At 51.6% G+C, this 57,671-nt stretch carries 47 protein-coding genes and 2 tRNA genes (1 of these 49 running past the window's edge); 23 read left to right on the forward strand and 26 right to left on the reverse strand.

Annotation, left to right across the window (positions count from 1 at the left end):
- Positions 1-230: 230 nt before the first annotated feature.
- Positions 231-572 carry an AbrB family transcriptional regulator gene (locus ACQ4M4_RS01805; RefSeq protein WP_430682964.1) on the reverse strand — a complete coding sequence of 114 codons (342 nt, stop codon included), beginning with the start codon at positions 570-572 and terminating at the stop codon, positions 231-233.
- 959 nt (positions 573-1,531) lie between these two features.
- Between ACQ4M4_RS01805 and ACQ4M4_RS01810 the strand changes: the two genes are divergently transcribed.
- The 5 genes from ACQ4M4_RS01810 to ACQ4M4_RS01830 all read left to right on the forward strand — a co-directional run bounded on the left by ACQ4M4_RS01810 (position 1,532) and on the right by ACQ4M4_RS01830 (position 5,218).
- Positions 1,532-1,975, forward strand: a complete 444-nt coding sequence (locus ACQ4M4_RS01810; RefSeq protein ID WP_430682738.1) for an Rrf2 family transcriptional regulator — start codon at positions 1,532-1,534, stop codon at positions 1,973-1,975.
- A gap of 280 nt (positions 1,976-2,255) precedes the next feature.
- Positions 2,256-2,615: a 50S ribosomal protein L21 gene (rplU, locus tag ACQ4M4_RS01815; protein WP_430682739.1), complete on the forward strand. Its 360-nt coding sequence runs from the start codon at positions 2,256-2,258 to the stop codon at positions 2,613-2,615.
- Positions 2,616-2,738: 123 nt separating this feature from the next.
- Positions 2,739-3,014, forward strand: coding sequence for a 50S ribosomal protein L27 (gene rpmA, locus ACQ4M4_RS01820; RefSeq protein WP_430682740.1), 276 nt, complete (start codon positions 2,739-2,741; stop codon positions 3,012-3,014).
- A 531-nt stretch (positions 3,015-3,545) separates the two neighbouring features.
- Positions 3,546-3,755 (forward strand): hypothetical protein, encoded by a 210-nt coding sequence (locus ACQ4M4_RS01825; protein ID WP_430682741.1) that lies wholly within the window; start codon positions 3,546-3,548, stop codon positions 3,753-3,755.
- Positions 3,756-4,027: 272 nt separating this feature from the next.
- The gene (locus tag ACQ4M4_RS01830) at positions 4,028-5,218 is read left to right on the forward strand and encodes an MFS transporter (protein WP_430682742.1); all 1,191 of its coding nucleotides are present in this window, start codon (positions 4,028-4,030) and stop codon (positions 5,216-5,218) included.
- A gap of 202 nt (positions 5,219-5,420) precedes the next feature.
- On the opposite strand, the gene ACQ4M4_RS01835 is transcribed toward ACQ4M4_RS01830, so the two are convergent.
- Positions 5,421-5,494 (reverse strand) — tRNA-Arg (locus ACQ4M4_RS01835).
- A 60-nt stretch (positions 5,495-5,554) separates the two neighbouring features.
- On the opposite strand from ACQ4M4_RS01835, the gene moaC reads away from it, so the two are divergent.
- The 3 genes from moaC to ACQ4M4_RS01850 all read left to right on the forward strand — a co-directional run bounded on the left by moaC (position 5,555) and on the right by ACQ4M4_RS01850 (position 6,730).
- A complete protein-coding gene (moaC, locus tag ACQ4M4_RS01840; protein ID WP_430682743.1) occupies positions 5,555-6,061 on the forward strand; it encodes a cyclic pyranopterin monophosphate synthase MoaC in 507 nt (168 codons plus the stop codon).
- Between the two features lie 61 nt (positions 6,062-6,122).
- Positions 6,123-6,383 carry a hypothetical protein gene (locus ACQ4M4_RS01845; protein WP_430682744.1) on the forward strand — a complete coding sequence of 87 codons (261 nt, stop codon included), beginning with the start codon at positions 6,123-6,125 and terminating at the stop codon, positions 6,381-6,383.
- Between the two features lie 38 nt (positions 6,384-6,421).
- On the forward strand, positions 6,422-6,730 hold the full coding sequence (locus ACQ4M4_RS01850; RefSeq protein ID WP_430682745.1) for a DUF3181 family protein: 309 nt from the start codon (positions 6,422-6,424) through the stop codon (positions 6,728-6,730).
- 232 nt (positions 6,731-6,962) lie between these two features.
- Here the strand turns inward: ACQ4M4_RS01850 and ACQ4M4_RS01855 are convergent, their stop codons facing one another.
- Both ACQ4M4_RS01855 and ACQ4M4_RS01860 read right to left on the reverse strand, forming a co-directional pair.
- Entirely contained in the window at positions 6,963-7,424 is a 462-nt protein-coding gene (locus ACQ4M4_RS01855; protein ID WP_430682746.1) for a DUF3531 family protein, read from the reverse strand.
- A 75-nt stretch (positions 7,425-7,499) separates the two neighbouring features.
- Entirely contained in the window at positions 7,500-8,693 is a 1,194-nt protein-coding gene (locus ACQ4M4_RS01860; RefSeq protein WP_430682747.1) for a quinone-dependent dihydroorotate dehydrogenase, read from the reverse strand.
- A 602-nt stretch (positions 8,694-9,295) separates the two neighbouring features.
- Between ACQ4M4_RS01860 and ACQ4M4_RS01865 the strand changes: the two genes are divergently transcribed.
- On the forward strand, positions 9,296-12,079 hold the full coding sequence (locus tag ACQ4M4_RS01865; protein WP_430682748.1) for a GAF domain-containing protein: 2,784 nt from the start codon (positions 9,296-9,298) through the stop codon (positions 12,077-12,079).
- 426 nt (positions 12,080-12,505) lie between these two features.
- Here the strand turns inward: ACQ4M4_RS01865 and ACQ4M4_RS01870 are convergent, their stop codons facing one another.
- Positions 12,506-12,805 (reverse strand): ferredoxin, encoded by a 300-nt coding sequence (locus ACQ4M4_RS01870; protein WP_430682749.1) that lies wholly within the window; start codon positions 12,803-12,805, stop codon positions 12,506-12,508.
- Between the two features lie 862 nt (positions 12,806-13,667).
- On the opposite strand from ACQ4M4_RS01870, the gene ACQ4M4_RS01875 reads away from it, so the two are divergent.
- Entirely contained in the window at positions 13,668-14,651 is a 984-nt protein-coding gene (locus ACQ4M4_RS01875; RefSeq protein ID WP_430682750.1) for a Gfo/Idh/MocA family protein, read from the forward strand.
- A 1-nt stretch (position 14,652) separates the two neighbouring features.
- Positions 14,653-14,814, forward strand: coding sequence for a hypothetical protein (locus tag ACQ4M4_RS01880; protein ID WP_430682751.1), 162 nt, complete (start codon positions 14,653-14,655; stop codon positions 14,812-14,814).
- A gap of 13 nt (positions 14,815-14,827) precedes the next feature.
- On the opposite strand, the gene ACQ4M4_RS01885 is transcribed toward ACQ4M4_RS01880, so the two are convergent.
- Entirely contained in the window at positions 14,828-16,132 is a 1,305-nt protein-coding gene (locus ACQ4M4_RS01885; protein ID WP_430682752.1) for a pentapeptide repeat-containing protein, read from the reverse strand.
- Positions 16,133-16,379: 247 nt separating this feature from the next.
- Positions 16,380-16,616 (reverse strand): hypothetical protein, encoded by a 237-nt coding sequence (locus tag ACQ4M4_RS01890; RefSeq protein WP_430682753.1) that lies wholly within the window; start codon positions 16,614-16,616, stop codon positions 16,380-16,382.
- 351 nt (positions 16,617-16,967) lie between these two features.
- On the opposite strand from ACQ4M4_RS01890, the gene ACQ4M4_RS01895 reads away from it, so the two are divergent.
- The 4 genes from ACQ4M4_RS01895 to fba all read left to right on the forward strand — a co-directional run bounded on the left by ACQ4M4_RS01895 (position 16,968) and on the right by fba (position 22,298).
- Positions 16,968-19,394: a CapA family protein gene (locus ACQ4M4_RS01895; RefSeq protein ID WP_430682754.1), complete on the forward strand. Its 2,427-nt coding sequence runs from the start codon at positions 16,968-16,970 to the stop codon at positions 19,392-19,394.
- An 86-nt stretch (positions 19,395-19,480) separates the two neighbouring features.
- Entirely contained in the window at positions 19,481-20,353 is an 873-nt protein-coding gene (locus tag ACQ4M4_RS01900; protein ID WP_430682755.1) for an aldose epimerase, read from the forward strand.
- A gap of 245 nt (positions 20,354-20,598) precedes the next feature.
- Positions 20,599-20,670, forward strand: a tRNA-Lys gene (locus ACQ4M4_RS01905).
- A gap of 545 nt (positions 20,671-21,215) precedes the next feature.
- The gene (gene fba, locus ACQ4M4_RS01910) at positions 21,216-22,298 is read left to right on the forward strand and encodes a class II fructose-bisphosphate aldolase (protein WP_430682756.1); all 1,083 of its coding nucleotides are present in this window, start codon (positions 21,216-21,218) and stop codon (positions 22,296-22,298) included.
- Positions 22,299-22,523: 225 nt separating this feature from the next.
- On the opposite strand, the gene ACQ4M4_RS01915 is transcribed toward fba, so the two are convergent.
- The 10 genes from ACQ4M4_RS01915 to rpsT all read right to left on the reverse strand — a co-directional run bounded on the left by ACQ4M4_RS01915 (position 22,524) and on the right by rpsT (position 39,275).
- A complete protein-coding gene (locus ACQ4M4_RS01915; RefSeq protein WP_430682757.1) occupies positions 22,524-24,134 on the reverse strand; it encodes a bifunctional metallophosphatase/5'-nucleotidase in 1,611 nt (536 codons plus the stop codon).
- A gap of 57 nt (positions 24,135-24,191) precedes the next feature.
- On the reverse strand, positions 24,192-25,148 hold the full coding sequence (locus ACQ4M4_RS01920) for an aldo/keto reductase (protein WP_430682758.1): 957 nt from the start codon (positions 25,146-25,148) through the stop codon (positions 24,192-24,194).
- Between the two features lie 389 nt (positions 25,149-25,537).
- Positions 25,538-26,704: a zinc-dependent alcohol dehydrogenase gene (locus ACQ4M4_RS01925; protein ID WP_430682759.1), complete on the reverse strand. Its 1,167-nt coding sequence runs from the start codon at positions 26,702-26,704 to the stop codon at positions 25,538-25,540.
- A 111-nt stretch (positions 26,705-26,815) separates the two neighbouring features.
- Entirely contained in the window at positions 26,816-27,511 is a 696-nt protein-coding gene (locus tag ACQ4M4_RS01930) for an SRPBCC family protein (protein WP_430682760.1), read from the reverse strand.
- A 65-nt stretch (positions 27,512-27,576) separates the two neighbouring features.
- Positions 27,577-27,750, reverse strand: a complete 174-nt coding sequence (locus tag ACQ4M4_RS01935; RefSeq protein ID WP_430682761.1) for a hypothetical protein — start codon at positions 27,748-27,750, stop codon at positions 27,577-27,579.
- Positions 27,751-28,072: 322 nt separating this feature from the next.
- The gene (locus ACQ4M4_RS01940; RefSeq protein WP_430682762.1) at positions 28,073-32,086 is read right to left on the reverse strand and encodes a DNA-directed RNA polymerase subunit beta'; all 4,014 of its coding nucleotides are present in this window, start codon (positions 32,084-32,086) and stop codon (positions 28,073-28,075) included.
- 105 nt (positions 32,087-32,191) lie between these two features.
- Positions 32,192-34,066, reverse strand: coding sequence for a DNA-directed RNA polymerase subunit gamma (locus ACQ4M4_RS01945; protein WP_430682763.1), 1,875 nt, complete (start codon positions 34,064-34,066; stop codon positions 32,192-32,194).
- Positions 34,067-34,194: 128 nt separating this feature from the next.
- Positions 34,195-37,491, reverse strand: coding sequence for a DNA-directed RNA polymerase subunit beta (rpoB, locus tag ACQ4M4_RS01950; protein ID WP_430682764.1), 3,297 nt, complete (start codon positions 37,489-37,491; stop codon positions 34,195-34,197).
- 417 nt (positions 37,492-37,908) lie between these two features.
- Positions 37,909-38,745 carry a TatD family hydrolase gene (locus ACQ4M4_RS01955; RefSeq protein WP_430682765.1) on the reverse strand — a complete coding sequence of 279 codons (837 nt, stop codon included), beginning with the start codon at positions 38,743-38,745 and terminating at the stop codon, positions 37,909-37,911.
- A gap of 248 nt (positions 38,746-38,993) precedes the next feature.
- Entirely contained in the window at positions 38,994-39,275 is a 282-nt protein-coding gene (rpsT, locus tag ACQ4M4_RS01960) for a 30S ribosomal protein S20 (RefSeq protein WP_430682766.1), read from the reverse strand.
- 241 nt (positions 39,276-39,516) lie between these two features.
- Here rpsT and hisD point away from each other — a divergent pair, with 241 nt between their 5' ends.
- The gene (gene hisD, locus ACQ4M4_RS01965) at positions 39,517-40,872 is read left to right on the forward strand and encodes a histidinol dehydrogenase (RefSeq protein WP_430682767.1); all 1,356 of its coding nucleotides are present in this window, start codon (positions 39,517-39,519) and stop codon (positions 40,870-40,872) included.
- Between the two features lie 416 nt (positions 40,873-41,288).
- Here hisD and ACQ4M4_RS01970 read toward each other — a convergent pair whose 3' ends face one another.
- Positions 41,289-41,681, reverse strand: a complete 393-nt coding sequence (locus ACQ4M4_RS01970) for a hypothetical protein (RefSeq protein ID WP_430682768.1) — start codon at positions 41,679-41,681, stop codon at positions 41,289-41,291.
- Between the two features lie 59 nt (positions 41,682-41,740).
- Complete coding sequence (gene clpS, locus ACQ4M4_RS01975) at positions 41,741-42,040, reverse strand: ATP-dependent Clp protease adapter ClpS (protein WP_430682769.1); 300 nt, start codon at positions 42,038-42,040, stop codon at positions 41,741-41,743.
- A 163-nt stretch (positions 42,041-42,203) separates the two neighbouring features.
- Between clpS and ACQ4M4_RS01980 the strand changes: the two genes are divergently transcribed.
- Entirely contained in the window at positions 42,204-42,401 is a 198-nt protein-coding gene (locus ACQ4M4_RS01980) for a hypothetical protein (protein ID WP_430682770.1), read from the forward strand.
- A gap of 42 nt (positions 42,402-42,443) precedes the next feature.
- A complete protein-coding gene (locus tag ACQ4M4_RS01985) occupies positions 42,444-42,851 on the forward strand; it encodes a hypothetical protein (RefSeq protein WP_430682771.1) in 408 nt (135 codons plus the stop codon).
- A 422-nt stretch (positions 42,852-43,273) separates the two neighbouring features.
- Here the strand turns inward: ACQ4M4_RS01985 and ACQ4M4_RS01990 are convergent, their stop codons facing one another.
- Positions 43,274-43,468: a hypothetical protein gene (locus tag ACQ4M4_RS01990; protein WP_430682772.1), complete on the reverse strand. Its 195-nt coding sequence runs from the start codon at positions 43,466-43,468 to the stop codon at positions 43,274-43,276.
- Between the two features lie 430 nt (positions 43,469-43,898).
- Between ACQ4M4_RS01990 and ACQ4M4_RS01995 the strand changes: the two genes are divergently transcribed.
- Positions 43,899-44,234, forward strand: coding sequence for an STAS domain-containing protein (locus tag ACQ4M4_RS01995; protein WP_430682773.1), 336 nt, complete (start codon positions 43,899-43,901; stop codon positions 44,232-44,234).
- A 135-nt stretch (positions 44,235-44,369) separates the two neighbouring features.
- Positions 44,370-47,069 carry a TIGR03960 family B12-binding radical SAM protein gene (locus ACQ4M4_RS02000; protein ID WP_430682965.1) on the forward strand — a complete coding sequence of 900 codons (2,700 nt, stop codon included), beginning with the start codon at positions 44,370-44,372 and terminating at the stop codon, positions 47,067-47,069.
- 120 nt (positions 47,070-47,189) lie between these two features.
- Here the strand turns inward: ACQ4M4_RS02000 and ACQ4M4_RS02005 are convergent, their stop codons facing one another.
- Entirely contained in the window at positions 47,190-47,315 is a 126-nt protein-coding gene (locus ACQ4M4_RS02005; protein WP_430682774.1) for a hypothetical protein, read from the reverse strand.
- A 457-nt stretch (positions 47,316-47,772) separates the two neighbouring features.
- Between ACQ4M4_RS02005 and ACQ4M4_RS02010 the strand changes: the two genes are divergently transcribed.
- Together ACQ4M4_RS02010 and ACQ4M4_RS02015 are read left to right on the forward strand one after the other, a co-directional pair.
- A complete protein-coding gene (locus tag ACQ4M4_RS02010) occupies positions 47,773-49,851 on the forward strand; it encodes an Rne/Rng family ribonuclease (RefSeq protein ID WP_430682775.1) in 2,079 nt (692 codons plus the stop codon).
- A gap of 41 nt (positions 49,852-49,892) precedes the next feature.
- Complete coding sequence (locus ACQ4M4_RS02015) at positions 49,893-50,561, forward strand: ribonuclease HII (RefSeq protein WP_430682776.1); 669 nt, start codon at positions 49,893-49,895, stop codon at positions 50,559-50,561.
- Between the two features lie 123 nt (positions 50,562-50,684).
- Here ACQ4M4_RS02015 and ACQ4M4_RS02020 read toward each other — a convergent pair whose 3' ends face one another.
- A complete protein-coding gene (locus ACQ4M4_RS02020) occupies positions 50,685-51,275 on the reverse strand; it encodes a DUF1997 domain-containing protein (protein WP_430682777.1) in 591 nt (196 codons plus the stop codon).
- A 678-nt stretch (positions 51,276-51,953) separates the two neighbouring features.
- On the opposite strand from ACQ4M4_RS02020, the gene pheA reads away from it, so the two are divergent.
- Positions 51,954-52,835 (forward strand): prephenate dehydratase, encoded by an 882-nt coding sequence (gene pheA / locus ACQ4M4_RS02025; protein WP_430682778.1) that lies wholly within the window; start codon positions 51,954-51,956, stop codon positions 52,833-52,835.
- A 245-nt stretch (positions 52,836-53,080) separates the two neighbouring features.
- On the opposite strand, the gene ACQ4M4_RS02030 is transcribed toward pheA, so the two are convergent.
- The 4 genes from ACQ4M4_RS02030 to fusA form a co-directional block, all read right to left on the reverse strand.
- Positions 53,081-53,722, reverse strand: a complete 642-nt coding sequence (locus ACQ4M4_RS02030; RefSeq protein WP_430682779.1) for an LON peptidase substrate-binding domain-containing protein — start codon at positions 53,720-53,722, stop codon at positions 53,081-53,083.
- Between the two features lie 151 nt (positions 53,723-53,873).
- A complete protein-coding gene (gene rpsJ, locus ACQ4M4_RS02035) occupies positions 53,874-54,191 on the reverse strand; it encodes a 30S ribosomal protein S10 (protein WP_018399487.1) in 318 nt (105 codons plus the stop codon).
- A gap of 148 nt (positions 54,192-54,339) precedes the next feature.
- Entirely contained in the window at positions 54,340-55,569 is a 1,230-nt protein-coding gene (tuf, locus tag ACQ4M4_RS02040) for an elongation factor Tu (protein WP_430682780.1), read from the reverse strand.
- A gap of 25 nt (positions 55,570-55,594) precedes the next feature.
- A protein-coding gene (gene fusA, locus ACQ4M4_RS02045) for an elongation factor G (RefSeq protein ID WP_430682781.1) crosses the window boundary here: on the reverse strand, positions 55,595-57,671 show its 3' portion. It continues 44 nt past the right edge of the window; only the last 2,077 of its 2,121 coding nucleotides appear in the window; its start codon lies beyond the right edge, outside the window; it ends in the stop codon at positions 55,595-55,597.

A 57,671-nucleotide genomic window follows, 5' to 3' on the forward strand; every position in this document is an offset into this window, starting at 1 on the left:
CATCAATAACACCCGCAATCAGTCCCAAGTGGTCCAAGTTCTCGATCTGCAAGGGGGCGATCCTAACTCGTCTCCCTCAGCTTATCCCCACTCCCTTTAATTCCCAGAGCAACCTGCGGAATGTCGGCTGAACTATGCAAAAAGCTCCCATCGGCCAAACGCTTTGCCAAGAAAGCAGGGTACCGATGAGAGCGATCATGAACCAATGAACAACCCAAGAAGCTGAGAAATTAATTCTCAAGCTCTTGATTTTCTTCATCAATTTGTTTCAAACGAATATGCTTTCGTCCAAGCGAAATTTCAAATTCGTCACCAGGGCTCAAGTTCATTTGCTTTGTATAAGCCGATCCAATCAACAGATTGCCATTGGATTGCACAGTGATGCGATAGCTAGCGCTTCTTCCACCACGGCCGTTTGTCCCCTGTTTGCCATCCAGCTCAATTCCTTCCGCCTCAATTAAAGCATTTAGGAACTTCATCATATTGACCCGCTCTACACCATTTTTGGTAACGGTGTAGTAGCCACATTCCTTGGCTTTCTCTTCTTTGCTTAGATGCTCTAATTGCTTCACCTTAGACAATAGTGCCTCTCCAGTGAGAGGCTCAATTTTCTTCCTTCTACTCATTAACTTTGCTCTAAAATTCAGTCCACTGAAACATCGCTTTGCAGCCAACCTTGCTGAACCCAATCAGATGAAAATCTGTTTAGAGACATCATCTTAAACCAAGTCGATCCAGCATTTAGGTCAATATTACCCCGACATAGTCAGAGGGTTACACTTTTTTCTATCAAGTTGCAATCTTTTTGCAGGGTTTGTATGACAACATTAACCTTGCTACAGCATTGATGATGAGAAATCAAGAACTGGCGATTATGTTTGCTGCTGTTGGACATGCATCGGCAGAAGATAGGGTTACGAACCGTGTGCAAATCTGACAGAAATCATCACCCAAGGCAATTGCAACTTCTCGATTGCTTGACTGAATAAAGGGCACAAAAAGTACATTATGTAACCAAACAAATTCGTTTTTTGCTTGGTCGCAATCGCTCGCAGAGAGCAGACCAACGCATGGCCCCCATAAACTCGAAGCAATTCACTCCCGAAGCAGGGCTTGACTCTTTGCATCGAATTTACAAGTAAAGCAAGCGTATCATCCATATCATCCAATTAGCACTAATTTGCTCAGTTCGTCTTTACTCTTTTTGCCACGGTTGAACCCTGTTCAACCTAAAACGAGAAATCACAAAATAGAGAAAATCTGGCGTCACAGGCTGAACAGTGACTCAATCGGGTATGGCAACCTATGCAATTTAGCCTCCGGTTCGACCTAAACGAACGCGAACAGCAAAAACAGGTTCAACCCAATATAGTAGAACGACTGAGACACGGCCTGGTCATCGAATCTGCGATAATCCATGTCTATCCATCGGTTTCCGCTGGGGGGCTGTCCATCTCGATTTGACTTGATTTGACCGACTGCATTCGTGCCGATAGGTTGGTGCTGGGAACGCAATGATGAGGAGTAGCTCATGAAGTTGACTACACGGGGTCACTACAGTGTCAAGGCAATGCTTGATTTGGCATTACAGCCTGGATATGGGCCAGCTTCGGTGCGTGCGATCGCCCAACGGCAAGATTTACCTGCTCCCTATCTCGAAAAATTGCTAATTGAACTACGCCATTCAGGTCTGCTTGTCTCGATTCGAGGGTCGCAGGGGGGTTACCAGCTTGCGCGATCGCCCCATCACATCTCGCTGGGCGACATTTTGGAAGCGGTTGGCGAAACTGTGGAACCCCTGCCTCGCCACGATGCGAACAGTGAACAAGCTGGAGATTGGGTCACTTTTACCGTGTGGAATCGTTTGCACCAAAAACTAAAAGAAGCGCTCTACAGCATTTCATTAGAAGACCTATATTACGATGCGCGCAGTTGGCAAGCCTCGCAAGGAGAAACCAACAGCTTCGTTGTATAAGGCAAATGAGTAGGAAGGAATACAAATGTTCGCCCTATCTCTCTAATTTCCCCCTACCTAATATAATGAAAAGGTTTGAGGAGTAAAGAGCGATCGCGCCTTCTCACCGTTTCAAGCTCCCATTCCACCAACTCATCTTTCACAAGAGTTGACACCTGTCTTCTCCATCGTGCATATTAGTTAATTGGTGTTTATTTTGCTCGGATCAGGTTCACGCTGTTCAAATGCCAGCGCTCTCTAAGCGAGAAGGGCTACCTGTACGGCAATTACAAGGAAAGCTATGCCATACGCAATTATCGAAACGGGCGGTAAACAGCTTCGGGTTGAAGCAGGTCGATTCTACGACGTTGATCGTCTTGCTGCCGACGAAAACAGCCAAGTTACCATCGATCGCGTTCTGTTCGTTGAAAACGACGGTTCCGTCTCGATTGGCCAGCCTTTTGTCGAAGGCGCTACGGTAACAGGTACTGTCGTTCGTCACCTGCGCGGTCGCAAGATCATCGTTTACAAGATGCGTCCCAAGAAAAAGACCCGCAAAAAGCAGGGTCATCGCCAAGAGCTTACCCGCCTCATGATCGACTCCATTGATCTGGGGGGCTCTAAGTCAGCGGCACCTGCCAAAGCTACCGCCGACGCCTAATTGGCAGAGAGCATGGGTCCCAATGTCGGGCCAATTCTATTGAACCGGATTGAATCATAGATCAACACGTGAGAGCCCAAAGCTTTTGCGCGTGACGATGTAGAAGAAGTAGAGGCAGGAACGATGGCACATAAAAAAGGTACAGGTAGTACACGCAACGGTCGTGACTCAAACGCCAAGCGTCTCGGCGTGAAGCGCTATGGTGGTCAGACAGTCAAGGCTGGCAACATTTTGATTCGTCAGCGTGGCACCAAAATTCATCCGGGTGAGAACGTGGGTCGCGGTAGCGATGATACGCTGTTTGCCTTGGTGGATGGAGTGGTCACCTTTGAGCGTCGCGGCAAAAACCGCAAAAAAGTCAGTGTGTATCCTGCCGCTGCTGAGGCAGTTTCGGCTTAGGTTCACTGTTTGAACTGAGAATTCATTTCAAAGTAAGAAAGGGCGTCATGCATAGCACGACGCCCTTTATCGTTACCTATCCCATAGCGATAGTTCAGGGTTTCTTCCCTGAAAACAGCAAAACTTGCCCGTTCTCACACAGGTAGGACTTACGCACTTCATCCGAAAAACCAGGGGGTTGACTGATGGTTGGGACGCTAAGCGCTCCAACCATCAGTCAACTGCATGAGTCCTGACCAGTTCTGGATAAACCCAAACACCCATTTTGCAGCGCAATGCATACGCAAAATGTTTGTTCCTGAGGGTTGTGCAGCGCCTAACTCCAGAAAAGTCATTAGCGAAATCTGACGTAATCTCAAAACTTATGTGCCTTTTAACCTTGATGGGCAAAGATGGCACTGTAGCTAGCCACTCAGCGCACAATCGTCCGATCGAGTGAGGTGGAAAATTTAAGATTTTTGGTACATTATCGGGAAATCGCTGAGATCGTGTTGGATTAGGTAAATATCGTATTTGACTGATGCCGCAATCATGTTTAAGCTGAATCGCTCTATCACCCAAGAACTTGAATCATGTATTCGTAGCGCATTAGATGCTGGGGAACTAACACCATCTGCGCAACAGCGAATCCAAGATTTGGTGGATTGCAGCGAGTTAACTCAGCGTGATCATGCCCTGCTTGATCTCTTAAACGATGCGATCGCCGATGGATGTGTTGCGGCCCAGCTCGTTCGCCGTTAAATCATTTCATACGTTGCTAATTGATTGGGTGGAACTCTCCACACTCCAACCACCCAACAGCTAGTCTTGATTGTTAGTAGAATTCTGCAAAAGCGGTTCAATTCGTTCATGATGGATGAGTGCGGTTATCGTCATCCCAGTCTCAACATTCGGTGACTGATAAACCTACGTGTGAACAGTTTGTCGATTGGTTTTGTAGATAGAGAGCTCAGGCTTTGAAGGTTTTTAATTTTTTGGATGCGCCTGTTCGCCGTAACCTGCTGGTTTTGTTCATGGCAGGTCTTTTATTTTGGTCGGCGATCGCAGCCCTACTGCCAACCCTTCCCGTTTATGTAGAATCAACCGGAGCCAACAGCCAAACGATTGGAATCGTCACAGGTATGTTTGCTGTCGGGTTATTGGCTTCTCGTGGCTATTTGGCCCGATTGGCTGATAGTCGAGGCCGCAAAATTGTATTGCTGATTGGCATGGCAGCCGCAGCGATCGCCCCATTAGGCTACGTCCTCACCGATTCCATTCCTTTGTTGATGGCACTGCGTGCGTTTCACGGCATCAGCATTGCGGCATTTGCGCTGGCATATAGCGCTCTCGTCATTGATATTTCACCACCCGAATTTCGTGGCGAACTGATCGGCTACATGAGCCTGGTGAATCCGATTGGCATGGGGTTGGGGCCAGCCATGGGTGGATTTGTGTTGCAAGAAATCGGATTCTTTCAAGCATTTTTAGTGGCCGCGCTTGCAGGATTCATCGGACTCATCTTCACCGCACGAGTAACCGAGCCGCCCATTCCCAAAGCCGATCAAAAGCAAAGCTCCTCGCTACAGTTTTGGAGCATGCTGCTGCGGCCTCACATTCGCATTCCCGCGCTTGTCCTTTTAATGATTGGGCTAGCCTTTGGTGCGCTCACCACATTTGTGCCGCTGCTGGTGCGTGAGGTGAATGTACCGCTGAATGTGGGATTGTTCTATAGCTCAACGGCGATTGCTGGATTTGGAATTCGTTTGCTGGCGGGACGGGCAAGCGATCGCATTGGGCGAGGTCCATTCATCAGCCTGAGTTTGGTCATGTATGCCTTGGCGATGGCCGTTTTGTGGCAAGCCACCGATGCTCTCACATTCTTGCTGGCAGGGCTCATTGAAGGAGCAGCTGCAGGAACCCTGATTCCCATGATGGCGGCGCTTATGGCCGATCGCTCTCATGCCGATGAACGAGGTAGAACCTTTAGCCTGTGCATGGTGGGGTTTGACTTGGGAATTGCAGTTGCGGGGCCACTGTTAGGGGCGATCGCCTTACGAACCGACTATCGCAGCATTTTTGGTATTACAGCTGGACTCTCGCTGGTTGGGTTAGCCGTGTTCTTGTTGTTTTCTGGCAAAAGCCTTGCAACTTCGCTGCGCTTTGCGCTGGGTCTGGGCCGCGATATGTACGCCGTTGAGCCACTTCCCCATTTCAAGCCTTAGCAAAAAAAGTCGCAAAACGCCAGTTTCAGCTCAGGAGTTGCCTAAGGGGCATACGGCGCAGCCTTCCGAATCAGGCATTTTGCGTGCGCAATGCATAAGCAAAATGCCTGATTCGGTCTATTCAAAACGAACGCTTCGTCAACCGGACAAGAGGAATAGCCAAACAAAAAGGGAGAAAGTAAAACCTTCTCCCTTTGCGGAACGGGCCAGGAGGGATTCGAACCCCCGACACCGTGGTCCGTAGCCACGTGCTCTAGTCCACTGAGCTACAGGCCCCTGCTCCGAATATTTATAGTAGCATAACGAAACTGAATGTCAAACTTTTGGAGGAAATTTATGTCGAACCCCTCAGCCCAATCCCTCACGCACTTAGATCAAGCAGGGCAGGCACAAATGGTAGATGTGTCTGCAAAGGCGCAAACGGTGCGTCAAGCGATCGCTGAAGGCATCGTTCGCATGCAGCCCAGCACCTTTGAGGCCATTCAGTCGGGCAATGCCCCCAAGGGAGACGTACTAGCCACGGCTCGGCTCGCTGGCATTATGGCCGCCAAGCAAACTGCCAATCTCATTCCCCTATGCCATCCGCTGCCACTCCACAAAGTCGAAGTGACCATTGAGTCCAACGCAGCATTGCCGGGGTATCGAATTCAAGCCGAGGTCAAAATCAAGGCAGAAACAGGCGTGGAAATGGAAGCCCTAACCGCCGTTTCGATCGCCGCCCTCACCTTATACGACATGGCTAAAGCATTGGAAAAGTCGATTCAGATTGAAGCAATTCGGTTAGTGAGCAAGAGTGGCGGCAAATCGGGGGATTATGTTGCAACCGGCCAGCAAAGCCCCTAAGCGCTTAAAATAGAAGGCAAGCACCGTATCAAGGTGCCGTCGTTGTTACAGAGTTGCTGATATGCCTCCCCGCTGGCCTCGCAAACCGGATCGCAATGATCCCGCCTTTCGAAAACTCGATGACCGCATGAATTTTGCTCTCCATGTGGCCGTATTTGCGGCGACTAATAGCGGCCTCTGGTTTTTTGAAACCGTTAAGCCCGGTTCGCTGATGAACTTGGGTGTGGTGTCGGGTGTGTGGCTAGCAGCGCTGGTAGTGCATGCCGTCTACATTTTTGCGATCGCCAAGTATCCAGTAACTCCTTATACCGACAAATCCTAGACTGTTCATTTGCCCTCACGTTTGTTCCCCTGTGTCTTATGGCTTATTCCAACTCATCCGAAGCGATTGAAGCCCTCGCCGCCGGAATTGGCGACAATGTGTACATCGACATTGCTAAGTGGCACCTATATCTACGCGATGCCAAACTGCACACGCGCCTAGCCGAACAGTTTTACCCCATGCTAACCAGCGGCAGCATAAACGAAGCCGCGATCGCCGCCGTGCTCAGTGGTATTACCATCTCCCTTGGCGGTGGCAAGCGCGAGGTTGCCCTAGCCGATTTGCTTCCCTCAGCCTCCATGAATCAGCTCATGAACACGCTCAAGGATTTTGAGCAGGAACTCTAGTCCAGCGTTGTAGCCCAGGTTCAGGGTAAATGCCGTGGGAGTTTCCCGAAAAACTAGAACGCTGACCCACCACGAGAGGCGGTCCTTCATCCAAGCTACAACTTGGATGCTTCAGAACAAACAACTGCTCCGGTTGCACAAACAAGCGCGTCAGCAATTCTATCGGAACCTGCTGACGCGCTTGCTGATTTTTCGGCTGGAGCCAAGGGAGGACGATGCGTTGGACGATGCGCTAATTGTCACTAGCCACATCGTCGGCAAATACGGTGCGGCGACTGCGGGGCACTAGCCAATCGGAATTTTCACCCCCAATGATCAGCCGCTCAATCGTGACGTAGTCTTTGCTGAACTGCTTGAGCGCATTGATGAGAACATCCAGGGCGATCGCATCCGATGTGCCAATATCCAACCAGCAGCGCGCCCACACGCCGTTGTACTCAAACTCGCCCATGTTGTGCATGAGCGCCATCATGCTGTTGTCGGCAGCGTCTTCGTTGTAGTCCATATAACTAATGTCGAGGCCGCTGTCTTGCACTTGCAAGTTTTCGGCATTAAAGCCGCCCAGCTTGCCTAAAAAGAACCAGGAATTAAACACCTCCTCGATGTACTGTTGCTCCATGTCGGATGGCAACGTGCTGAACTCCAGCCAAATCCAGAGGTCAAAAAAATCACACTCGCGAAATTCTACTTTCATCAGTTAGTTCGGGTGAGTTGAAGCGTCGTTGAGTCTTGGGTTACCAATTGAGAATTGTGAGGATGGCTTCTTTCATCATGCCGAATTTTGGGGTTGCTGTAGCGCCAAGCCAACCGCATCGGCCAGGGAGGAACAGCCATGCTGCTGCAAACGTTGCTCTAGCCCGACGAGAATGCGCCGCACCATCCACGGGCCTTCATAGATCCATCCGGTATACACTTGGAGCAAACTGGCGCCTGCCGTAATTTTGTCCCATGCATCCTCGGCGGTAAAAATACCGCCCACGCCAATGATGGGAAGCTTGCCGTTTGTCTTTTCGTAAATGAATCGAATCACCTCGGTGGAGCGCTGCCGTAACGGTGCGCCGCTAATGCCGCCAGCTTCTTCTGCGACGGAGTTACCCGTGGCAGCCAATGTTCGTGTCGCCAGTCCATCTCGACGAATGGTGGTGTTGGTGGCAATGATACCAGCCAGCTCGTAGGTCTGAGCTAGGGTGAGGATATCGGCGATCGCCTCCCATTCTAGATCGGGTGCAATTTTTACCAGCAGTGGTTTTCGGCTCTGGTTTTCGGATTGGAGGGCAGACAAAATTCGTTCCAGTTGGTCAGCATCCTGAAGCGATCGCAACCCTGGCGTATTGGGCGACGACACATTCACCACAAAGTAGTCACCCCACGGTTGCAGCAACCGAAAGCTCTGAACATAGTCCTCAGCCGCCTCTTCCAAGGGCGTAATTTTGGACTTGCCCAGATTGATTCCCAACGGTAGGAGCGATCGCCCAGTCTTGTCTCCAGACTCTTGCCGTAGCGATCGCTCTTGGGCATGAGCAGCCAGCCGTTGGGCCAACGCCGCCGCCCCTTGATTGTTAAATCCCATGCGGTTTAGCACCGCCTGGTCATCGGGCAAGCGAAACAAGCGCGGCTTGGGATTACCCGGCTGCGCATGAAACGTAACCGTACCCACCTCCGCAAAGCCAAAGCCAAAACAGCCCCAGGTTCGAGCAACCTGACCATTTTTATCAAACCCAGCCGCAAGCCCAACCGGATTGGCAAAATTCAGCCCCCATAAAGCTTGATGCAGCGACGGTACATCCACCGTTAGCGATTGGTTCAGCTGCTGTCGAGTCCAACGTCCGGCCAAACTCTCGGTGCGATCGAGCCAGTCCAGCGGGGTCATCATCTGTTGATGCAACGCCTCCGGGTCCGTATTCAACACCGAAAACAGCAGCGGTCGCACTCCAGCCTGGTACAAATCAAAGGGTTTACTCACGGTTTTAGGTACAGGTATCAATAATTGACGCTGAATGGGAACTCTAGAGCCAGAGCACACAGACAATGCCTTCAGCAAGGGCATTCTAGTTCATACTAGAGGCAATCTCGCACTCGCCTTCTAGCTGCTTGTCAGTAACCGAGGCACAGCAGAAATCGAGTATGCTCTACAAGGCATCGGCCTGCATGGTTCAAGGGTGTATTTATCACGATTCTGAGGCAATCTCTGCAAGCAGCAAGCTGGCGATTTGATGCGCTAGCTCGGCCGCCTTGTTCGCAACCACTGCCCCCAAGCGTTACTTTTTGAATCAATCCCAACCGACGGGAACTGTAGGGAATACACGCAGCAAGAGAGGGTCGCAACCACTAGAAAAGCTCACCCAGCCTTTCTCATCGTCCTCACTTTTGCTCGATGAGTTCATCCCTGTTCAAATTCCGAAAGTTGGTGATGTTGGATGTTGTGCACGGTATCGTTGGCTCCCAAATGATATGAATATGCTGATCATCCAAAATTTTGATTCTATCTCACCAACCTCTCGCTAAGATTCACACACCAGCCTGTCCCGTTTGAGCCAGCACCGGGGAAAGCAACAGCAACTTACCATGGGTTCTCCGAAAAAGCCATCCAACTACGAACAACAATTGGCGGCCCTGCGGCAAACTCTTCAGACCTTGCAAGAAGAGGGGAACGAGGATGCGCTGATTGCGGGCGTGTTGGCGTATTTGCAGGCCGAGTTTGACTATGCACTGCTTTGGGTTGGGCTATATGACCGCGTGCGGCATCGCCTTGTGGGCAAAGGCGGCATTACGCCAGCGGGCGATATGTCGGTGCTTCGGCAACAAATCAGTTTGCAGCCGGGCGACCTGATGGAGCAGGTGGTCATTCAGCAGAGACCACTGGGCGTACCCGACTTGCGCGAAGAAACCCGCGCGGGGGAATGGCGGCGAGTTGCCCAAAAGCTAGCAATTCAGGGCACGGTCATCTTTCCAATTCGCCATCGCGATTGCTGCCTGGGAGTGATGATTTTGGGTTCTACGCTGTGGGGCGTGTCGCCCCATGCGGAGGAAAAGGCGCGCCTTTCGATTGTGCTTGGGGCGTTGGCCGCATCGCTATATCTGATTGAAGAAGAACGCAAGCGGCAGCAAACAAAACGACCTGAGGAACCGCTACTGGCATTGCTGGGTCGGTTGCGATCGCTCCCCAATCTCCAGGCTCGTTTGGAAACTGTGGTGGATGAGACCAACCGCTTTATCGCTCCCGATCGCACCAATGTGTACTGGTTTGAAGCAGAACGACGCTATTTTTGGCGGCGATTGGGTAGTCGAGACAATGCCTTCAACCAATCCACCGCATCAGGATTTACTGCACAGGAAGTCAACAGCTTCTACCAAGCGCTTGCAGCGGATCAGCTGGTGGCCATTGGCGAAGCCCACAGCTCCCTCAAAGCAGAAATGACAGGCCGCTTGATGCAGCAAATTCAGGCGCGATCGCTCCTGGCAGCTCCCATCTTGTTCCATAACGAGCTGTACGGCTTTTTGGCCGTTGAGGGCAACGAACCCCGCATTTGGTCTGAAGAAGAGAAAAGCTACATTCGAGGAGCCGCCCAGCTTATTGCCCTCACCGCTCCACTCGAAGGAATGGAAGAGTCGATCCAGCAAGTCAAGCAGGATCAGGCATTATCGTCGGACATTACTCGCGCGATTTTTAGCGACGAAGATTGGCAAACAACCATTCGCAACGCCGCAGAAACCGTGTGCAAACGGCTGCGGGCTGACTGGTTTATGGTGTTGCTGTATGACCCTGAGCAAGAGCAATTCAACATTTGCTACCAGCGTCAACCTGCCGGACGACGACCCATTGCGCACGCCCTGGCTGGGCTCAACCAAGTTGACTGGCAAATGCTAGAACGCAGCACCAATCCCGTTGCGATCGAAAACCTGGAAGAAGACCTGAAACTAATGGCATGGCGACAGGTCTTGCTAGATGCAGGGGTGCGATCGCTCCTGGTGTGTAGCACCGCCATTGGCCATCCCCTAGAAGGGTTGCTAGTCATTGGCCATGACACCGCCCGCACTTGGAATCATAGCGAACGCGACGTATTGCGCGTGGTGAGCCAGCAAGTCGGCGTGATTTTGCATCAATGGCAATTGCAGAAACAGGCCGAACAGCAGCAATCCCTCAACCAAACCATTCAGTGGGGGCTAAACGCCATGCAGCAAACCCAAAGCCTAGAAGCTTTGGAACGCTCTGCCATGCACCAGCTCACGCAAATTTTGAATGTGCCCATGGCCGTGTTGCTCACGTGGCAACCTGGGCGCAAGCTCGCCAAAGTCACAGCGGCAAACATCACCAGTGCCAAATTTTCGCTAAATCAAGAAGCCACCGTTTCTCTACAAACCGATCCGCTGTTGCAGTGGGCAATTCAGGCGGATGGGCTGTTGCCCGTCAGCATTGATGACCTGGATATGGAAACTCGCCAGTGGCTCAACGGGCCAGAGATTGGCCAAATTTTAATGATGGTGTTGCGCACCTCCCCCGACCACGAACCGAGCGGCGTTGCGCTCGTGACCGATCGTCTGGAGCGGTACTGGTCGGAGCGGCAGCTGAATGCCATGAGTACGCTGGTGGGTCAGTTGGCCTGGTCGCGGCGGCATATCATGCTATCGGAGTTGTTGACTCAGCGCAAACAGAGCCTGGAGCAGTTGAACTGGTACAAACATCGCCGCATCGAAGAGATGTACCGCATTTTGGGACAAGGGGTAAAACGCCTCAACGATGTGGGCACCCAAACCGATGCCTTGGCCAGCATGCGCTACCAGCAAGTGCTGCGCCATTTTGGCAGCCTTCTGTCTTCCATGGGGCCAATGCTCAAAAATGAGCAGTGGCAGTTTCATGCTGAGTACGAAACGGTGGCACTCCCAAGCTTGCTGAAGCGATCGCTCGAACGAGTTGAGTCGTTGATCAAGCAGCGGCAGCTCTGGTCGCAGGTGCATAACGATGGCACGGTCAACATCGGCGGCGACATTCCCAAAATTGAACTGGTGCTGTGCGAATTGCTGACCCTGGCCTGCTTGCGATCGCCCGCTGGAGGTCGGCTTGACATTTGGTGCCGGCAGCTCGATGCCCGTTGGCTTGAACTATCCATCACCGACACGGGCATTGTCGAGTCTCGCCTACTAGAAGAGCTGCATGCTGGCGCACCCATCGACTTACTCGCCCCATCCATCCTCAACAATCCACCGGGGCTGCATTTGGCCATTTGCCAACTGTTAATGCAGCAGCTTGGCGGTGAGTTTAGCCTGTATCGCCTGGAAGATGGGCGGATTCTTAGCCGATTGGTGCTGCCCATCGCCACAGGTGGCGTCCCCAGAGCATCGTCTAAATAAACATCAGTTTCGGTTATGGGCTTTTCTGAGGTTTGCGTGCCGCACAAACCTCAGAAAAGCCCATTTTTGCGTGCGCGTTGCGCACGCAAAAATGGGCGCTTCAGCTTATCCACAATTTATGTTCAATAAGCGCCCTTCAATCCTATACAACCGCCACATAAAACCGCTGCGATCGCTCCATTCGCCCTATCCCAACCGCTGGCGCAACCCGTTCCTGTGCTGTTAAGACTAGTCCCATGCAGGGATGGTTGTGAGGCTGGGCCGCGCAACCATCCCTGCTTCAACAAAGCCAATCGGGCAAGAGGTCGTGTCAATTGCGTCAGTCCTGTACCTTTAAAAAAAATAAGAGGCACCGAGCCTCAAGCGATGGAGAGCCAGCTTGAAACTCGATGCCAATACAAACCTAAACCAAACTTACAGCAGTGCTTAGTAAAGCTCTTCTTCTTGGTGGGTCAAAATGGTCACATCAGAGGTGGGGTAAGCCACACAAGTCAACACGTAACCAGCTTCGATTTGATCATCATCCAAGAAGGACTGGTCAGACTGGTCGATAGTACCAGACTGGATCTTACCAGCACAGGTGGAGCAGGCACCCGCACGGCAGGAGTAGGGTAAATCGATGCCTTGCTCTTCAGCGGCATCGAGAATATACACATCATCGGCAACGTCGATGGTGGTGTTCAACCCTTCAGCTTCGTTGATCAACGTGACCTTGTAAGTTGCCATGCAACATTCCTCTCAAGATTTGAAACGGCAGTGTTAAAAGTTCACCCCTTGCACATTTGGTTTAGTTGCTAAAGGGCAAACTCCTTTCTGATACTACGAGAAATCGATAGAACTGTAACCGCATTTAGTAGGAGAGGATGAACGGGATTCGTAATCAAACCCGATCAATTAATCCGAAATTACTTATACCTGAAGCCCAAAAATTTGCGCGCGATCGCCTGTAGCCCAAATGCCCCGGTAATTTGATGCAATTACGTGTCGTAGAATTCAAAATGCACCATTCCATGGAACTTATTCGGACGATAAGAATGTCCAAAAGGTGAAATGGAAACATAGAAATTAGTCTTTTTTAGCTTTTGACATCCATACAATAGGCAGCGGTTATTAGTGGCCGCTGATGCATATTTTTCCAACGAAATCTGAATGGATCGACAATGCAGGGGAAACATCAGTCAGTGATAGCGAATCATCCCAAACATTCGGTTCAAAGAAGATCTCATTCAACGTCTAAATTACAAATTTATCTTCCAATTTTGGTATTCCCCATCCGTACGTATCCATGATGCTGCACCGAGGTCCATTACAGTGATAAGGGTGAGCGCAGATTTGCACTCCAGCGTCGGAAGTGGGGATCGCCTTGGCAGGGGGGGCAGCATTGTGCAGGGGGCTCTGCTGCGATGTTCACGCTCCAACCAAACCTGATTCACGTTCTTCAACTCAGCAGTTTTGGGTAGCTCTCAACGGGATATTCTCTAAACAGGTTTGGGAATGCAGTTCTGATGCGTTTGTTCACCTTGGGGCGATCGCCCAGTTTTTCTGGCATTTGCCACGTCAATGCAACAACACAGTCACGTGAGTTACGATGCAGCAGATTCGAGTTGGGTTAGTGGGTACAGGCTACGCGGCACGGCTTCGGGCAGAAACCCTGATTGCCGAGGAGCGATCGCATTTGGTGGCGGTGGTGGGGCGCGATGCCCAAAGAACAGCCGAGTTTTGCCAACATTGGGATGTTGAGGTGCTGACAGATTGGCGCAGTCTGGTGCAACGGCAGGATATTAATCTGGTCATCATTTCGACGGTGAATCGGGATCATGGGGCGATCGCCAAAGCAGCGCTTGAAGCTGGCAAACATGTGGTGGTTGAGTATCCCCTCTCGTTAGATGTGGCCGAGGCCGATCAGCTCATCACCCTGGCCGCCCAACAACGACGGTTGCTGCACGTAGAGCACATTGAGCTATTGAGTGGCATTCATACTGCGATCGCCGAAGCCCTGCCCGAAATTGGCAATCCCTTTTATGTGCGCTACAGCAGCATCAATCCGCAGCGGCCTGCCCCCACCAAATGGACCTTTAGCCTGGAGGAGTTTGGCTTTCCCCTGATGGGTGCCGTGTCTCGCATTCATCGACTCACCAATTTGTTTGGCAAGGTGGCGACGGTGAGCTGTCAGGCTCGCTATGCCGTGGGCGATCGCCCCAGCCCCTTTACCGCGTGTTTGTGTACTGCCCAGCTCAAATTTGTCAGCGGGCTCGTTGCCGAGGTGATCTATGGCAAAGGCGAAACCTTCTGGCAAGCTGAGCGCACCTTGAGTGTGCAGGGCCAGTTTGGCGCGATCGCCATTGATGGAGAGGTAGGAACCCTCATTTTGGGCGAGGCATCGCGCTCCATTGAAATGGGAAGCCGCCGAGGATTGTTTGCTAAAGATAGCAAGCTGGTACTAGACCACCTCACGACGGGCTCGCCCCTATACGTCACCCCGCAGGAAAGTTTGTACGCGCTCAAGGTTGCCGATGCAGCCCGCCGTTCCGCAGAGCAAGGACAAACAATCAGCATGATTTCAGAACGCTAGGGTGGGAGCGATCGACATCACCAAGTTGAACACGCACATCTTTTTGGAGACTGATGACCCCGCACTCATGCTCCAGCAGTCACTCAATTCATCCAAGCGTTTAGTGCAAGATGGTTGGCGATCGCCAACCATCTTGCAGGCGTTGCCCAACAATTTCTTTTAAATTCCCTGAACCATTACCGTCCCAGCAAATTGGGAATACCCTCACACCCACCAGGGACCGTACTCCGAGTTTTGGAGCCACCCCAAGCGCAGCAGTAGTAGCGCTGCTCATCGGTCATACGCTGTACCCCAGCGAAATTGGCATTTTCAATCACGGCTCCGGTATGTTCTCCCGTTTTGTAATTTGGCAAGATGGTGCGGCTGCGGGGGCTGGCGGTTTTGGCCGAACCATGGAAGAACTTGGCTCCAAACACATCGGAACCTGACAAATCCGCTTCAGCCAAAATCGTGCGCACGAAGTTAGTTTTCACCAAATCGCAATTGCGCAGACGAGCGCGGATCAAATTGGCATCACTCAAATCGGTCCAGCGCAAATCAGTTTGGGACAAGTCTGCCCCCGCCATCATGACTCCAAGATCGATCACCCGCACGCCGTTTTCACGGTCTTCTTCATAGCCCCCCGTTCCATCCAAAATCGCCCGTCCCAAAATGCGATCGCGTTTGAGGGGGCTAAGCAACCGAGAGCGCGACAAAAACCGAACCACTTTGGCCTTACCCGTATTATCAACGCTGCTGAGAATTGCAGCCGTGCGTCCTTCGGCGATCGCCCGTTCTTGGGGCCAGTCTTCTAGCAACCCCTCAGCATCCAGCACAAGCTCCGAAATACCCTGAAAGTAGGAGTCGATGGTTTGCTGCTGTGTGATCAAGTTTTGCTGAATCGTCAAATCCCTGGAGATCACATACTGCCGCCACGCGACGTAGACCGCCAAAACGGCAATCAAGATTTGGCCAAGCGCCCCCACGACTTCACCCGTGGCCCCCACTGCATCCCAGTTCAGCCCTGAGTACCACTCACCAAACCACGGCCCTAAGCCGGTGTAGCGCACCAGCAACACCACACTGGTAACAACGCCAATCATGGCGACGATATTGGCTTGCTGCCGAGGCGATAGCAACTCTGCCACAATGGGCCGCAACGTTAACCAAAATACCCGCCCTGCCAAAATAAGCACCACAATCGAGGCCATGTTGGCAACCCAGGGCAGGTTGATAAATGCCCCAGCCAATGAAATCGCGATCGCCAGCACCAGCAATAGAACCCAAATTGATGGCGTAGACGGCACAGCATTCAGCTCCCGATAAAAATCTTGGGTAAACCGAGTGTCTGGCATGCGGCCATTGGAGGTGGGGGTGACGCTAGGGATGGGCGATCGCTCAACCGATGCGTCCCCATTGTTCGCCTGTGATGCATTGATTAGCTCATCCTGCTCTGCCGACTGGCTCGAAGGGGATGGGGGAACATTGGGGTTGGGAGTCATAACAATTTACGCTGGCGAAACACAGGGAAAATTCGATTCCTAGCTAAATCTAACTGATGGATCGGTCAACACTGCTGCAATCAACGGCAAATTCATTCTCAATTCAGGGTTTACACGGTTTGGCCCGCCAAGGGTTCTCAAGCTACACCTCATGCAAAGCTAATAAATTCTTAAGAAAATAAATGAGGATCTGCACCGGGTACAGATCCTCAACTACCTTTTACAAAAGCCTAAAAATGCGATCGCTCTAGCGCGAAGCGGTGCCAAAGTCACTCGTTAGAAAAGGTGTGGACCTTTGTGAATCTTTAAAGTGGCGTGCTTCTCGCGTCACATGGCCTTCTTGCATTGCCGATTGCAGCATTTCTAATGCTTGGCGATCGGCTGGTTTCACCGTTTTCACAGCAATTAACTGCCGCAACAAACCCTCAGACTCTACGCTGAGACACCCAGTTGCCAACGCCGACTGCACCAGCTTATCGATCATCGTCCCATACCCACGCGCATTCTTGAATGCATACACTATCGGCCATTTTGCCGAATTCACAGTTGATCTCACCCCATAGGTTGGCGTGATATGAAAGGCATACCAGAGTGATACTTGTCACTGACAAATTCACGCCGTTGACAATTGCCTGCCGTTGACAATTTCGCGCCGTTCTTGGGTTTCTGATATAGACTTTGGGAAAAACCTTGGCGCGGCTCGATTGAGCACCAGCTATGAGATGCAGCCCGATTGGAGCTTAAAACAACATTCTGGTTTTAGGCCCTGCAGCGTTGGCCGTATCAAACTGTGCCAAATGTGTGCCAAATGTGGGAAAGAGGAGTGACGCAGTTCATGGTCAATTTAGAGCAGTTATCTCAGCCTTCGGCGGTGCAGTTGGCACGGGCTGGAGACTTTCGGGCGATCGCCTACTGGCTGAATGTGTGTTTAGTCCCCCAGGGGATCTATGCTCGCGTTGCAGCCGATCGCCCTGGGGTGTTGCTCGTTTTGTTGGAATTTTTGCGTCAGCCGCAGCGCGATCGCCTCAATCAACTGGTGTGCCATCGGATTAGTCGGCTCAACTCCAGCCTGATCCACGGTGTGCGCATTATCACTCGCTATATTGATAGCGACGAAATCCTGTGGGATGCCTCAATTCGGCTGCGGCGGCTCCCAGCCCCGTCTCAACCACGGGCGATCGTATCTCAGCGGTCCATGTCCCCGCAGGCTCCTTCACGGCGATCGCGTGCGGGCTCTAGCCAGCGCAGGTCATCTCATCAGCGGGGGGCAAATCTGCCACCCACCCCAACAAGAAGACCCCAACCCCGCCCCATTGCGCCTTACTCCATCTCAGACTACGTTGGCGCTCCCTACACCTCCCGTGCCCCCTACCCAGCGCAGCCAACTCGAAAGCGGCGATCGCCACAGCATTTTCAAACGCACCATAGCTACAGCCATAGCCATTCAAACGCTAAACCCCGAAAGTCTCAGTCCCACCGCACCTCTCCCCAAAGCAGCCACCCCAAGCGCCGCATCAAACGGAGACGGCATGCACGCCCCCTGACAGTGCCTCATTGGTATACGTCATCCCTGATGCTCTCCAAGCGATATAGCTACCTATTCGCCAACTCGCTCTACTCCAGTGCTCACTCCTTAGCCGAGGCAGCTCGTAACATCTCGCCATCACAACTCAAGCTTGCAGCCACCACCGCAGCAGCAGTGGTGATGCTGGGTGGCAGCATTGAATTATGGAATCAGTACGGCCCCGAGCTGGCCTTTGGCAATCAGCGACCAAACACGGTTCGAACAGCACAAGGCAAGGTTCCGGTCACACCTGCAGCCTCAGGCACGCCCAATTCTGCAATTACGCTGACCTTTAGCGGCAGTCCCGACTTTAATCCTGCGGTTCTTCAACCTGCCGTTGATCCCAACGGTTCCACTGCATCCGGCGTTCAGCGCTTTACCCACGCTTCGTTCACAGGAGCATCCGGTGCAGCAATCGATTCTGTGGCATCGAATACCGCAGTGCCTCCCGACATTTTTCTGGCCAATCTCGATCGCCCCCTCGATATTCTTGGAGATGCGACCACCCCCGCCTCGTTAAAATCGTTACGACAATCGGGCGTGGGAATTGTCAACGTATCGAGCGATGCCCTAGCCCAGAATGGCCAACAGGGGTTGCTCAAAACATTGGACACGCTAAAAGAGGTTGGCGTTCGTCCCGTTGGGGCAGGGCGCAACCAGCGTGAAGCGCGCCGACCCGAAATTATTGACGTGCGGGGCCAGCGGATTGCCTACTTGGGCTATGCCGACACCGATGAGTATGCTGCGGGCATGTGGCGGGCAGGAGCAAACCCAGCCCTACAAGACCGCATTGCCGAGGATGTGAAGTCCATTCGGGATCAGGTGGACTGGGTAGTGGTGAATTACTACTGGAGTCAGGATCTGTCTAGCTATCCTGCCGATTGGCAGGTCAATTTGGCGCATCTGGCCGTGGACAGTGGCGCGGATCTAGTGGTGGGCTACCATCCAGATGTGCTGCAAGGGGCCGAAATCTACAAAGGGCGGGCGATCGCCTATTCCCTCGGAAATTTTATGCTGACCAACCAGCCCCACAGCGAAGCCCCCGATTATGACTCGGCAGTGCTCAAGGTTGCGATTAAAGATGATCAGATGAAGCTGGAGTTTTTGCCCGTTCAGGTGCAGAAATCAACTCCGGCGATCGCCCAAGGGCAAAAGGCCAAAACCATCCTCGGTTATTTAGAGCAAGCATCAGCCTTGTTTGACCAACCCCTGCCCACATCGGTCGTGCTCGATCGCCAGGGGGGCGCCACCAAACCCACCAAACCTGCGCCTGCGGCTCCATCGACTCCCACTCAGGATTCATTCATTTCCTATCCCGAGCCATCTCCCGAGGCGGCTCCCAGCCTGTCTACCCCCACAGATTCTTTCACTCCATCCGCACCAGATGGTAAGCGCTTTCCCCAACCCGAAGGTGACTCCACGCCAACCGCGCCCCAGCCAGCCAAGCAGGTCGTTCCGGTTGAGCAAGGTCAAGACGAGCGCGAACTCAACACTCCAGATAGTCCATCCAAGGAATTTATCAAACCGGATGCGTTGGGCGATCGCCAAGCAGAGCCAGCCGCCAAGGAAGGACCCAGCTCCGAACCATTTTCCGACGGAGCCACAACCAGCAATCCTGAATCCGAAAGCGGCTTCACAACCGACGGGTTCACCAAAGAAGGGTTTACCGATGGCAACGCTGTCGATTTCATTCGATAAAGCTATGAGCACTCAAGCTCGGTTTGATTTGGGGCATCGACTGTTGATTCACCATTCATCTCAATATTCATCTTGAGGAGTCAGCTTTGGCATTCATCAAAACGGAATCTCGTCAGTACCTTACTTACCTGCTTGCAGAAGATGCGGCCCAAGCGCGGCTAGAAGTTGTGCCCAAGCGCGGCGGCATTATCACCCGCTGGTCTGTCGCGGGCAAAGACTTGCTCTATCTCGATCAAGAGCGCTTTCGAGACCCTGGACTCTCGGTACGGGGCGGAGTGCCCATTCTGTTTCCCATTTGCGGCAACTTGCCAGACAACGCCTATACCGTTGATGGTCAGATGTATGGACTAAAGCAGCATGGATTTGCCCGCGATTTGCCCTGGCAGGTAGTCGATCAGGCAGTAGAAGACGGAGTCAGCCTCACCCTTTTGCTAGAAAGCAGTCCCGAAACGCGATCGCGCTATCCGTTTGATTTTCAGCTGCGGTTTACCTATCACATTCGTGGCCCAGTGCTGGAAATTCGGCAGGAGGTTGCCAACGTGGGCAGCGTCACCATGCCGTTCTCGTTGGGGTTGCACCCCTACTTCACCGTGGTGGACAAATCCCAGCTAAGTTTCCAGATCCCGGCCACGCAGCTCATCGACCAGCGCACCCAGCTATCTCACACATTTCTCAACGGGTTCGACTTTGCCTTGGATGAAATTGATGTCATTTTTCCAGAGCTAGCAACTCAGCAGGCCACCGTTCGTGATGCAGCCCAAAACCACCAGCTCACATTTGAATTTGACCAGTTCTATTCCAACCTAGTGTTTTGGACTTTGAAGGAAAAGGATTTTTATTGCCTGGAACCTTGGAGCGCAGGCCGCAACGCACTCAACACAGGCGATCGCCTAACTCTATTGCCACCAGGCAAACAGCTCCAAACTTGGTTTCGTCTTCGCGTGTCGCCGCTAGAATGAGCGATCGCCGCTCCAACTCCAGGGATCTCTTACCCGATCAACCCCAACCCTCCAGTACTTCAGCCAAACGCCCCGTGCCCGATTGATCATCGCGTGCAGAACCCTGATTCCTCCAGGGTTTTCGCAATTTATAGATACCCCATTCAAAATTCGTCCAAAAAAATTCCAGAAATTTTTCCAAAAATGACACAACTGCAATCATCTTGTGTTAATTTGATATTCGGCGCGTTGAGGCGCACAAATTTGGGTCGCTAGCTCAGCGGTAGAGCACTCGGCTTTTAACCGATCGGTCCTGGGTTCGAATCCCAGGCGACCCATAAATCACCGGAAGCAAATCATTAGGATGCCTTTTTTGGATAGCTTTATCCCAAACAAGGCATCTTTTTTTGAATTCTCCCTAAAAGCATTGACTCGCAGTCGAAAACGGCCAGCGCTGAAAACACATCTATCATCAAACCGTGCATCAAGCACTTGATCAACGTCAGTTTCGGTCAAGGGCTTTTTTGAGGTTTGCGCAGCGCGCGAACCTCAAAAAAGCCCATTTTTGTGTGCGCGTTGCGCACGCAAAAATGGGCACTTCCGCTTATCCAAAACTTAGGCTTAATCAGATGCAAAAAGTAGCCTGAGCATTTATACTTAACTTATGCAAAGTTTGCGATTTTTCAGAGCGCGTTCAGCAGGCACCAACAAACCTCAAGCAGCGCCCTGAACTATTTAGACAACTCTTACGAAAACTGAAATCAGGAAATAGAATCGAATTTGTCCATTCACAATTCGACTCGGTTCGGAAAGTGTCTTAAGATTATCGTAAGAATTTGTCCTAAGCCGAATTAGCTAACACACCGACTAGGAGGAACCCCTTATGGCACTTGTGCCCATGCGACTGCTGCTGGATCACGCAGCCGAGAACGGCTACGGCATCCCTGCCTTCAACGTAAACAATATGGAGCAGATCCAGGCAATCATGCAGGCTGCCAACGAAACGGACAGCCCCGTGATTCTGCAAGCGTCTCGCGGTGCTCGCTCCTATGCTGGCGAAAACTTCCTGCGCCACCTGATCTTGGCCGCGGTAGAGACCTACCCCCACATTCCCATCTCCATGCACCAAGACCATGGCAACGAGCCAGCAACCTGCTACTCGGCGCTCAAGAACGGCTTCACCAGTGTGATGATGGACGGTTCTCTCGAAGCGGACGCCAAGACCCCTGCTAGCTACGAGTACAACGTGGCTGTAACCGCCGAAGTGGTGAAAGTGGCTCACGCCATTGGTGCTTCTGTTGAAGGTGAGCTCGGCTGTTTGGGTTCCTTGGAAACGGGCATGGGCGAAGCGGAAGACGGCCATGGTTTCGAAGGCAAGTTGGATCACTCCCAACTGCTGACCGATCCCGACCAGGCGGTTGACTTCGTGCTGCAAACTCAGGTAGACGCGCTGGCCGTTGCGATCGGCACCAGCCACGGTGCTTACAAGTTTACCCGTAAGCCCACTGGCGAAATCCTCGCCATCAGCCGCATTGAAGAAATTCACAGCCGCCTGCCCAACACCCACTTGGTGATGCACGGTTCTTCTTCCGTTCCCGAAGATTTGATCGCGTTGATCAACGAGTACGGTGGCACCATCCCCGAAACCTACGGTGTACCTGTCGAAGAAATTCAAAAGGGCATCAAGAGCGGTGTTCGTAAGGTGAACATTGACACCGATAACCGTTTGGCGATTACCGCTGCGGTTCGTGAAGCACTGCAAAAGAACACCAAGGAATTTGACCCCCGTCACTTCCTCAAGCCGTCGATCAAGTACATGCAAAAAGTATGTAGCGATCGCTATCAGGAGTTCTGGACTGCTGGAAACGCCAGCAAGATCAAGCAAGCCTCGGTCGATGTGTACGCCGCCAAGTACAAGAAAGGCGAACTCGACCAAGTTGCAGCCAAAGATGCTGTGAAGGTCTAATTCACCTACTCCATCAGACTGGATTGATTGATGAAAGGGGCAGCTAAGCTGCCCTTTTTTTGTGTCGTGTGCGGTGCCACGCTTTCATGCCGTTCAACATTCACTTAGCGCACAACATTCATTAGACACTGGACTTACGCATTGGTGTTGTGGGTAGGGCGCGGAGCACCCTACCCACAACACCAACACACCAGATTTAGTGGGCTTGCGTAAGTCCTGAGACAATTAGGGAGAGTTGTAGCGGATACGACCATCCGGCTGCAACTCGATCGGCGAATTGGTGCTGATGTAGTCAATAACGCTATCGGCCATATCAAACCCCGAAGTGTAAGGATTTTGACCTTCCGTAAAAACAGAATAGCCATCACCGCCATTCAACATAAAATTGTTGGTCACAACACGATAGGTAGCATCGGGGCGCAGCAATCGCATCCGTCCCGTGCTATCAATCAAGCGCAAGGCGGTAATGCGCTGGCCTGCTGGAGCTTTGGGATCCCAAGTCAGATACAGTCCCGCAACTTGGGGAAAACGACCTGCCCCTTCTTCTGCCTGGCTAAGTCCACTTTCCAACGCAGCACGAATCTGCCGTCCCGTGAGATCGGCAAAGGCCAACGTGTTGCCAAAGGGAAGTACCTCTAGCACTTGGCCGATCGTGATCTCTCCTGAGGGAATGCTGGCTCGAATACCACCGCCATTGGTAATGGCGATTTGGGCACCTTCGGGCCGCATTTTTTCGAGCATGGCATCGGCAATCAAATTGGCCAGGTTTGTTTCACCACTGCGAACCAAAGCGCGATCGCCATCTAGATCCACCAAGGTTTGCCCAATTACCGTTTGCCGTAACACAGTAAGGGGTTCGGCATAGGCCGCCACTCGATTGGCAAAGCCTGGATCTTCGGCCACGGTTTCATCCACAGGGCGTGGCGCTTCTTCCCATGCCACGACTCGTCCCACACTATCGAACCGAACGGTCAAATCACCCAAATATTTGCCCCATTCCCAATCCGTGACGATGACCACATTGTCCCCATTGGGAGCAGACACAATGACGGGATACCCTTCTGTTGCGCCGGGCATATCGCCTAAAGGAGTATGGGAGTGGCCGCCTACGATGACGTCAATGCCGTTGATGCTTTGGGCCAATTGGCGATCGCCCACAAAGCCAATATGAGTCAGCCCAATAATTCTATCTACCCCTTCAGCCTGAAGGGACTGAACCGATGCCGCCGCCGCCGCTTGCGCATTCAAAAACGTAATCCCTTCTCCTGGGCTAGACAAGATAGCCGTATCTTCTGGAGTTAACCCAAAGATGCCAATGCGCTCACCTGCCACGTCTTGAATCACCCACGGCTGTATTTTGCCCGCCAGGGGCGATGGAGCCTCGGCTACCACGTTGGCCGACAAGATGGGGAACTCAGCCCCATCAATAAAGTTGGCCAGGGTCTCGGCTCCCGCATCGAACTCGTGGTTGCCGATGGTAACCGCTGCATAATCGAGCGCATTGTAAAATTCCAAGTCGGCTTGGCCCTTGAACTGAGTGAAATACAGCGTACCTTGAAACACATCTCCAGCATCAAGTGCCAGGAGCGGCACCTCCTCGGCTGCACTCTCGGCCCGAAGCTGGTCAAACAACGTTTTGCGGCGAGCAACGCCGCCCAGCATGCCCGCTGTACCCGCCGATACAGCTTCTACCCGAGCGTGATGATCATTGGTATGCAAGATGCGCAGCGTAAATGCAGGTTGCTTGTTGGATGTGGCAGGCAATTGCCAAACGGCAACGCAAAACGCAGCCAGAACCCACACACACCATCCCAAAACGCGGCGCAATCTTCGCATTCCAACACTTCCTCGCTCAAACAGGGTGGTGAACATCCACCCTTAAGTTGAGTCAGATTATGGATGTTGGGCCAAGAAGCTGTCAATCTTGCTTAACTCGTCGTCACTCAGGCGGTACTCGGCAGCTCCAATGATGCCTTCTACTTGCTGAGCATTGCGGCCTCCCACGATGGCGGCAGTTACGGCGGGGTTGTTGAGCGTCCAGGCGATCGCCACCTCTCCTGGTGCGCGACCGTGGGCAGCACCAATCTCCCGTAGCACTTCTACCAACTGCAAGTTGCGCGACAGACGGGGTTCCTGAAACTCGCTGTTGTTCTTACGCCAATCGTTGTCGGGCATGTTGGCAACCCGCTCAGCGGTCATCTTTCCGGTGAGTAAGCCCGATTGCATCGGCGAGTACACAATCACACCAATGTTGTTTGCCTTACAGAAGGGTAGGATTTCCGTTTCGACGGCTGGTTTTACCAGGGAATAGGGCGGTTGGAGCGATGTGATGGGGGCGATCGCCTGTGCCCGTTGCATTTGCTCCACGTTAAAGTTCGACACGCCAATATAACGAACTTTCCCTTCATCCTTTAGCTGAGCCAGCGTCTCCCAGCCTTCTTCAATTTCGGCATCGGGATTGGGCCAGTGAACTTGGTACAGGTCAATCACATCGACCTGCAAGCGCCGTAGGCTGTCTTCTACTTCTTTGCGCAGGGAATCGGCCTTGAGGCTACGGCTAATGTTGCCCTGCTTATCCCAAATCATGGAGCACTTGGTAAAGATGTAGGGTTTGTTGCTGCGTCCGCTCAACGCTTTAGCCACAATTTCTTCGGAATGCCCCAAACCGTAAATGGCCGCAGTATCAATCCAATTCACGCCCAAGTCGAGCGATCGCTGAATTGCTTCAACCGACTCCTGATCCTCTTGCGGCCCCCAGCCAAAGGCCCAACCACCACCACCAATCGCCCAAGCACCAAAACCAACTGGTGTGAGATGCAGGTCGGAATTTCCCAATTGTTTAGTTTGCATAGCCTGTTTTAATAAAGTCCCGAAACAATGAATGGCGCAGACTGCGGCAATTCTCTCAGCATGAAAAATAAACAAAGAAATCGTCATCCTCCCTTCAGAGGATCTTGGCGATCGCGCTTCAACACGACTACCATTCGAACGAAAGCTGCCCAAAACGTAAAACGCAGGTGAACCGTTTTTTGATGACACAAACGTTTTACTCGCTCAAGCCTGTAGACATGAACATTAGCCTTCCTGTACGACCCATTGCGTAACGCACACCTCTCAGAAGTACCCCTTGTTGCTTACACAACGCGCATGCAACAAGGGGTACTTCCGATTACTTGGAACTGACGTTAATTAACTTGCTTATCGAGCGTTCCAAACAGGCGCTAGCTTCAGACTTAGGGTTATGGCTTCAACACAACCTTGATGCAGTTTTCTTGCTTATCGCGGAAGATTTTGTAGGCATTAGGCGCTTCTTCCAATGGCAAGGTATGGGTAATCACAAACGAAGGGTCAATCTCACCATTGCGAATGCGCTCCAGCAAAGGTCCCAGATATTTGTGAACATGAGTTTGTCCCGATCGCATCGTCAATCCCTTATTCACAAAGGCACCCATCGGCATTTTGTCGATAAAGCCACCATACACCCCCGGCACGGAGACCTTCCCACCTTTGCGACAGGCCACAATTGCCTCTCGCAGCACCGATGCGCGGCCCGTCTCCAAACGGAACGTTTGCTTGATGCTATCGTAGGCTGCCATAAATCCAGTACCATGGGCCTCCATGCCAACTGCATCAATACAACAGTCAGGGCCACGTCCGCCTGTCATTTCCTTCAGGGCTACGCCAGTTTCCACTTCTTCATAGTTCAGCACTTCGGCTCCGCCCAACCTGGCCATGTCTAGCCGTTCTGGAAAGCGATCAATCGCAATCACCCGTTCTGCCCCCAGCATCAAGGCGCTGCGGATGGCGAATTGGCCTACAGGCCCGCATCCCCACACAGCAACGGTGTCTCCGGGTTGAATGTCACAGTTCTCCGCAGCCATGTATCCCGTAGGAAAAATATCCGTTAGGAATAAAACCTGCTCATCCGTTAGCCCTTCAGGAATCTTGAGTGCGCCCACATCTGCAAAGGGAACGCGCACGTACTGAGCCTGACCGCCCGCATAACCACCCAGCAGGTGGGAATAGCCAAACAAGCCCGAAGGAGAATGCCCATACAGTTTCTCAGCCATCCACGCGTTGGGGTTTGAGTTGTCGCAGAGAGACCACAGATCGCGCTGACAGAAGAAACAGTTCCCGCAAGAAATGGTGAAAGGAATAACGACGCGATCGCCAATCTGGAGGTTCTTGACTGCCGCCCCCAACTCAACCACCTCGCCCATAAACTCATGGCCGAGAATATCGCCCGACTTCATGGTGGGAATGTAGCCATCATAAAGGTGCAAATCTGAACCACAAATGGCGGTTGAGGTTATTTTGAGGATGGCATCCCGAGGATTCAGAATCGTTGGGTCCGGAACCGTATCTACTCGTACATCTCCGGCTCCGTGCCAGCAGAGTGCTCTCATTGCGTTCTCCTAAAAAATGTTTGGGTCGGGTCTTTCTTGGTCAGGAACTAGCTTGGTTCAGGGCTAACGATGCTCATAAGAGGCCAAAAGCTCAGTCCAACAGAACAGGGATTACGAACCCCGGGGCTGACCTTCATTTGTGGCAATTTCGCCAGCTTCCATCAGCATCTTGAATCGAGCGAGGTCATCCCCAATTTGCTGTTCCGGGTTCTCCCCAAACAGACGAGCAATAGCCGCTGTAACAGTCCCGCCCGGTGGGCTGTACTCAATCACCACTTTCACTTCGGTGCCGCGATCGCCCGTCGCCGGTTGAAATCGCACAAACCCAGAGTTTTCAATATCCGCATTTTGAGAAGCGACCCAGGCAATTAAATGATTGGGTTCGTCGGTCACAATCTCGGCATCCCATTCCACCTCAGCCCCCAACGGAGCGCTGGCAACCCAGTGAGAATGGCGATCGTCTAAAACAGTTACCGATTTCAAGTGCCTCATAAATTGAGGTAAATTGCCAAAATCCCGCCAAAAGGCATACAGCTCTGAGGCAGGCCGATTAATCGTAGCGGTGCGCTCGGCTCGAATTGCGTTGTTGTTGAGACCAACGGCATCTTGAATTTGGTTCACGGTGCTGTTTCCCGTGGCTCCTTGGTAGACCAGCCCACCTCCGGCAACAGCCGTCAATACGCCTCGTAGAGATCGATCTCTCAACCCCATCAAAACCAACGCGCCACCACCCAGGAGGGAAGCCCACCGTTCTAGATCACCCGGCTGAGTGTTTGGTTCTTGCTTTTGCTGAATTGTTTCTTCCACGACCTTGCTCCCATGTGGATCTACGAGCGATCGCCTCATTACCCACCTACTCACCCGCGCAAGCCCTAGGCCAAGGCAACCCACTCTGCGACCACTATAGAAAGCGCCAACCCAGAAAATCGTCGGTCAGGAGTAAGAGAAGAAGCAGACTCATCAATGGTTTGGGGCTCTTCCAATAGAAGTAGGCTCTTCAAAGCAACATAGGCCGAGGCTCCCATTTTTGTTTGCGCAATGGGCATACCAAGGCATACAAAAAAGGCTGTTCTGAGAACGTCAGTCTCGGTTAAGGTCTTTTCTGAAGTTTGCGCGGCGCGCAAACTTCAGAAAAGCCCATTTTTGCGTGCGCAACGCGCACGCAAAAATGGGCACTTCAGCTTATCCAAAACTCAGGTTTCTGAGAGAATTGCGCGCTACTCAATAACTGACACTCACAAAAAAGAACCTGTGTTCATAACACAGGTTCTTTCAAAAGAAATTGAGAGAGAAATGACTAAGAGATGAGATTACCTAGACAGGGATAGTCAGCTCGCCAATCCGCAAGCTGACGCCCCTTTCTAGAAATTAATCATCGTCCCCCATATCATCCTCTTCCTCTTCGGCGCTACCACCGCCAACAAGCTCATCAAAACCACCCTCATCATCTAGGATGGGTGAGCCGCTGCCAAAGCCATAGCTACCTCGGGAGAAGTCAGATCCACTATTGCGCAGCGCTTCTGTCGGAAAGACATCGAAACCGCCCTCTAGCTCATAGGTACGAGCCGTGCGATCATCGAGCACCACATCCCCCAACGTCATGTCATCTTCAAAAACACTGCCCTCATAGGTCAGGTCAATTTCGACATTGTTGGGTTCTTCGTAGGCATTAAAGCCAGTACCCGCCGGAATCAAACGTCCAATAATCACGTTTTCCTTCAGACCGCGCAACCAGTCTGACTTACCCTCGATCGCCGCTTCAGTCAACACCCGAGTCGTTTCCTGGAAACTGGCCGCCGAGATGAAGCTATCGGTGTTGAGCGAAGCCTTGGTAATACCCAACAACACAGGAGTATACTCGGCAGGGGCACCACCCGTAATGGACATGGCTTCGTTGACCTGATGAATTTGGCGCAGTTCTACCAATTCACCTGGCAGCATAGTCGTGTCGCCACCATCATCCACGCGCACTTTCGAGGTCATCTGTCGCACAATCACTTCAATGTGCTTGTCCGAAATTTCGATACCTTGCGACTGGTACACCGACTGTACCTCATTCACCAAGAAAGTTTGAACCTTCTCTAGGCTCTTCAGTGCCGCTTCGTAGGAGCCCATGCTCTCACGATACAGCTGGAAAAACACGTCGAGGATTTCGTGAGGATTGGCAGGACCATCGGTGAGAGGCTCAGCAGCATCCACTTCTTGGCCGTCCACGACCAGCAAGCTCTGACCCGGAGCGATAGGGTATTCGGTGACTACACCATCTGCCTCTACGATCTTAATTTCGACCGTTTCATCATCGCTGTACACCACCTGAGCCGTACCGGGGCGAGCCGCGATAATGCTGGCTTCCTTCGGCTTCCGAGCTTCCAGCAGCTCCTCAATTCGAGGTAGACCCTGAATGATGTCTCCAGTCTTGGCGCGCTCAAACACCAGCAGCACCAGGTTGTCACCCCGCTGCACTAGGTCGCCATTGTCAATGTGCAACACGGCACCCGCTGACACACGATAAGGGCGAGCCGATCGCAGCGTCACTTGACCGTTCTCTAGCGATAGCACTTGACCCGATTCAGGCGTGATGACACCCGAAGCAATTTCAGTACCAGCAACCAGCAGGTCTCCCGGCTTGACCGTTGGAGTCTTGCCTTGAGTATCTAGCACTTCCATATCCGTGCTGCGAACAATCAGCAAACGACGAATCGTTTCGCCAACGCCAATTCCGCGCACTTCGCCGCCTTCTTTACACTGAATTTCCGTGCGGGCAACCACAGCTCCTGCCGTGATTTGATCGCCATCTTCCACCAACAGGCGAGTGTAGGTGCTGCCCTGAGTCTGGTCAGCCGCAACATCACGACGAATGACTAAGGACTCTAGAATGACCAGCTGGAGACGCATCACATCTGAATTCGATTCATCCGGAACCAGCTCAATGTCAGCAGCTAGATGAGGAGTCTGGGTGTCGATTTCCAACACCAGTTGAGTCCTCAGCAGTTCCAAGCCTTCAACCGATTTGACGCGATCGCCATCCTTGTACAGAATGCGCTGCACTGCCCGCATTTGAATTGAGCGCGCAGCATCTTCGCTCGATGAGGTCTGGCTGGGCACCGGAGGCTCATCGGGTACGGTGTACTCTGTCACCGGACGCAGCAACAGAGCGGGGCCTTCTGGCGTTTCCACATACTCGACGTAGCGCAGTTCTGAGGAAGACAGCCCCGGAACCACCTCATCTCCAGGCAGCACAATCGAGCCATCCTTGCCAGCGATCGCATCGGGGTTATCCACCATATGCAGTTCACCCGGCTTGATGACAATTTCCCGCAGAATGTCATTCTTTTGGGTCACTTCCACCACACCATTACTCTGGCAGAAGATATCCTTCACCACTTCGGTGCCCGCTTCAACATACTGGCCGTCTTCCACCAGCAGCAACGAGATATCTTTGTTCACCTCGTGGGATTCTTCGGGAATCCACAGAATCGTGCCACCCTTAACAACTTCGTAGCCCTGCTTGGCTTTACCTTTCTTGGCAACTTCAATCCCTGAGAACTTGATGATGCCACCCGTGTGAGTGTGGTAGCGATCGTCAATCAGCTCCGCCACGACCTGACCATTGGTAACCTTGGTGCCAGGGGTGGCAATCAGAGAGAAGCGCTGGTTGTTTTGCGTTTCGATAACGTAGTGCTCACGCCCTTGGCCACTTTCGGCAATAACTTGAGCCTGATCCAACTGAACCGACGCGGTGATGATTTCCACTTCACGGGGACCTTTCGCTTCCCCTTCGGGCGGAATGCGCACCGTACCACCGTTTTCAGTAACCAGTTTGGTTTCCGCCAAGATGCTGTTAGATTCGACGCGATCGCCATTCTTCACCACAGGTTCTGCACCAGGAGGCAAGTTATACACCTCGCCTGACAGCACCCAGATCAGGCCACCTCGCTGAGCGCTACGAGTAGTGTTGCCCTGACGGTCCTTCTTCTCTTCCGGAACCACATCGGCAAACAGCACCTCACCCGCCAAGTCCGAGGCCACGTCCTTAGTTGCCTTTTCCGTCACTTTGCGCACCCGGCCAGTTACCGGCAATTCCACAATCGTGTAGCCTTGAGTGACGGTCTCACCATCCTTGGCAAACAGAATCGAACCTTGAGGAATGGTGTGAGCTTCTTTCTTATTGCCCTGCTCAATGGTCAGGTCAATGTTCGACTCCACAATCAGCGCATCTTCACCGTGGCGAGTCCGGTAGGGACGAGACCGGAACTGCTTTTGTTTTAGATGCACCACCCCATCAAAGGGAGCGCGAATCTGAGGTACTTGCTCACCCGTGAAGGTTCCACCCGTGTGGAAGGTTCGCATCGTCAGCTGCGTTCCCGGCTCCCCAATGGACTGGGCTGCAATAATTCCGACAGCTTCACCCAAGTCCACCATTGAGGCATGAGCCAGGCTCCAACCGTAGCACATCTGACAAACCGAGCGAGTCGCCTCACAGGTTAATGCGGCTCGCACTGTGATTTCTTCAACCTTGGCTGCACCGACCAGCTTAGCCATGTCCTCAGAAATGGCTTCATTGCGGGCAACAATCACCTCACCCGTTTTGGGGTGCAAAATATCCTCTGCCGCCACTCGGCCCAACAGACGATCCTGCAACGGAATGAGGACGCGCTCGCCATCAGTCATACTGCGCAACTTAATGCCGCGCTCGGTACCACAGTCTAGCTCTCGAATAATCACATCCTGCGACACGTCCACCAAACGACGGGTCAGATATCCCGAGTCCGCTGTTCGCAGCGCTGTGTCTACCAATCCCTTCCGGGCTCCGTAGGACGAAATGATGTATTCCGTCACGGTCAGTCCTTCGCGGAAGTTGGTTTTAATCGGCAAGTCAATGATTTCTCCTTGTGGGTTGGCCATTAGACCCCGCATACCCACCAGCTGGCGCACTTGAGAGATGTTGCCTCGGGCACCCGAGAACGCCATCATGTACACCGAGTTGAGCGGATCGCTTTCTTTGAAGTTACGCACCACCTCATCTTTGAGCTCTTCGCTGGTGCTGTTCCATGTATCAATTACCTTTTGGAAGCGCTCCACTTCGGTAATGTCACCTCGGCTGTAGCGCTCTTCCGTTTTCCGAATTTCTTCTTCCGCCTCAGCTAACAGTTGCCGCTTGCTGGGCGGAACCTGCAAGTCATCCACGCTAATGGACACCCCGGCACGAGTCGCAAATTGAAAGCCCAAGGCCTTTAACTCGTCTGCCACCTGAGCTGTCCGTGCCGTTCCATAGTGCGTGAATGACCAAGCAATTAGGTTCCGCAACTGCTTCTTATCAACGACCCGGTTGCGAAAAACAATCGCTTGCGCAGGTTTTTGATTTGCGTTTTGCTCCGCCATCGTGATCTTGCCCCTCGATAAATATTGTCGCCATGCATCACGTATCAGCTATGGATGGGCTATGCTCTGGTGCGATCGCCCATCCCTTCGTCATTACAAACCGGCCTAGCTGACCAACGTATCTAGAACTGCTTTGTTGTAGATAATCCGCCCAGGAGTGGTGTAGATGTACTGAGACAACACATTTCCGTTGGCATCTTCCCGCACACGGCGCAGCTTATACAGCTTTGTTACGGTACCGTCAGCAGCGGTTTCCACCTTTTCGGGCTCACTATCTTTCACAGATGTTTCGACTTCGCCTTCAAATCGAACCCACACATAGGCATGAAGGTCTACTATCCCTTGCTCATAGGCCATGATGGCATCATCAAGGCTTGAGAAATAGCGCCCAGCACCCTTAGTTGCATTGGGGTTCTCTGCCGTCAGGTAATAACACCCCAAAACCATGTCCTGACTCGGCGTGATGATGGGTTTTCCTGTCGCAGGCGATAACACGTTGTTCGAGGCCAGCATCAACAAACGGGCTTCAGCCTGAGCTTCGAGCGACAGTGGCACGTGAACCGCCATCTGGTCACCGTCAAAGTCTGCGTTAAAGGCAGGACACACCAACGGATGCAGCTGAATAGCACGACCTTCAACGAGAATCGGTTCAAACGCCTGAATCCCCAGTCGGTGCAGCGTCGGAGCTCGGTTCAGCATCACAGGGTGCCCTTCAATCACCTCTTCCAGCACATCCCACACCTGTGGGTCGTTGCGCTGAATCATCTTCTTCGCCGCCTTGATGTTGTTCACCAAACCCTGACGAATCAAACGGTGGATGACGAACGGCTGGAACAGTTCGATCGCCATTTCCTTGGGCAGACCGCATTGGTGAATCTTGAGCCGTGGACCCACCACAATCACCGAGCGACCAGAATAGTCAACCCGCTTACCCAACAGGTTTTGACGGAATCGGCCTTGCTTTCCTTCAATAATGTCGGACAGCGATTTCAGCGGACGGTTGTTGGCCCCTACCACGGTACGGCCACGACGACCGTTATCAATCAGAGCGTCTACCGCTTCCTGCAACATCCGCTTCTCGTTTCGCACGATAATCTCAGGAGCCAAGATTTCCTGCAAGCGCGCTAATCGATTGTTCCGGTTGATAACTCGACGGTAGAGGTCGTTCAAGTCAGACGTCGCAAAGCGGCCACCATCTAACTGCACCATTGGACGCAGATCGGGAGGAATCACCGGAATTACCGACAAAACCATCCAATCGGGCTGCGAGCCTGTGGCCACAAAGTTGTCAATCACTCGCAGTCGCTTGATCAGCTTGGCGCGCTTCTGGCCCTTGGCAGTGGTGATTTCTTCCCGCAGTTGTTCGGCTTCTTTCTCTAATGCCAAATCCTGAAGCAGGCGCTGGAGCGCTTCTGCTCCAATTCCAACTTCAATTCCAGACAGTTGAGAGTCTTCGCTATATAGCTGATCTTCAATTTCAATCCACTGATCTTCTGTCAGCAGTTGCTTATAGCTGAGATTGTCAGCATTGCCGGGATTCAGCACCACATAGGCGTTGAAATAGACAATTTGCTCAACATCCCGTAAGGGCATATCCAGCAAAATCGCCATGTAGCTGGGAATTCCCTTGAGGTACCACACATGGGTGACCGGAGCTGCCAGCTTGATGTAGCCCATCCGGTGTCGGCGTACACGAGACTCCGTGACTTCCACCCCGCAACGCTCGCATACAATACCTCTGTGACGCACCCGCTTGTATTTGCCGCAGTGGCATTCCCAGTCCTTCGCAGGCCCAAAGATTCGCTCACAAAACAAGCCATCCATTTCAGGCTTCAGCGTCCGGTAGTTGATCGTTTCAGGCTTGGTAACTTCGCCCACGACCATCCCATTGGGTAGGGTGCGCTCTCCCCATTGGCGAATCCGCTCTGGAGATGCCAATCCAATCTTGACGTAGTCGAATCGCTGCTCGAGCTTAGGCATCGGTTATTTCCTTGAACACTTCAATAAGTAGCTAGTAATGAGGCGATCGCACGGAGTCACAGCCGGGAGGCCAATCGCCCATGAAGCACATAAGGGCGATCGTCAGCCTCCCAACCGTATCTCAGACCTTAGTCTTCAACTTCTTCCATCTCGTCCCGCGAAATTGACTCGTAGGTAGGACGCGACGGAGCACGACGCGAACTCACATCCGCCATCAAATCGATTTCCACATCGCGGCTGGTGCCATCTTCCTGGGTTTGCAGCTTATGCGCCGCAATATCCAAACAGAGCGACTGGAGTTCTCGCATCAACACCTTGAACGACTCTGGCGTACCCGGACGGGGAATCGGCTTACCCTTCACGATGGCATTCAGCGCTTCGTTTCGACCTTGCATATCGTCCGACTTCACCGTTAGCAGCTCTTGCAGAATGTAGGCGGCACCAAATGCCTCCAGTGCCCACACCTCCATCTCTCCAAAGCGCTGACCGCCCTGTTGAGCCTTACCGCCCAGAGGCTGCTGCGTCACCAGCGAGTATGGGCCAGTCGAACGAGCATGAATCTTGTCATCTACCAAGTGAACCAGTTTCAGCATGTAGGCCTTACCAATGGTCACCGGGCGATCGAACGGTTCGCCGGTTCGTCCGTCGTACACCTGAATTTTGCCGGGGTTGTCAGGGTTAAAGACCCAATCCTTACCCGTCTTATTCCGAGCGGCTTGCAGTTTGCCGTGGGTCGATAGACGCGACGCCTCTTCCCCGTGCATTTCGTCAAACGGTGTGATCTTGAAACGCACATTCAGGTTTTCTGCGGCCCAGCCGAGCAAGCACTCAAACACCTGGCCCACATTCATTCGAGAAGGTACACCCAGCGGGTTCAACACGATGTCTACCGGGGTACCATCGGGCAAGTAGGGCATGTCCTCAATTGGCAGAATGCGGGAAATGATGCCCTTGTTGCCGTGGCGTCCGGCCATCTTGTCGCCCACCTGAATCTTGCGCTTCTGAGCCACATAGACACGAACCACCATATTGGCTCCGGGGGGCAGTTCATCGCCCTGCTCACGGGTAAACACCCGCACGTCCACAACGCGGCCTTTCTCACCATTCGGTACCCGCAGCGAGTTGTCGCGCACGTCTCTGGCTTTTTCACCAAAGATGGCCCGCAGCAACTTTTCTTCGGGAGGCTGATCCGACTCACCTTTCGGCGTTACTTTACCCACCAGAATATCGCTGGATTCAACCCAGGCACCAATGCGAATGATGCCGTTTTCGTCGAGCTGACGCAGCGCATCTTCACCCACGTTGGGAATTTCTCGCGTGATTTCTTCGGGGCCGAGCTTGGTTTGACGCGCTTCAATCTCATACTTCTCAATGTGGATGGAAGTGTAAACGTCGTCGTAGACTAACCGCTCACTGATGAGGATGGCGTCTTCGTAGTTGTAGCCTTCCCATGGCATGTAGGCCACGAGAATATTTTGACCCAACGCAATCTCACCGCTTTCCGTGGCAGAACCATCCGCCAAGATCTGCCCTGCGACGACGCGATCGCCCTGAGACACAATCGGTCGCTGATTCAAACAGGTATCCTGGTTGGATCGTTGGTACTTTTGCAGGATGTACTCAACTTCTTTGCCATCCTTGCCCTGCACCCGAATCCGGTTAGCATCCACATAGGACACCTCACCATCGACCCGGTTGACAATCACCATACCGGAGTCACGAGCGGTCTGCCCTTCCAAGCCCGTCCCCACCAAGGGTCGCTCAGGATGGAGCAAAGGCACCGCCTGCCGTTGCATGTTAGAGCCCATCAGCGCTCGGTTGGCGTCATCGTGCTCCAGAAATGGAATTAGCGAAGTCGCCACGGAAATAATCTGCACAGGAGACACCGCCACATAGTCCACCTCTAAAGGTGTTGTGGTCGTAAAGTCTTGGCGATAGCGCACTGGTACCTGATCCCCAAGGATGTACCCTTCCTCATCCATCGGAATGTCACCCGGAGCCACCCGCAGGTCATCCTCTTCATCTGCCGTCATGTAGAGGGGAGGCTGATCCTTCAGCAGTCGGCCATTTTCTACCTTGCAGTAAGGCGTTTCAATAAAGCCATAGGAGTTGACTCGGGCGTGCGTTGCCAGCGAACCAATCAGACCCGCATTAGGCCCTTCTGGGGTTTCAATCGGGCATATGCGGCCATAGTGCGATGGGTGAATGTCTCGCACCGCAAAGCCAGCACGCTCTCGAGTCAAACCACCAGGACCTAGGGCGCTGAGACGACGCTTATGGGTCAACTCCGCCAGCGGATTAGTTTGATCCATGAACTGGGACAGCTGAGACGAGCCGAAAAACTCTTTAATTGCAGCTACCAACGGCTTGGGGTTCACCAGCGAGGCGGGGGTTAGCGCATCCGCATCCGAAACGGTCATCCGCTCTCGGATAATCCGCTCTAAACGGTTGAGACCGACACGCACCTGATTTTGCAACAGCTCACCTACCGAGCGCACCCGGCGATTACCCAAGTGGTCAATGTCATCAACATTGCCAATATCAAATTCCAGGTTAATCAAGTAATCGATCGCTGAAAGAATATCCTGCGGAGTCAGCACCCGCACAGGCTCGGGCACACTGAGGCGCAGCTTCTTATTGAGCTTGTAACGACCCACCCGCCCCAGATCATATCGCTTGGGATCAAAGAAGCGAGAATCCAAGAGCTGCTGCCCACCTGAAACGGTAGGAGGTTCACCAGGCCGCAGTTTCCGATACAGCTCCATTAGGGCTTCTTCTTCCGAGAACTGCCCTTCCTTCTCAATGGTCTTTTGAAAATATTCGGGATGGCGCAATGCATCAAAGATTTCGCCATCGCTCAACCCCATTGCCTTCAACAAAACTTGAGCCGACAGCTTCCGAGTTTTGTCAATCCGAACCCACACTAGGTCGTTCTTGTCCGTCTCAAATTTAAGCCAAGCTCCCCGGTTAGGAATCAGGCTGGCATTGTAAGAACGCCGTCCGTTTTTATCGGTTTCAGCTTTGTAGTAAACACCAGGGCTACGAACGATCTGATTGACAATGACCCGTTCGGCTCCGTTGATAATAAATGTTCCCCGATCGGTCATCAACGGTAGATCCCCGATGAAGACTTCTTGCTCTTTAATTTCACCCGTCTCTTTGTTAATCAGACGAGTTGGCACATACATTTGTACGGCATAGGTTGCATCCCGACGTTTTGCTTCATCAACGTCGTACTTGGGGCGCTTGAGCTTGTAGTCCTTACCCAAAAAATGCAGTTCCAGCTTGCCGGTATAGTCCGTAATAGGAGAAAAGCTATCGAGTTCTTCAATCAAACCCTCTTCCAAAAACCAGCGGAAGCTAGCACGCTGAATTTCAACCAGATCGGGCAGAGTAAAGTTGGCGGCTTGGATTGCGTTAGTCATGCGTCTCCTCGAAACGGGTCGCTTCAGAGATAACCCTTGGTTAACTTAGTACAAAATCTGACAACAAAATCCTCAGTCCTTCATGGGTGGAAAGAACTGAGAATCAATAAATAGAGCGAACGTTGATGCTGCGGGATATTGGATGAATCAACAATAGGAAACAGCAAATACGGTTGGTGCAAGTTGAAATTGTGGAGCAAACATAGCAGCAAGAGGAAACGCACAGCTCTAGATCGGAGCCTCTTGAAATGGCTCTCTGCGGCTACTGACTGTGGGGGATCTCATCCTGCGAGGGGAATTTTAAACAAATACTCTTGACAAGGCAGCCTCCCTTCATTCCTTTAAAATTATGCCGTATCTGCTCCATTCTGTGTCATCAACTTTCAGAAAAGTCTTGACAAATCTGGAGAGCCGTTGCTAAGCAAGCGAGACAGCCTCTGAATTCGTATGATGTAAGGTGGGCAGATCGGCTAAGATCTTCAAGCCAAATAGGTTGCAGGCATTCTGTGTTGTAGTTGCAGCCAACTGGGTTAAGGATTCACCTCGTAACTCGGAAACCCGTTCTGCTACATAGCGAACGTATGCAGGTTGATTTCGGCGATCGCCCCGCTTGGGTGCTGGCGAGAGGAAAGGACAATCTGTCTCGACCAGTAGGCGATCGGCAGGAACAAGCCGGGCTGACTCGTGAACTTGATGAGCATTTTTGAAGGTGACAATGCCGCTGAAGCTAATGTAAAAGCCCAAATCCAAAAACCATTGGGTTTCTTCGGGTGTACCACTCCAACAATGCATGACACCCCGAACAGGTCCTTCATCTTGCCAGACAGTGCGCAACAGCTCGGCCATTTCGGGTGCTGCATCTCGGCAATGAATGATGATTGGGCGGTTGAGCTGGCGTGCGATCGCCAGCTGCGACAAAAAGACCGCGATTTGCTGATCGCGATTATCTGCCTTAAAAAAGTCCAACCCAATCTCACCAATTGCCACAACTCTGGTGTCCGAGCGGGCTAGAGACAAAATCTCTGCCGCCGTTGTGTCACGCCATTGGTCTACATCTAATGGATGCAAACCAACTGCAAACGACAGCTCAGGGAATTGATCAGCGATCGCCTGAATTGCCGAGAACTCACCAGGTTCAACACAGGAATGCACTAAAGCAACCACGCCAGCCTCTCGCCATGCCGCAGCAACCTCCGCCATATCTGGCTGAAAGTCTTCAAAGTTGAGATGAACATGCGTATCAATTAGATACATGGCAAAGCGAGTTGACGACCAAAGTAACTAACAAGCAGAAAAGCCCTGTATACGCGATTGGCACTGAAACAGGACCAAAATCAGGCTTTACCTTGCTGCCGAACAGTGCACTCAAGGCAGCAAATCCCAGTTGTGGCACGTATCGCCAGCACAACCTGATTATTTAGTCAGTTTCCACCGAATCACGACTTACCCATGATTGGCTTGCCGTCCCTCAGGAAGGAAAGGGCGAAGCCTAATGGAGCAACTTACTGAGTTTTCAGCGCCTTGGCCAAACGAGACTTTTTACGAGCACCATTGTTGGGGTGCAACACACCGCGCTTTACAGCCTTGTCAATTTTGCTGAAAGCCGCGGCCATGCGTTGCTGTACTTCTTTTTCCAGCTCAGGCGAGGGGTTCGCTAAATACTCAGAAGCGGCTGTAAAATAGCGCTTCATCAGGGTACGAACTGCGGACTTGTAGGACTTGTTGCGCAGACGGTTGCGCTCTGAAATTTGAACTCGCTTGATTGCAGACTTGATATTAGCCACGGCTACTCTCTGTACCTGTTAAGTCTTTTGGCAATTCACTATTTTAGCGAATGACTGGCCCATTTATCAAATCTTATCTTTAAAATTCTCTCTATGACATTCATCTCAGGATACGCAAACCACCGAAAATACAAGCTAATCTAGAAGAAGGTCATCGTTAACCAATCGTTGCTCAACAGCATTTGGGAATGAGGTGACTTCGTAATCTGAATGGTTGGCATTCTTTTTTCCAAAAGTGGCAATGCTGCGAATTATTAATCAGCGCTCTGAAGCTCTCACGGAATTGCGACGGATTTGCGATCGCACCCATGATGACCAAATGATCCATAAGGAAGCAACTGTTCAACAGGTGCTGCAAGCGGTGAGACGACAGGGCGATCGCGCGGTCCTGCACTACACAGAAGAATTTGACCAGCTATCACTAAAGCCCGAAGACCTGAGAGTGAGTGGTGCAGAAATGGATGCTGCTTACCAACAGGTTTCCAAAGAGCTGCTCTCTGCGCTTCGGCTTGCCTGTCGCAATATTGAAGCCTTCCACCAGCAGCGACTACCCAAAAGCTGGGTTCAGTTTGGCGAAAACGATGTGGTGCTTGGCAAGCGCTACACTCCCGTCGACCGAGCGGGGATTTACGTACCCGGCGGACGGGCTGCATATCCTAGCACAGTGTTGATGAATGCGATTCCCGCCAAGGTTGCCAAGGTGCCTCGCATTGTGATGGTGACACCTCCATTACCCGATGGCACCGTAAACCCGGCAGTGCTGGTAGCCGCCCAAGAAGCTGGGGTGAGCGAAATTTACCGCGTGGGTGGAGCTCAGGCGATCGCCGCATTGGCGTATGGCACAGAAACCATCCCCAAAGTGGATGTCATCACCGGCCCTGGCAATATCTATGTCACGTTGGCCAAAAAGTTGGTATATGGCACAGTTGGGATTGATTCTCTGGCTGGCCCTTCCGAAGTTTTGGTGATTGCCGATAGCAGTGCCAACCCCACCTTCGTTGCAGCAGACTTGCTGGCTCAAGCCGAGCATGACCCCATGGCAGCGGCAATTCTGTTAACAACTGATTCAGGCTTGGCCCTGAAAGTTGTTGCCGAAGTCGAAAGAATGCTGGTAAACCACCCGCGCCGCATGCTAACCGAAAAGGCGATCGCCCATTATGGAGTCATCGTTGTCATTGACTCGTTAGAGGCTGCTGCCGAACTCTCCAATGAATTTGCACCCGAGCATCTAGAACTTGAAGTGGAAGATCCCTGGAGCTTGGTTGAGCAGATCCGCCATGCTGGAGCCATCTTTCTCGGGAGTTCTACACCCGAAGCCATTGGCGACTATTTGGCTGGGCCAAACCACACCCTGCCAACTTCCGGGTCTGCCCGGTATGCATCGGCGCTCACCGTCGAAACCTTTATGAAGCACTCTAGCCTCATTCAGTATTCGCCCAAAGCGCTGAACCATGTTGCGAGTGCCGTGGATACCCTGGCAACAGCAGAAGGGTTGCCATCTCATGCAGACTCAGTGCGACTGCGGGTTCAGCAGCAGCAAGCAGAGGCCACCACAGATGCCTCAAGCTTTAGCGAAGATTCGGAATCAGCAGGTTAAGCCCCCATTGAGCTGCTCCGCAAATAATCTACTGTTGACGAAACGCACGGTTTTATCAAACGCCAGTTTTGGTTTACGGCTGTTCCAGGGGTTGCGCTAGAATAGCCTATGATTGCCTGTGCGTTGCGCAAGCAGAAGAAATAAGGGCGCTTTGGCATATCCAGAGCAGACCTGACTCTACAAAACAAAAGAGCCGTACGTGCATAGATGCGGTGCCCTGTTTTCACCTGAGTTTTGGATAAGCTGAAGTGCCCATTTTTGCGTGCGCGTTGCGCACGCAAAAATGGGCTTTTCTGAAGTTTGCGCGCTGCGTAAACTTCAGAAAAGCCCATAACCGAAACTGACGTTTTTTTTCGTGCCGCTGTTTTTGTAAATGGTACGTAATGAAATCGCGTCGAAACGCAAAAAACAAAATCTTAACTGCCTGTATGGTCAGTGCTCAGCCAACGCTTGAGATTAATAAGACTCAGGGTTTGGCCAAGGCTCAGCGGCAGCACAGAAACCCCAGCCAACGAAGACTGAATCCATCCATCCCCCCAATACCATTGATGGTATCCATCAATTCCCTGACTCAGTAGCAAGCACAAGGAATTGCCATCAACCGACTGAACCTGATGCCGCACAGAAATAGGTCCCAACCAGCTTGTAAAGGTATCTCCGACCTTGAGAACATCCGGCAAGCCTTCCGGTAAGCGGGCGGGCATCATCCACTGCCGAAGCTTATCCGGTTGCAGCAAACAATCTCGAATGATCGCTTCCGAAGCTTCAACTTCAACTCTCAGATTGCTTTGCTGAAAAGTTCCCAACATGGTTTGGTACCGGATTTCGAATGAACTGAGTTAAGGCTTTACTTTAACGAAACAGCAGCCTATTCATCTGGTTCAATTGTACTGATCAAACCGTGAGCTTTGAGGGTGTCGCAGTAAAACTCAGCATGCTCTTGAGCACAAGTAATCACTAAGGCTACGCCATTTGTGTGAGCCTCCATCATAATGCTGACGGCTTGAGGCATTGTTAGGCTGGTAACCGTTTTGAGCAAAACCTGAACCACATGCTCCATGCTGTTGAAATCATCATTGTGCAAAAGCACCTTGTAGCGAGGCGCCGGCTTTTTGATGGTTGATTGGTCAGGAGATGTTGAACGCTTTTCAAGAGTTTCAACAGACATAAGCCAACCTCTTTAACGTCTTAAAGTCTCGTGCAGCAGTGAAATTGAAGTCGAAAATTTGGGGCATCTGAGCGGTGCTATCAAAAGTCCTGGCAGACTAACCTGCCTACCCACGCTACCACTGGCCGTAGGGTTGAGTTTATATTTCTCAATATTCTAAAGGATGTGCACTTTTCCTTCAATGTCGGTCGGTTTAGGTTGTAAAGCGATCGATCGCCTCCTCTTCTGGGTTTTGCATCCTGCAGGGTGCTATGGCGGACAAGATGCGGGCGAATATCGGTTAAACGATGGGTCTGGCGCGGGCTTTGTCTATCTTCCCCAACATCTCGATCTTCTTAGCTCTACCAAGTTTGAGTCATGATGGGGAAGGAACGTCTGGGAAGGAATAGGCTGCTGAAGTTTGATGTCGAATCCTCAACTTGTCACAAACCACGCAATTCTGTGTGTCGACCTCGCAACAGATCGGCTTTTTAGCGAAGTCATTCAGGAAGCAGAAAATCGGCCATTTTATTGGGTACGGCCACTGATTCTTCAAATTGGGCTGGATGCAGATCAAATGCAACTCAACCAGTCCGTATATGAGCCGGATAGTTGGGACTACACAGTTTACGATGTTCGCCAAAGCGCCGATCTCATTTTGCCGCGATCGCTGTTTCGGCCCGCGCTTGATACCGAGGTTTTGCCCCTGATGACCCAACTGCACAGCCCAAAACACACCATGATTGGCGATCGCCTAGCAAAAGAGCAAATGCATCAGTTTGTACAACATTTATGGCGAACTTTTCCTCATGCGTTTGTCAACCCTCGCTAAGTTAGTCCTCACCAGTTTGACCATCGCGAATGCTTCAACAAACAATGGCCAGTCCCTTTGGATAAAAGTTCGAAGACTCTTTTCCAAAGGGACTGGCCTTGCCTGTAGCCAAGTATAGTGAAAATCGTTAGGGGCTAACTGAACGATTAGGCACGCTGTAAAAGCAGATAAGCCAACGATAGAGTCTTAAGGGAAAATCAGACTGTATCGGAATTGTTTACCTTTCGAAGCATACTTCTGGAGTGGAAAACTCTAATTTTTAGGAGAGCCGTTTCTCACGAGGGAGATGGACATGATCGCTTAGCGTTAGTGCCCAACCATCCATCACAAATCTTGTCATATCACGATAGAAGGGAAGCTAAATCGAACCTCTACCATTTGAGCGATCGCACACGCCAAAACATTCATCAAACTATCAGATGTTAAGGATTTGGAACGAGTCGAACCCGACCAGCATCCATTTCCGACATTAATAATTCTAAGGCTTCGTAGTCTACGTCCGAGATGTAGCCCAAACGAGTGAGTTCATAATTGATTTCATTCTCAATATCTGGCGTCAACTGCCGGATATGGAGCGCTCGAGACACAAGCTTGCGAATTGCGTGAGATGACTTCATAGGAGAGCTTTCTCCTTTACGACTGGGGGGCTAGCATTTGAATGTTTTTCTATTGTGGTATCTCAAATAGTGAAAGGAAGTGATCAACCTATCCTAAAAATTGTGATCCGCATCACAGCAGCTTTCACTCGTAGGGGTGATGTAATTTCTTCTTCCTTTAAACCCGTATATTTGCATACTTTTTGCGAAAAATCCTTGCTGAAAAATTTAGAAATTCAGGAATTTCACTTAAAGATATTGTGAAAAGAATGAATGATTACTGCCTCTCCCCAAAGAGCGGGATATAGTCCTGAGTATCTTGCAACGGGTTCGAAACTTTTCTTGAATTCTGGCTGCCCCCACATTTAGGTCGCTGGAACAGTTCATCTATGTTTTGCAATTCACTCGTTTAGAGTTTATCGGTGCTTTTAGGAAGATGGTAGAAGGCGACATGCAAATGATTACCCCCAGTTCATTCATGAATGTGTTTAAGCCCGAAGGCCACATCAATGCATCAAACGCAGCGCAACTGCAACAGGAGTTGTCCGATTTGGTCACGTCCGTTCACTGTGATTCACTCATAGTTGATATGAGTGAGGTGGAGTCTTTAGATAGTGCAGGGCTGATGGCACTGGTCGCGACCCTGAATCGTGCCCAGCAGTTGCACAAGACATTTGGAATTTGTAAAGTGCCTCCATCGATTCAGATCATTTTCGAGCTGACTCAACTCGATCAAGCGTTCAACATTTTTGATCAAGTGCCGATGGCAGAAGCGAGCTTGAACTAGTGCTGCTAACAGTTTGGGGGCGGCATCGTTCGCTTGCAACTTGATATTCCTTGGGTTGTGGGCCTCGGGCGATCGCAAATACGACTCGTATACTAGATCCGTAGTCGTGCTTGTGGTTTGCTTGAGGCTTTTACTGTGGCGATCGCAATTGATCAGTTAATCACTCCAGATATTCTTCGTCCTGCTCGCTACTTGGGCAACGAGCTGGGGGCTGTGCATAAACCTTGGGATGAGGCGCAAGTGCGCTGGGTGCTCACGTATCCAGAGGTTTACGAAGTTGGCTTCTCAAATCTGGGCCATATCATCTTGTACAGCATTGTGAATGCGCAACCCCGGCAACTGTGCGATCGCGCCTACTTACCCGCCGCCGACTTGGCCACAAAGTTGCGGCAAACGCAAACGCCGTTATTTGCCGTAGAGTCGCAGCGATCGCTCACCGAGTTCGACATTCTAGGCTTTAGCCTGAGCTATGAGTTGGGAGCCACCAACATTTTGGAAATGTTGGACTTGGCCGGAATTCCATTAACCTGGCGCGAACGTTCATCCACGGGAGCCTGGAATGTTGGCACTGACAGTTACCCACTCATTTTTGCTGGAGGCCAAACTGCTACCTCCAACCCAGAACCCTATGCTGACTTCTTTGATTTTATTGTGCTAGGCGATGGCGAGGAACTGCTGCCCGAAATTGGCCTAGTCGTCGAAGAAGGCAAAGCTGCTGGCCTCAGCCGAGAAGAGTTGCTGCTCGATCTAGCGCAAGTTCCCGGCGTGTATGTGCCGCAGTTCTATCAAATGGCCGCCGATGGCTCCGTTCATTCCATCCGGCCCGATGTACCGACCCGCATCGTCCGGCGGGTGGCAACACCCATGCCCGAGTATTCCATCGGTTTGGTGCCGTTTGTCGAAACTGTACACGATCGCCTCACCGTCGAAATTCGACGGGGATGCACCCGTGGCTGCCGATTTTGCCAACCAGGAATGTTGACTCGGCCCGCCCGCGACGTTGAGCCGCAGGCCGTGGTCGATACCATCGTTCAGGGCATGAACACCACAGGTTACAACGAGTTCTCGCTCCTATCGCTCAGCTGCTCCGACTATCTGGCACTGCCCAGCATCGGCATGGAGATTAAGAATCGCCTGAAAGATGAGAACGTCTCGCTCAGCCTGCCCAGCCAGCGCGTCGATCGCTTTGATGAAGATATTGCCAACATCATTGGCGGCATTCGCCAAAGTAGCCTCACCTTTGCTCCCGAAGCTGGAACGCAGCGACTGCGCGACATTGTGAACAAAGGATTGACCAATGAGGAGCTGTTGCGCGGGGTCAAAACGGCGTATGAGCAAGGCTGGGACCGGATTAAGCTCTATTTCATGATTGGCTTACCCGGCGAAACAGATGCCGATGTGCTGGGTATTGCGGAAACCATGCGCTGGCTCCAGCAAGAGTGCCGCATTAAGGGTCGTAAGCCCATTGGCTTTAACGTCACCATTTCTAATTTCACCCCCAAACCCCACACGCCGTTTCAGTGGCACTCCGTTTCCACATCGGAGTTTTTGCGTAAGCAAGAGCTGTTGCGGCAAGAGTTTCGCACCATTCGCGGATTAAAGGTGAACTTTACCGATGTGCGCATTTCGGCTATGGAAGACTTTGTTGGTCGAGGCGATCGCCGTCTTTCTTCTGTGATTCGTCGTGCGTGGGAGTTGGGCGCAGGCATGGATGCCTGGTGGGAAAGCCTGGAGCGAGCGTTTGGCGCATGGACTCAGGCGATCGCTGAATCTGACCTCACGTGGAAATATCGTCAGGTGGAGCAAGGCGAATGGAACTTGTTTCAGGATACGGATCAAACCAGTGGCGCGATTGCAGACCATTCGCAAGCAGCCTTGCAAAGCCTCGATGCACCACTTCCCTGGGACCACATTGATTCTGGCGTTGAGAAAAGTTGGCTCAAAACCGACTTGCAAAAAGCCTTGGCAGCAGCCACCGTACCCGATTGCTCATTCGATGGCTGCTCGCATTGCGGTGTATGTGGTGCCGATTTTGGCCACAATGTCGTCGTTCCACCCCAAGCCATTCCCAAGTTCGAGGGCCACTTTGTCCCCAATACTGAGCGAGCACAGCGCATTCGTCTCTGGTTTGGCAAACTCGGCAAGCTCACCTTAATCGGTCACCTTGATTTGATGCGACTGTTCGATCGGGCTGTTCGACGCGCCGGATTGCCCATTGCCTTTACAGGTGGCTTCCATCCCCAACCCCGTATTGTTCCAGCCTTGGCACTTCCACTGGGCGCATCCAGCAGCAGCGAAATTGTGGATTTTGACTTAACCGAAGCCATGGATCCACAGGAATTTCAAACTCGCTTTGCGAAAGAACTGCCGCCGGATATGCCCGTCTATTGCGCCGAGGAAATTCCGGTTGATGCACCCTCCGCAGCCAAAATCATGGCTCAAGCTGAATACTATTTACTTGTTGCACCAACTGCACCAGATATCGCAGTTGCCGAGGCGAATTCCGTTGCAGACTGGCCAAACTGGGTCACCAATGTACGCACCACGCAAGAGATTTGGGTGGAGCAGGTGAGCAAATCTGGCAAGGCACGGCAAGTCAACTTGCGCGATCGCCTGTTTGATATCGCCCTAACTGATTGGCCTAGCGAGCGAATGGCGCAACCCAGCAATACCCAATTTGCTGATGCGATCGCCCTCAGGTACATTGGCACCTGTCTTGCAGATGGCACGTCACTCCGGCCCGAACATGTTGTGCAAATGTTGGAGCAGGTATCGGGCAACACATTGCAACTGCTGCATGTTCATCGCAGTCACTTGCAACTTGCCTCGGACTAACTTAGTTAAGACTTACGCACATCATCCCAAAAAACAGGGGGTCGAATAATGGTTGGAGCGCTAAGCGCTCCAACCATTATTCGATTACGTAAGCCCTGTTCTAGAGCAGTACACGCCTCATCAACCCTGCGATCGCTCCCATTTCCGCAGCAGTTGGGTGAATGCCTGGTTGATTGCCATAAATGAGCCATATAGCTGTCGCCAGCATAGTTGAGACAAAAACATTTTGGGGGATGGCTTCACCATCCCCCAAATGTCCTAATCGAACTGGCGATCGCTATAACTGAATCGTTGGCATAGAAAACAAGCGAATTATTGAATTTCTACGGCACTCTTTCAGACACGCGCTATAATTCAACCTAAAAGACGCTGATGTAAGTTGCGACTCCCCTAAGATGCCAACGGCATTAGGTAGAGAAAATTGAATCGCAGCTTCTCCGCCAAGCTTTTGACAACCTCTTGGTTCGAATGGGTGCCTTCCATCTGGAAGAGAATTCCCTGGGGGGTTTAATCGTCCTACTTTTCAGTTGGCTGGCTGCCCTACGTGTTGGAGCTTGAAGCACCATCGGTAGGTAAAAGTCAGATAAGCGTTTATCTATGACCAGCGTCACGTTGTCAGAACTTGTCAGTATCAAACATTTGCACATGGCCCACCTCGCAAAAGAGACATTGCCTGTGCCATGCCATATTTTGAGGAAATTGAATGTCCAAACAAATTGTGATCGCAGAGCAGCATAGAATCGCTGCTGTGTTCTCCGAAGACCAAATTCAGGAGTTGATTGTCGCAACAGGAAGTCATCAAGTCGGCGATATTTACCTGGGTGTTGTGGAAAACGTGTTGCCCGGTATTGACGCAGCCTTTGTCAACATTGGAGACAGTGAGCGCAACGGTTTCATCCACGTCTCCGATCTGGGTCCACTCAAGCTTAAACGCGCCGCCGCATCCATTACTGAGCTTCTAGTTCCTCAACAAAAAGTGTTGGTTCAAATCATGAAAGAACCAACCGGCAACAAAGGCCCACGGCTAACGGGAAACATTAGTCTGCCGGGTCGTTATCTTGTACTCATGCCATCAGGCCGTGGCGTCAACCTGTCTCGACGCATTCGCAATGAGAATGAACGCAACCGTTTGCGAGCTCTTGCTATTCTTGTGAAGCCGGCTGGCATGGGGTTATTGGTTCGAACTGAAGCAGAAGGCGTCCCTGAAGAATCCATCATTGAGGATTTAGAAGCGCTACAAAAACAGTGGGAAGCCGTTCAGCAAGAAGCAATGACGACCCGCCCACCTTCTCTGCTCAATCGTGATGATGATTTCATTCAGCGTGTGCTGCGCGATGTATACAGTGCGGATGTGAACCGCATTGTTGTTGATTCACAAAATGGTACCAAGCGAGTCAAGCAGCACCTGAATAACTGGGGTGGCGGGAAATCTCCTCAGGGTGTGTTGATTGATCAACACCGCGAGCGCACAGCTATTCTGGAATATTTCCGAGTCAACGCAGCAATTCGAGAAGCCTTAAAGCCCAGAGTAGACTTGCCATCAGGCGGCTACATCATCATTGAACGTACTGAAGCGCTAACCGTCATCGACGTGAACTCTGGTTCCTTTACACGCTCAGCAACTGCCCGCGAAACAGTGCTGTGGACGAACTGCGAGGCGGCTACCGAAATTGCTCGACAGCTGCGCCTGCGAAATATTGCCGGAGTCATTGTGGTGGATTTCATTGATATGGATTCCCACCGCGACAAGTTGCAAGTGCTAGAGCAGTTTAATAAAGCGTTGCGAGCGGATAAAGCAAGACCCCAGATTGCTCAGCTGACAGAACTGGGGCTAGTGGAACTGACTCGGAAACGACAGGGGCAAAACATTTACGAACTATTTGGACGGCCTTGTCCGACCTGTGGTGGATTGGGCCATGTGGTGCATTTGCCCGGTGAGCCGGAGGAGGCGACTCAGGCACTAGAGCCAGCACGAGTTTTGCCGATGCCTGAGCCACGAGTGGCCGTTGCCGCCCGTGAGCCGTGGGATTCTGGAGCGGATGACTTTGCAAGCGAGGGTGGCTCCGATAATTTAGAGGTGAGTCTCTCCAACCATCCCAGCTATCAGGAACGGTCAAAGGGCGATCGCCGTCGTCGTCGTAGCCGAGGCACGCCACGCTCTGCTGAAATCGTTAATCGAGCCAATCCGATTAAGTTGGTGGATGCAGATACCGAAGCTCCTGAAACTTTTGTGACTGAAGAAGCGGCGATCGCTCCGCCAGTCGGACTTCCTACCATTCGCGAGAACCGAGCTGACAAACCCGAGCGTGAGCGGGGTGGTCGTTCTTCGAACCGGAGAGAGCGTCCTGCACCTGAACCGCCGCAAGTGGTGGCTGTAGAAATGACGGCTGAAGAACAGGAAGTTTATGCAGTCATGGGAATTTCGCCCATTGTGCTGGCACGAGAGCCGGTCAAAGATCCAAAAACGGTTGTTTTGTCAGTGATTTTGCCAGGTGAGCAGCCACCCTCGCTGGAGAGCATCAGCGCTGCTCAACTTCCTGTTGCTACAGCCAATGGCGATCGCAACAGCCAAAGTGGTTCGCAGGATGTAGAGGAGTCCGCACCTGTTGACACATCATCCGAGGTGAGTTCTGATGCGGATGATGCACCATCGCAGATTGAACTAATTTCCCTCCCATCAGATGAGGAAACCCCTGAGTTAGCGAATGCGGCAGGAGTTGCATCGGGTCGCCGCCGTCGGCGTCGCCGTTCTACGGCAGGAGGCAGTGACGGCGAAGACTAACCAAAACTCGCAGGGTGCATCTTGTGCAAATAGATTTGTCGGTGTCACCGAAGATTGCAGCGCAGTGGACCGCTGGTGTGGACGAAGTGGGCAGAGGCGCACTGTTCGGTCCAGTTGTTGCGGCAGCGGTGATTTTACCAAGTTGGGGCGTGGCGGAACTAGCCCACCAAGGCGTGACCGATAGCAAGCAGTTATCGGCAGCTCAGCGCGATCGCTTGTTTGTGCTGATTCGCGACACAGCAATCGATTGTCGCATCGGCTGGGCCTCTGTTCACGAGATCGATCGGTTCAATATTTTGCAAGCGACCTTTTTGGCCATGCGGCGAGCCGTTGCCCGGCTTGAGCCACAGCCTTGCTTGTGTTTGATTGATGGGAATCAGCGGGTTCCGGGCTTACCCATGGCCCAGCAAACCATCATCAAAGGTGACCAACATTCCGTTGCGATCGCCGCTGCAAGCATCATTGCCAAAGTTTGGCGCGATCGTCTCATTATCCGCTTAGCCCAACGCTATCCGGGCTATGGATTGGATGCGAACAAAGGATACGGCACTGCCAGCCACCGCAAAGCCATTCAGCAGATTGGAGCATCTCGCCAACATCGTCAGTCCTTCAAGCCATGCCAGCCGCAATCGTTGACAAATGATGAGGCCCTGATCCAGCAGACCATCATCCAACCCGGTCTTCCCGATGTGGCAATCTGCGAGCAGTGACCTTCGTTCTCGATCTTGCACAGATCTTGCAAGCAGATAGTGACCTAACAATCACCAAAGCACCACTGGCTATTTCGAGTAGCCATTTTGTCTTGCCGTGAAACCGTCTTGGAAATGTAAGCTTTAGCCTTGGGGTGTCAGAACCGAAGATGAGCGCGATCGCAAAGAGTCACATTCACTCTGCGCGTGATCAGCAAGCCAATTCTGATAATCGGCCAAAAGTTGATGGGTTAGCCGCTGCTTGATAGTTGCCAACACACTGCGCAATAATCCGTTACCCGTGGCCTCTAGCAGGGGCTTAGGGGTTAACCACAGCGCTGGCGGCACATCCACAGATACCACTAAGTTCGCTTCACCTTGCACAATGGTGTGACCATTGGTCTGCCGAGGTGCCAAGCAACCCTTAAGATCCAGGTGAAATCGATTGTTGATGTACTCAACGCCTCGAATCTCGCTACCAACCGATTGCAGATGAATGGCTCCATCTGCATCTAAGGTCAGCTTCAGGTCAACTGTCGGTTGAATCGTAAGCATCATAAAGTTGAGCGATCGCATCTTCAAACGAAACGTATCTGAAGACAAAAGCTCCACACGGCTTGGATCAACCAACGCTTTTATCAAACGCTGAGGCTGCCGCAAGTAATGCTCAATCGGAATGGGCTGTTGCGGTACAACCAGCTCAATAGACTGAGAAGCGTGAAATCGAGTTTGCATAATGAGTTGTGCGGCGGTATGACAGACGAGAATTCGAGCAACAAGTCTCAGCGGCCTCTAGCAAGCTCTACACAGCCTTGGAAGTGCAGCCGAGTCTTGGACAAATCGAGTCTTTCACTAGATGAGCAATATGACTCGATTGTTTAAATTTTACGATTTAACCGTAAAAATTACCTTGTTCTTTTGACAGACACAGGCTAGCTCTCATGCGACAGCCCAACATTCAGCAATCTAAGTAAGCAGCCATCATTCAACACAAGACTGACGCAGTTGAATGATGTTTGAGGCGCTTAGTGCCCCAAACATCATTCAACCCCCTGGTTTTTCGGATGAAGTGCGTAAGTCCTACAACATAAAACACTCAAACTCTGTGCGGGCGGCACGGAGTTTTAGAGTCTGGCTTTTAATGGCGTCGAGGTACTTCTAAACGCACGCTGAATGCTGCTTTGTAAGCTGAGTCCACGACCTCTTATCCAAAAACTGGAAGATTTTGACATGCCCTGCACCAATCCTGAGGAAGGTAGCTGCGCAGGCTGATTGCATCGTATTTCTGCAAAAAATCTGAGTTAACCTAAGCATCGAATACACTACAACCGCTATGATGCGGAGAGCATTTCTCGCCTCAAACCAACCTGAGATACAATTCTCACCGTTTCTAACCTTACTTGAGCCAGCTTTATGACTATTTCAATCGCCTATTTAGGACCTCCCGGAACTTACACAGAAGTTGCGGCAATGGTGTGGTCTGCCCAGGCTTTTGAATTGGAACAGGTGACCCTGTGCCCTTATGCCAGCATCTCTCAAGCGCTACGAGCTACTGTTGCAGGACAAACTCAGTACACCGTTGCTCCAGTCGAAAATTCTATTGAAGGTAGCGTGACCACGACGTTGGATACACTCTGGCAGTTGGAGACGTTGCAAATTCAACAGGCAATTGTGCTGCCAATTTCCCATGCTCTAATTTCGTGCGCACAGTCTATTGAAACGATTCAAACTATCTATGCACATCCCCAATCGCTGGCTCAGTGTCAAATATGGTTAGAAAATCACCTGCCAAGTGTGCAACTCATTCCAACCAATTCCAATGCTGAGGCATTGCAACATTTAGAAGCGAACCCAAAGATAGGGGCGATCGCCTCTCAACGGGCAGCACGGCTATACAACTTGCCAATCCTAGCGCATCCTATCAACGACCACCCCGATAACTGCACGCGTTTTTGGGCATTGGGCCTGCATCCAGTCAAGGAGGGAAGCCACACATCCCTGGCCTTTAGCCTTCCGGCAAATGTGCCTGGAGCCCTCGCAAAGCCCCTGCAAATTTTTGCCGAGCGCGGTCTTAATTTAAGCAAGATTGAGTCTCGCCCTACTAAGAAATCTTTAGGGGACTATCTCTTCTTTGTTGATATTGAAGGGAGTGTAGACCAGCCCAAAACTCAAGCAGCGATTGAAGAATTACAGAGCTATACCGAAACCCTCAAGATATTTGGTAGCTATAAAATTCTGCCGCCTGCTGCCACAAAAACCGCAACCGAAAATTACTCCGATTCACTCCATGCTTAGGGGCGATCGCTTCTCAGCCTGCATCAATCTCATCAATAGACCTTCCTGCCCAAATGGTGTTTTGAAGCATGAATCCTTGCACGGCGGAGCCGCACAAGGATTCATGCAGGAGGCTTAACGACAAGAATCCTGCTAGCTTAAAGCTAGCAGGATTCTTTTAAGCATTTTGGATTAGACAGTCAACTATCGCCGCAACTCGCTGAACTGAACTTCAGACTTGGATAGTTGAATGACATAAGCTGAAGCTACTTCAATACATCCTTGAGTGCGGTTCGTGCAGCCAGATGATTTCGAGTAGAGGTCAAGATTTCCGCCTCACGCTCCAACCTCTCGGACGTATCTTGCAACTCCAAAAGATATTGTTGCTCAGTGGCCACTCCATAAAGGTTTCTGGCCACCCAGTAAGACAGTTCCGTTGGAAGATCTGGAATATCATCCGGAATATCAATATCTTGATCGGTCAACTTAGCCGATAGGCGAACAACATCTCGCAAGAGCTGATCAACTTCTGTCGCAAGAGGATGCAGATCTTTGCCACCAGCATCATCTTCAATCCATTCAACTAAACCAACCCGGTAAGGCTTTTCACGCACATATTCCAAAACTCTAAAACGCTGCTGCCCAAGAGTCATGACTTTCATACGATCGTCTGGAAGTCGGTGAAAGTTGGTGATTTCAGCACAACACCCAACACTTGCAATACTGTTGTCATTTGGATTGAACATTAGCACTCCAAAGCGGCGATCGCTTTGAAGAATCGTGTTCATCATAATCCGGTAGCGAAATTCAAAAATGTGAAGCGGAAGCTTCTGTCCTGGGAAAAGAACCAAATCTGGGAGGGGAAACAGCGGGAGCTCTCGCACCGCCACCGATGAAGAAGAAGCCATCGCAATTCCAGCAAAAAAGGGAGTTACATGTACTCAACCATTGATAAGCAAAGCCGCAAACCGCTTCGTAATCAATTCTTAAGTAATGAACTCCCTATAGTGTAACGTATCGCCTAATAGCATCAAAAGTAGCATGGCGATATTTTGAAATTTATAGCTTCACCTCGATATCTACGCCAGCAGGTAAATCCAACTTCATCAACGCATCGATTGTCTTCGACGAGGGCTGGTAAATATCAATAATCCGGCGGTGGGTGCGGGTCTCAAAGTGCTCCCGCGAATCTTTATCAACGTGGGGCGATCGCAGAACGCAATAGATCCGTCGCTTGGTCGGCAGGGGGATAGGTCCAATCGCTGTGGCGTTTGTGCGATTAGCCGTATCCACAATTTTTTCACAGGAAGTGTCAAGCAATCGGCGGTCGAACGCCTTGAGGCGAATCCGAATCTTTTGCTGCTGAATAGTTGCCATTAGATGATTCCAAATTTCAAGGTTCAGAAAAACTGGCTAGCCAGTATGGAAGCCTTACGACTTCAAAATGCACAAGATCTTTTCAGAAGAAGAGACCAGCAGCGAACTTCTGAGCTTGCTGCCGGCCTCCGAGCATCACTAGATTGTATTACTTAACAATCTTAGATACGACGCCAGCACCAATGGTCCGGCCACCTTCTCGAATTGCAAAACGCATTCCTTGCTCAATGGCGATCGCATTAATCAGCTCAACCGTCACTTTAATCCGGTCACCGGGCATCACCATTTCTGCATCGGAACCGTCGTCAGCGGTAAAAGCTTTGATCGTTCCAGTCACGTCGGTTGTACGCACATAGAACTGAGGCTTATAACCGGCGAAGAACGGAGTCTTACGACCACCTTCTTTTTCGGTCAACACGTACACTTCACCCTCAAACTGAGTGTGAGGTGTAATCGTGCTGGGCTTAGCAAGCACCATGCCGCGCTCAATGTCCTCTTTCTTAAGACCCCGGAGGAGGAGACCAGCGTTGTCGCCAGCCAGACCCTCATCTAGACTCTTCTTGAACATCTCGATACCAGTAACCGTGGTTTTGCGGGTTTCGCGAATGCCCACCAGCTCAACTTCTTCGTTGACTTTGACTTTTCCGCGCTCAATCCGACCAGTTGCAACCGTGCCTCGACCAGTAATGGTGAACACGTCTTCAACAGCCATCAAGAAAGGCTTGTCAACTTCACGCTCAGGCGTTGGAATGTGAGCGTCTACGGCATCCATCAGCTCATAAATCTTGTCAACCCACTGGTTGTCACCACGCTGGGTCTTGGGATTTTCGATCATGGCTTCCAGTGCCATCAAACCGGAACCCTTAATGATGGGAATATTGTCACCATCGAAGTCGTAGCTGCTCAGCAGTTCACGCATTTCCAGCTCAACCAGCTCAAGCAGTTCTTCGTCGTCAACTTGGTCAACCTTGTTCAAGAACACGACAATGCTGGGAACACCCACCTGACGAGCCAAGAGGATATGCTCCTTGGTTTGGGGCATTGCACCATCGGTTGCAGCCACAACCAGGATAGCACCATCCATTTGAGCCGCACCGGTGATCATGTTCTTCACGTAGTCAGCATGACCGGGGCAATCCACGTGAGCATAGTGGCGAACTTCGGTCTCGTACTCTACGTGAGCGGTATTAATTGTAATACCCCGTGCTTTCTCTTCAGGAGCAGCATCAATCTCGTCATACTTACGAGCTTGAGCCTGTCCATTTGCAGCAAGAGTCATGGTGATTGCTGCAGTCAGCGTGGTTTTACCGTGGTCAACGTGGCCAATCGTGCCAATGTTAACGTGAGGTTTAGTCCGTTCAAATTTTGCGCGTGCCATTGATTTATCCGTCCCTTTCTACTTACTAAGCGTTCCCTTTACTCTTAGCAATAATTGTCTCAGCCACATTCCGAGGTACCTCGTCATATTGACTGAACTCCATTGAAAATATGCCACGACCTTGGGTTTTAGACCGAATATCAGTAGCATATCCAAACATTTCCGCAAGCGGAACCTTGGCCGTCACCTTTGCAGTTCCCTGCTCAGTGTCCTGTCCTTCAATGTGACCACGACGAGAGTTGAGATCTCCGATGACGTTCCCGATGAAATCTTCAGGAACTTCCACCTCAACCTTCATCATAGGCTCTAATAGGACAGGTGATGCCTTCATCACGGCTTCTTTGATTGCCATAGAACCTGCAATCTTAAAAGCCATCTCAGAAGAATCCACATCGTGGTAGGAGCCATCCACGAGGGTAACCTTCAGATCGATCACCGGGTAACCTGCGAGAATACCAGATTCGCAGGCTTCTCTCATGCCCTGCTCAGCAGGATTGATGTATTCCTTAGGAATAACACCACCCACGATTTTGGACACAAACTCAAACCCACTTCCAACATCCCCCGGCTCAAGCTCGATAACAACATGGCCATATTGGCCCTTACCACCGCTCTGGCGGATAAACTTACCTTCTGCTCGAACCGATTTGCGAACCGTCTCGCGATAAGCAACTTGAGGAGCACCAACGTTCGCTTCAACCTTGTACTCACGCTTCATCCGATCCACCAGGATATCCAAATGCAGCTCGCCCATACCGGCAATTACAGTCTGGTTCGTTTCTGGATCAACACTGACGCGGAACGTTGGGTCTTCTTCTGAAAGTGCTTGCAGAGCTTTCGACAGCTTCTCCATATCTTGCTTTGTCTTGGGCTCAACCGCAACAGAGATTACTGGCTCAGGAACAAACAAAGACTCCAAAATAATGGGCGATGCTTCATCACAAAGCGTATCTCCTGTAAAAGTGTCTTTCATGCCAAGCACAGCACCCAAATCGCCAGCCCGCAACTCTTCTACCTCTTGGCGCTGGTCAGCCTTGAGAACTATCAAGCGCGAAATCCGCTCTTTTTTGTCTTTTGTAGCGTTGTAGATGTAGCTGCCTTTAGTGAGTACACCAGAGTAAACGCGAATAAAGGTGAGCCTGCCATACGGATCGGCCATGATCTTGAACGCAAGCGCGGCTAGAGGAGCATCGTCATCCGCAGAGCGAGTGGCAGTCGAACCATCTGGTAACAAGCCCTGAATTGGAGGAACGTCCAAAGGAGAAGGAAGATAGTCAATTACAGCGTCCAAAAGAAGCTGAACTCCCTTATTTTTGAAGGCTGAACCGCAAAGAATAGGGACAATTGTGCCATCAATCGTTCCTTTACGCAGAGCAGCTCGAATCTCGCCTTCTGACAGGTCTTCTCCCTCTAGGTATTTTTCAGTGAGCGTGTCATCTGTTTCCGCTGCGGACTCAACGAGCTTGAGCCGATACTCTTCGGCCAACTCCCGCATATCACTGGGAATATCAACTACCTCAATATCCGTTCCGATATCGTTTTTGTAGATGTAGGCTTTCATCCGCACTAAATCTACAACACCGCGCAAATTATCTTCACTGCCAATTGGAATTTGGACAGGAACAGCATTCGTACGGAGGCGATCGCGCACCTGATTGTAAACCTTAAAGAAATCGGCACCTGTCCGATCCATCTTGTTGATAAAGATGATTCGAGGAACTCGATAGCGATCGGCTTGCCGCCAGACCGTCTCGGTTTGAGGCTGTACGCCACCAACGGAACACAAAACAGTGATCACGCCATCTAGAACTCGCATTGAGCGCTCAACCTCAATCGTGAAATCCACGTGGCCGGGCGTATCAATGATGTTGATTTTGTGCTCTAGAGCACCTGTTTGAGGCTGAGTCGGACTTTCGGGATCACGCTTAACCCAAGAGGTGCTGATAGCTGCCGCCGTGATGGTAATGCCGCGCTCCCGCTCCTGCTCCATCCAATCGGTTGTAGCGTTCCCATCGTGAACTTCGCCGATTTTATGCACAACGCCAGAATAGTAGAGAATTCTTTCTGTAGTTGTGGTTTTACCAGCATCAATATGGGCAGCG

It is taken from the genome of Leptolyngbya sp. AN02str, from assembly GCF_050565595.1.
In the GTDB taxonomy this organism is placed as follows: domain Bacteria; phylum Cyanobacteriota; class Cyanobacteriia; order Elainellales; family Elainellaceae; genus Kaiparowitsia.

Excerpts from the sequence above, each read along its gene's own strand:
- ACQ4M4_RS01810 (WP_430682738.1), top strand. The coding sequence starts at position 1,532 with ATGAAGTTGACTACACGGGGTCACTACAGTGTCAAGGCAATGCTTGAT.
- rplU (WP_430682739.1), top strand. The coding sequence starts at position 2,256 with ATGCCATACGCAATTATCGAAACGGGCGGTAAACAGCTTCGGGTTGAA.
- rpmA (WP_430682740.1), top strand. The coding sequence starts at position 2,739 with ATGGCACATAAAAAAGGTACAGGTAGTACACGCAACGGTCGTGACTCA.
- ACQ4M4_RS01825 (WP_430682741.1), top strand. The coding sequence starts at position 3,546 with ATGTTTAAGCTGAATCGCTCTATCACCCAAGAACTTGAATCATGTATT.
- ACQ4M4_RS01830 (WP_430682742.1), top strand. The coding sequence starts at position 4,028 with ATGGCAGGTCTTTTATTTTGGTCGGCGATCGCAGCCCTACTGCCAACC.
- moaC (WP_430682743.1), top strand. The coding sequence starts at position 5,555 with ATGTCGAACCCCTCAGCCCAATCCCTCACGCACTTAGATCAAGCAGGG.
- ACQ4M4_RS01845 (WP_430682744.1), top strand. The coding sequence starts at position 6,123 with ATGCCTCCCCGCTGGCCTCGCAAACCGGATCGCAATGATCCCGCCTTT.
- ACQ4M4_RS01850 (WP_430682745.1), top strand. The coding sequence starts at position 6,422 with ATGGCTTATTCCAACTCATCCGAAGCGATTGAAGCCCTCGCCGCCGGA.
- ACQ4M4_RS01855 (WP_430682746.1), bottom strand. The coding sequence starts at position 7,424 with ATGAAAGTAGAATTTCGCGAGTGTGATTTTTTTGACCTCTGGATTTGG.
- ACQ4M4_RS01865 (WP_430682748.1), top strand. The coding sequence starts at position 9,296 with ATGGGTTCTCCGAAAAAGCCATCCAACTACGAACAACAATTGGCGGCC.
- ACQ4M4_RS01870 (WP_430682749.1), bottom strand. The coding sequence starts at position 12,805 with ATGGCAACTTACAAGGTCACGTTGATCAACGAAGCTGAAGGGTTGAAC.
- ACQ4M4_RS01875 (WP_430682750.1), top strand. The coding sequence starts at position 13,668 with ATGCAGCAGATTCGAGTTGGGTTAGTGGGTACAGGCTACGCGGCACGG.
- ACQ4M4_RS01885 (WP_430682752.1), bottom strand. The coding sequence starts at position 16,132 with ATGACTCCCAACCCCAATGTTCCCCCATCCCCTTCGAGCCAGTCGGCA.
- ACQ4M4_RS01890 (WP_430682753.1), bottom strand. The coding sequence starts at position 16,616 with ATGATCGATAAGCTGGTGCAGTCGGCGTTGGCAACTGGGTGTCTCAGC.
- ACQ4M4_RS01895 (WP_430682754.1), top strand. The coding sequence starts at position 16,968 with ATGGTCAATTTAGAGCAGTTATCTCAGCCTTCGGCGGTGCAGTTGGCA.
- fba (WP_430682756.1), top strand. The coding sequence starts at position 21,216 with ATGGCACTTGTGCCCATGCGACTGCTGCTGGATCACGCAGCCGAGAAC.
- ACQ4M4_RS01915 (WP_430682757.1), bottom strand. The coding sequence starts at position 24,134 with ATGCGAAGATTGCGCCGCGTTTTGGGATGGTGTGTGTGGGTTCTGGCT.
- ACQ4M4_RS01920 (WP_430682758.1), bottom strand. The coding sequence starts at position 25,148 with ATGCAAACTAAACAATTGGGAAATTCCGACCTGCATCTCACACCAGTT.
- ACQ4M4_RS01925 (WP_430682759.1), bottom strand. The coding sequence starts at position 26,704 with ATGAGAGCACTCTGCTGGCACGGAGCCGGAGATGTACGAGTAGATACG.
- ACQ4M4_RS01935 (WP_430682761.1), bottom strand. The coding sequence starts at position 27,750 with ATGCCCATTGCGCAAACAAAAATGGGAGCCTCGGCCTATGTTGCTTTG.
- ACQ4M4_RS01940 (WP_430682762.1), bottom strand. The coding sequence starts at position 32,086 with ATGGCGGAGCAAAACGCAAATCAAAAACCTGCGCAAGCGATTGTTTTT.
- ACQ4M4_RS01945 (WP_430682763.1), bottom strand. The coding sequence starts at position 34,066 with ATGCCTAAGCTCGAGCAGCGATTCGACTACGTCAAGATTGGATTGGCA.
- rpoB (WP_430682764.1), bottom strand. The coding sequence starts at position 37,491 with ATGACTAACGCAATCCAAGCCGCCAACTTTACTCTGCCCGATCTGGTT.
- ACQ4M4_RS01955 (WP_430682765.1), bottom strand. The coding sequence starts at position 38,745 with ATGTATCTAATTGATACGCATGTTCATCTCAACTTTGAAGACTTTCAG.
- hisD (WP_430682767.1), top strand. The coding sequence starts at position 39,517 with ATGCTGCGAATTATTAATCAGCGCTCTGAAGCTCTCACGGAATTGCGA.
- ACQ4M4_RS01970 (WP_430682768.1), bottom strand. The coding sequence starts at position 41,681 with ATGTTGGGAACTTTTCAGCAAAGCAATCTGAGAGTTGAAGTTGAAGCT.
- clpS (WP_430682769.1), bottom strand. The coding sequence starts at position 42,040 with ATGTCTGTTGAAACTCTTGAAAAGCGTTCAACATCTCCTGACCAATCA.
- ACQ4M4_RS01980 (WP_430682770.1), top strand. The coding sequence starts at position 42,204 with ATGTGCACTTTTCCTTCAATGTCGGTCGGTTTAGGTTGTAAAGCGATC.
- ACQ4M4_RS01985 (WP_430682771.1), top strand. The coding sequence starts at position 42,444 with ATGTCGAATCCTCAACTTGTCACAAACCACGCAATTCTGTGTGTCGAC.
- ACQ4M4_RS01990 (WP_430682772.1), bottom strand. The coding sequence starts at position 43,468 with ATGAAGTCATCTCACGCAATTCGCAAGCTTGTGTCTCGAGCGCTCCAT.
- ACQ4M4_RS01995 (WP_430682773.1), top strand. The coding sequence starts at position 43,899 with ATGCAAATGATTACCCCCAGTTCATTCATGAATGTGTTTAAGCCCGAA.
- ACQ4M4_RS02005 (WP_430682774.1), bottom strand. The coding sequence starts at position 47,315 with ATGGTGAAGCCATCCCCCAAAATGTTTTTGTCTCAACTATGCTGGCGA.
- ACQ4M4_RS02010 (WP_430682775.1), top strand. The coding sequence starts at position 47,773 with ATGTCCAAACAAATTGTGATCGCAGAGCAGCATAGAATCGCTGCTGTG.
- ACQ4M4_RS02020 (WP_430682777.1), bottom strand. The coding sequence starts at position 51,275 with ATGCAAACTCGATTTCACGCTTCTCAGTCTATTGAGCTGGTTGTACCG.
- pheA (WP_430682778.1), top strand. The coding sequence starts at position 51,954 with ATGACTATTTCAATCGCCTATTTAGGACCTCCCGGAACTTACACAGAA.
- ACQ4M4_RS02030 (WP_430682779.1), bottom strand. The coding sequence starts at position 53,722 with ATGGCTTCTTCTTCATCGGTGGCGGTGCGAGAGCTCCCGCTGTTTCCC.
- rpsJ (WP_018399487.1), bottom strand. The coding sequence starts at position 54,191 with ATGGCAACTATTCAGCAGCAAAAGATTCGGATTCGCCTCAAGGCGTTC.
- tuf (WP_430682780.1), bottom strand. The coding sequence starts at position 55,569 with ATGGCACGCGCAAAATTTGAACGGACTAAACCTCACGTTAACATTGGC.